Source organism: Nocardioides marmoriginsengisoli (genome assembly GCF_003725695.1).
Lineage (GTDB): Bacteria > Actinomycetota > Actinomycetes > Propionibacteriales > Nocardioidaceae > Marmoricola > Marmoricola marmoriginsengisoli.
Genome location: NZ_RJSE01000008.1, coordinates 5,701 through 60,201, shown reverse-complemented (window position 1 = coordinate 60,201; position 54,501 = coordinate 5,701). Strand labels below are relative to the sequence as shown.

The following is a 54,501-nucleotide window of genomic DNA, read 5'->3' as shown; positions in this document are numbered from 1 at the left end:
ATCACCCAGCAGGCCTACGGCCGCGGCCCCCGCGCGCTGACCGACTCGTACGCGATGAAGTTCCCCGGCTACACCCGCGGCAACGGCACCCGGATCCTCGAGGTCGACATCTCCGACCCGGCCGCGCCGAAGGTCGTCCGCACCGATCTCTACAGCGGCGACCTGGTCTCGCTCCGCCAGTACGGCGACACCGTCCGCCTGGTGACCAGCACCCAGCGGCCGAACCTCAAGTGGACCTACCCGAAGAAGGGCGTCACCCGCCGCGAGGCCATCCAGCGCAACCGCGCTCTGGTCCGTGCGACCACCATCGAGGACTGGCTGCCGTCGGCGAAGAACGCCGGCCGCAAGAAGGCGCTGCTCGACTGCGACCAGGTCTTCCACCCGCAGAAGTGGTCCGGACCCGAGACGGTCGCGGTGACGACGTACGCGGTGGACGAGCCGGCGGCGGCGACCTCGGTCGCGGTCACCGCCTCGGGGCAGGTCGTCTACTCCTCGGCGGACCGGCTCTACGTCGCCTCCACCGAGTACGGCGACCGGTTCGACGACCCGATGGCCGGCGACCTGCGCCGCTCCGACCGGGTCGCGCCGACCCGGGTGCGGACCGACCTGCACTCGTTCGCGCTCGACGGCGCCAGGACCACCTACGTCGCCTCCGGACACCTCAACGGCAGCGTCCGGGACCGCTGGTCGCTCGACGAGTACGACGGCCGGCTGCGGGTCGCCTGGTCAACGATGGACCGCAAGGGCGGCACCCGGAACGGCATCTCGGTGTTCACCGAGAAGGACGACCGGCTCGAGCAAACCGGATTCCTCGACGGCCTCGGCCCGAACGAGGACATCCAGTCGGTGCGCTGGCTCGACGACCTCGCGATCGTGGTGACCTTCCGGCAGATCGACCCGCTGTACACGATCGATCTCACCGACCAGGACGCGCCGCGGCGGCTCGGCGCCCTGAAGATCCCCGGCTACTCGGGCTACCTGCACCCGATCGGCGGCAACCTGCTGCTCGGACTCGGCGTCGACGCCGACCGGAAGGGCAACACCCGCGGCGCCCAGGCGGCGGTCTTCGACATCAGCGACCTGACCGACCCGAAGCGGATCTCCCAGGTCACCTTCGGCCGCGACACCTGGATCAACGCGCTCGACGACCCCCGGGCCTTCACCTGGCTGGCCGAGAACCGCACCGGCGCGACCCCGGTCGCCGACTGGCGGAACAACCGGAACAGGCTGGTCGGCTTCGACGTCAGCCCGACCGGTCAGCTGCGCACCCGCACGCTCGCGCCGCTGAACCAGGACTACCAGGCGCGCACCCTCGACCTCGGGAACGGGCGGCTGGCGGTGCTCGACGCCTACCGGCTACGCGTGGTCAAGGTCGGGTGACCGACGTAGGTTTGACGGCATGTGCCGCAACATCAGAACCCTCCACAACTTCGAGCCGCCCGCGACCCAGGACGAGGTCCACGCAGCCGCCCTCCAGTTCGTCCGGAAGATCAGCGGCTCGACCAAGCCGTCGGTGGCCAACCAGGCTGCGTTCGACGAGGCCGTGGTCGAGATCGCCGCGACGACCCGGCACCTGCTCGCGCACCTGACCACCAACGCGCCACCGAAGGACCGCGAGGTCGAGGCCGCGAAGGCACGGGCACGGGCCGAGGTGCGCTACGCGCGCTAGTCGGCGCGCACCTCACCACGCCCGGACGTCGAGCCTGTCGAGACGCCGTGACGGACGCGCCGAGTGATCACACGCGGTGCACGAAGATGTGCTGCGCCGCGTCGATCAGGATCTCGGCGGTCTCGCCGCCGCTGCCGAGCAGCACGCCCTGGTCGGTGGCGACAGCCGCGACCGACTCCCCCGGCTGGGCGCCGATCCGGCGCAGGACCGACATCAGGGTCGCGTCCTTCTGCATCTCCTCGGAGATCCGGCGGACCTGCACCCGCGAGGTCTCCGGGCCGGCGACGTCGGCGAGCGCGCTCACGCCGGACATGAAGTCCTCGGTGTCCTTGTCCTCCCCGAGCTCGGCGAGACCCGGGATCGGGTTCCCGTACGGCGACTCGGTCGGGTGGTCGAGCAGCTCGAGGAGGCGCTTCTCGACGCTCTCGCTCATCACGTGCTCCCAGCGGCAGGCCTCCTCGTGGACCTCGGCCCAGTCCAGGCCGATCACGTCGACCAGCAGGCGCTCCGCCAGGCGGTGCTTGCGCATCACCCGGGTGGCGGCCTGCATGCCGGCCTCGGTCAGCTCGAGGTGGCGGTCGCCCTCCACGGTCAGCAGGCCGTCGCGCTCCATCCGGGCGACGGTCTGACTGACCGTCGGACCGCTCTGGTGGAGCCGCTCGGCGATCCGGGCGCGCAGCGGGACGATGTCCTCCTCCACGAGCTCGAAGATCGTGCGGAGGTACATCTCGGTGGTGTCGATGAGGTCACTCACGTGACCATTGTGTCACCGGTCGAGAAGTCGGCGTGCCACTTGGCGCTGCATCGGGATCCGATGGGCCGCTCCGGTGCGGGCCAGCAGGTCCGCGACGTCGTGCAGGGAGACCTTCCCGGAGGTGCTCCGGACGTCGATCTCGCCGAGCAGGCTCCGCTCCGCGACCTCGGCCGCGACGGGGATCCCGAGCACCAGGCGGTAGAGCGTGTCGTCGGTCGTGAAGTCGATGTCGGCGACCACCGCGGTCCGGTACTCGCCGTCCGCCAGGATCAGCACCCGCTCGCCGTACTCGAGGCCCCGGTCCAGCGCGGTGGCCGTGTGCGCGACCTGCACGGAACGGCTGCGGCGCGTGAACTCGGTCAGCTCGGTCTCGATGAGCTCCATGACGATCCTTCTCCCTGACCCCCTCAGTGTGGGCCTCCGACATGTCTAACTCCAGAAGTGCGTGTCGGTTACGCCCTTTTTCACACTTTTTGGCCGGAGCGGTCTATACCATTTGTCAGGATCTGTACCCACCTTCCCGACAATTCACGCATTTAGTCCGCAACCGCGATAGAACACCAGAATGAGTGAGCCCTTGCGCGTCTTCCTGCTCGACGACCACGACATCGTGCGTCGAGGCGTTCGTGCCCTCCTCGAGTCCGACGGCGACGTCGAGGTGGTCGGCGAGAGCTCCACCATCGCCGGCGCCGCGCACGCCATCCCCGCCCTGCGGCCCGACGTCGCCGTGCTGGACGCCCGGCTGCCCGACGGTTCCGGGATCGACCTCTGCGCCCAGCTACGGACGACCGCACCGAGCGTGCGGGCGCTGATCCTGACCAGCTACGACGACGAGGAGGCGATCGTCTCCGCGATCCGGGCCGGCGCGGCCGGCTACGTGCTCAAGGAGGTCGAGGGCGACTCGCTGCTGAGCGCGGTCCGGACCATCGCGTCGGGCCAGTCCCTGATCGACCCCACGATGGCCCGCCGGGTGATCACCTGGCTCGAGGAGACCAACCACGGGCCGGCGGAGCTCTCCGGGCTGACCGACCAGCAGCTGCGGATCCTGGAGCTGCTCGCCGAGGGACTGACCAACCGCGAGATCGGCCTGCGGCTCTACCTCGCCGAGAAGACCGTCAAGAACCACGTCACCCGGATCCTCGCCCGCCTCGGCGTCCAGCGCCGTACCCAGGCCGCCCTTCTGGCCTCCCGCCTCCTCCCCCGCTGAAGACCGTTGAGTAGGCCCTAGATTCCGTCGAGTGGTCCCGTTGCGCCGGCCGCAGCCGACACTTTGAGCCCACTCAACGGAATTTCGGGCCTACTCGACGTCAGACCTGGAACCTGCTGACCAGGTCCTTCAGCTCGGCGGCCATCCCGGCGAGGTCGGTGGCGGACTGCAAGGTGTTCTGCGAGCCGTGACGGGTGTCCTCGGCGGCGCTCGCGACCTGGGTGACGTCCTCGGCGATGCCGTTCGCCCCGGCCGCGGCCTCGGTGACGCTGCGGGCGATCTCGTTCGTCGTCGCGGTCTGCTCCTCGACCGCGGAGGCGATCGTGGTCTGGATGTCGTTGATCCGGCCGATCACCTCGGAGATCTCGGCGATCGCCGCGACCGCACCCTGGGTGTCGGACTGGATCGCCTCGATCTTCTGGCCGATGTCCTCGGTCGCCCGCGCGGTCTCCTTGGCCAGCTCCTTGACCTCGTTGGCGACCACCGCGAAGCCCTTGCCGGCGTCGCCGGCCCGGGCCGCCTCGATGGTGGCGTTGAGGGCGAGCAGGTTGGTCTGCTGGGCGATCGAGGTGATCACCTTGATGACCTGGCCGATCTCGGCGCTGGACTCGCCCAGGCTGGCGACCGTCCCCTGCGCCGAGCTGGCCACGCCGACCGCGCCGGTGGCGACCGTCGCCGCCTCGGTGGCGTTCTTGGCGATCTCCCGGATGCTCGCGGTCATCTCCTCGGCGGCCGTCGCCACCGTCTGGATGCTGGCCGAGACCTGGACCGAGGCGCTGGAGGCACTGGCCGCCCGCTCCGAGGTGGCGGTCGCGCCGTCGCCCATGCCCTGCGACAGGATCGTGAGCTGCTCCGAGGCCACCGCCAGCGTGTCCGCGGTGGAACCGATGTTGGTCATGCTGCCGCGCAGCGTCTCCAGCAGCGAACCGAGGCCCCCGGCCAGCTGGCCGATCGCGTCGTCACCGGCCACCGGGATCTCCCGGGTCAGGTCGCCGCTCGCGGCCGCCCGCACCACCTCGAGGACCAGGTCGACCTTGCGGGACAGCTCGGCCGCCTCCTCGCGGGCCACGGTCTCCTTGTCGATCCGCTCGATCGCCTGGGAGACCAGCCGGCCGACGTTGCGCAACGACTCCAGGCGCTGCTCGGACGGCTCCAGGGTCTCGGTCGCGAAGAAGTCCATCGTGCCGATCACCTCGCCGGCCACCGTGATCGGGAAGCAGACGCCCGACTTCACGCCGACCTTCTGGGCGACCGGCGCCCGGACGCAGTCGGTCATCTCGCCGATGTCCGCGGTGAAGAACAGCTCGCCGCTGGCCCAGGTGCGGCCGGAGAGGCCGACGCCCTTCGCGAACGACGCCGCCAGGGTGACCTTCCGGAACTCCTCACCGGCGTCGCCGGACTCCTGGACGTACTTGAGCTTCTGGTCCGCCTGGTCGATCCTCCAGAACGAGCCGTAGGCCCAGCCGAAGTCGTTGCGGACGGTGTCGAGCGCGCTCTGCACGGCCTCGTCGACCGACGACACCCCGGCCAGGCTGGCCAGCACGTTGTTCACCGCGGCAGTGTCGGCCGTCGCCTCGGAGACCTCCCGCTCGGCGCGCAGCCGGTCGGTGACGACCTCCCAGGTCGCCATCGCGCCGATGTACTCGCCGGACTCGTCGCGGATCGCCGAGACCAGCAGGTCCAGGGTCTCGGGCCCGACCCCGATGTTCGCCCGGCGGGGCAGGTTAGCGTCGTCGGCCAGGATGCCGCGCTGGTACGCCGGCGTCTTGTGGAAGATGTCCAGGCTCGAGCCGACCACGTCGGCCGCCTTCACCGGGAGGTGGTCTTCGAGCCGGGTCAGCGTCTCCAGCGACGCCGGGTTCATGTAGGTGATCACGAAGTCGCGGTCGGCGAACATCATGTTCGTCGGCGAGTTCTCCATCATCGACGTGACCCGCGCGACCTGCTTCTCCAGCTCGAGCTTCTCGGTCACGTTCTCCCAGGTCGCCATCGCGCCGACGTACTCGCCGTCCTCGTCGAGCAGCGCCGAGACGCTGAGGTCCAGGGTCTGCGGGCCGACGCTGATCAGCGCGCGCCGCGGCAGGTTGGAGACATCCGCGAGCAGGTGCCGCTGGTACGACGGGTCCTTGTGGAAGATGTCCAGGCTCGAGCCGACCAGCGCGTCCGGCTCCACCGGGATCCAGTCCGCCAGCCCGCGGAGACCCTCGACGGTCGCCGGGTTGGCGTAGGTGATCACGAAGTCCCGGTCGGCCAGCATCACCCGGGTCGGCAGGCCGTCGAGCACCGAGATCAGCTTGGTCAGGTCTGGTGCCGTCCGGGTCTTGCGGTTCGGCTTGCCGCTGGTCCCGTTGACGGGGACGGTGTCGAGCTCGGTCATGGGGTTCCTCCGGTGGGTAGCGGCGCAACCGAGACGTCGGCTGCACGATCGGCGTCGAGGACGAGCAGGATCGCGTCCGGCAGAGCGAGTACTCCGCTGACCACGTCCTGCACGACGGACGGCACGTTGGCGGGAGCGGGCTCGAGGTCGAGCCCGCCGTGGGGTGCGGCATCGGGCGTGATCACGTCTCCGATGTCGTCGACGAGGAGGCTGACCACCTCGCCGCGGCTGCGGACGATCACGTTCATCGGGAGTGCGCCGTCCGTGCGCGGCGGCAGGCCGAGCCGGTGGCGCAGGTCGACGGCGGTGACGATCTGGCCGCGCAGGTTGATCAGGCCCTGGATGGCCCCGGGTGCCGACGGCACCACGGTCAGCGGCTGGTAGCGGAGCACCTCCTGGACGCTGGAGACGGCGACCCCGAAGAAGAGTCCGTCCACCCAGAAGGTGCAGTACTGGGACTCGCTCATCAGGCGCCCACCCCCGAGTGCCGGACGACGGCCTCCAGGTCGACCAGGTCGGTGACCCGGTCGCCGATCACCGCGGAGCCGAGGACGCCGGTACGACGCCCCACCTCGCTCGGCGCGACCGCGACGTCGACCACGTCGAGCACCCGGTCGATCACGATCCCGATCCGGCTCGCGCCGGCCTCGTGCACGACGACCGACACCTGGTCGTCCTCGCGGGCGCGCTCGGCCAGGCCGATCGCACCGGCCAGGCGGACCAGCGGCAGGATGCCGTCGCGGTACTGGACAGCCTCGACGCCGCCGGACGTCTCGATCCGGTCGAGCGCGAACTCCTCCAGCCGGGAGACCTCGCGCAGCGGCAGTGCCGCCCGCTGGCCGCCGACCTCGAGCACCAGCAGCGCCGTACTGGCGTCCGCGGTCGCGACCGGGTCGGCGGTCTGGGCCGATCCGCGGCCGTGCTGGGCCAGTGCGTGCGCGTGCGCGATCCCGGGGACGTCGAGGATCAGCGCCACCCGGCCGTCGCCCATGATGGTGGCGCCGGCGTACGTCGCCAGCGCCTTGAGCTGCCGGCCGATCGGCTTCACCACGATCTCCTGGGTGTCGTGCACGGCGTCGACGCAGATCCCGAAACGGACCTCGTCGGCCTGCACCACCACGACGGTCAGCGCGTCGACGTCGGGCCGGGGACGTCCGAGCACCTCGGCCATCGACACCAGCGGCAGCAGGTGCCCGCGCAGCCGCAGCAGCGGGGCGCCGGCGATCTCCTCGACGTTGCGGGCCAGGTCGTCGGCCTCCAGCCGGACCAGCTCGACCAGATTCGCCTGCGGGATCGCGTAGGTCTCCTCGCCCTCGCCGATCACCAGTGCCGGGATGATCGCGAGGGTCAGCGGGATACGCACCCGGCAGGTGGTGCCGACGCCGACCTGGCTCTGCATGTCGACGGTGCCGCCGATGCGTTCGATGTTGGTGCGGACGACGTCCATCCCGACACCGCGACCTGAGACGTTGGTGACCTCCGCGGCGGTCGAGAAGCCGGGCCGGAAGATCAGGTTCACGATCTCGCGGGGCTCCATCCGGGAGGCCTGGTCCCGGGTGACCACGTTGCGCTCGATCGCCACCCGGGTGATCACCTCCGGATCGATGCCCTTGCCGTCGTCGCTGATCTCGACGACCACCTGACCGCTCTCGTGGAAGGAGCGCAGCAGCAGTCGCCCCTGGGCCGGCTTGCCCGCGGCCACGCGCTGGGCGGGGGGCTCGATGCCGTGGTCGAGCGCGTTGCGGACCAGGTGCGTGAGCGGGCCCTTGAGCGCTTCGAGGAGGGACCGGTCGAGCTCGGTCTCGTGCCCCTCCATCTGCAGGTCGACCTCGCGGCCGAGCTGGACGGCGAGGTCCCGCACGATCCGCGGCATCTTCGACCAGACCTGGCCGATCGGCTGCATCCGGGTCTTCATGATCCCTTCCTGCAGCTCGCTGGCGACCAGGTCGAGGCGCTGGGCGGCGCGCAGCAGCTCGATGTCGGCGGCACCCTCGGTCCGCTGGAGGACCTGGTTGCGGGTCAGCACCAGCTCGCCGACGAGCTGGACCAGGCTGTCGAGCAGGTCGACGTCGACCCGGACCGAGGAGTCGACGACCCCGCGACGCGCGCTCTCGTCGTCCTCCCGGGCGTCGGGCTCGGTGGGCACGGGCTCAGCAGGAAGGGTCTCCGCGAGCACGGGCTCCGCGAGCACGGGCTCCGCCGGCACAGGCTCCGCCAGCACAGGCTCCGCCAGCACGGGCTCCGCCACCGGGACCGTACTCGGGAACGGCACCGCGGCAGCCGGAGCATCCGGCGAGCTCGCACCCGGGTCGATCGTGGCGGCGCTCGCCTCCTCCTCCGGTACGCCGGCGGGCGCCTCCCCGCCCCCCGGCGTACCGTCGAGGACGGCCTTGAGCGCCGCCACGACGGTCTCCACGTCGACCTCAGCGGCCGTGTCCTTGCCGCTGCTCTCGACGGAATCCAGCAGCGCGCGGACGGTGTCCACCATCCGCAGCAGCTCTTCGGTGACCGGCCCGGTCATCACCATCTCGCCGTCCCGGAGCCGGGAGAGCAGGTTCTCGCCGACGTGGGTCAGCGCCTCCAGGCGGTTGAACGCGAGGAATCCGCTGGTGCCCTTGATGGTGTGGATCGTCCGGAAGATGCTGGAGAGCAGCTCCCGCGATCCCGGCGCGCGCTCGAGCTCGACCAGGTCCCGGTCGAGCTGGTCGAGGTTCTCGTGGGACTCCACGAGGAACTCGGCGATGATCTCGGCATCATCGTCCACTGCACCCACCTTGGGCCTCCCTCCGACGCAGTGCCTATCGGCGCTCCGCGGTCGGAGTTGAGGAAAGGGCGAGTCTCCTAGCGGGCGAGCTTCTTCATCACCGAGCGGTACTGGCTGGCGGCACCGGCCGAGTTCGGGTGCGCCGGGATCGCGATCGCCGGGGCGTTCAGGGAGATCCCGCCCAGTCCCTCGACGTACCGGGTGGTCGGTCCGGTGCAGACGTGGTGACCGTGCGAGTCGGCGAAGGTGTCCACCAGCTCGGCGCCGCCGAGCGCCGCCGCCCGCTTCACCATCGCGTTCAGCCGGTTGAAGGTGACGTGCAGGTAGGCCATGTCCAGGTCGGTGATCGGGACCAGCGGGTAGCAGCCCTTGGCCGGGATGCCGTCGAGGTAGTTGACCATCAGGATCCGGGCCTTCGGCGACCGCCGGTGGATCTCCTTCAGCGCGGCGACCAGCTTCGGCAGCGAGGCGTTGATCTGCTCGGCGAGCTGGTCGCGGCCGCCCTTGACGAAGCGCTGCTTGCAGCCGCCGAGCGGGACGCTCGACCCGAGCAGCGGCAGCGAGACCGGCAACCTGAGCGCGTCGAAGGCACTGGTGTTCGTCGGCAGCAGGTTCAGGCAGCTGATCGCCGCGCTCGCGAAGCCGGCGTCGTTGCCGCCGATGCCGACGGTGACCAGGTCGGTGGTCCGGGTCAGCCGGTTGAACTGCGGCGGGTTGCTGCCGCCGGTCGGCAGGCCGGTCTGCGGCCGGTAGAAGTCCTTCGTCGTCGCCGACCCGCAGGTCGCGTCCCGGAAGGTGCGGACCTTCAGCGCCTTGGCGACCAGCTTCGGGTAGTTGACCTGGGACTGCGCGCAGCCGATCGGCGCGTACTTGGTGGCCGGCAGTCCCTGGGCGTTGAGGATCACCACGTCGGCCGACCAGGAGTCGCCGAGCGCGACGTACTCGGTGTAGTGCCGCCCGGCACCCGAAGCCGGTACGACGGTCCCGACCGACCCGGCGAGCAGGGCGAGCGCACTGAGCACGATGAGCACACGGCGTGACTGCATGGAAGGTCTCCTTCGACGTCTGCAGTCACAACGCCGGAGGATGCCCCCGGGTCACGGATCAGTCCTGGTTGCGCAGGGCCTGGGTCAGGTTGGCGACGGCGTCCTCGCTGGGGGACGCGGCCTCGCGGTTGCTGTGCTCGAGCTGCTCCAGCAGCTCGGCCCGGTGCACCGCCACCGAACGGGGTGCGTCGATGCCGACCCGGACGATGTCACCGCGGACCTCGAGGATCGTGATGGTGACGTCATCCCCGATGACGACGCTCTCGCCCACACGGCGACTCAGAACCAGCATGCGGTCACGCTACGCGATCACGCCACCAACGGTGCCGCGATGGACAACGACGGATCATCCAGGATGACCTGGCTCGCCCGCCGGGTCGCGGTGTTCACCAGCACCGGCGCCAGCAGGTTGGCAGTGGTGCTGCCCAGCGAGTCGCCGGCGTTGAGCACCAGCAGCACGATCACGTCCTCGGCCGACGCGATCTCCAGGTCGGCGACGACCTCGTCGCTGACCTCCGGTGCGTACTCCGGGAAGAACGCCGACGGCGGCACCACCAGGAACCGCAGCGACGGGTCGTCCAGGGACCGCAGCTGGCAGAGCACACCGTCCTCGTCGAGCGCGACCAGCGCGAACCGGCGCTGGTCGGGGAAGCCCGGCAGCGGATGCACCAGGTCGATCACCGGGATCTCCGTCATCGTGGCGGTCATCGCGTCTCCCTCATCTCGCACGCACTCATCTCAAGAAGTCCAGCAGGCTCGGCTGCATCACCCGCGAGGTCGCCGCCAGCGACGCCTGGTACGCCGTCTGCTGCATCTGCAGGTCGACGATCACCTTGGGCAGGTCGGCGTTCTCGACCGAGCTCAGCGAGGTCTTCAGCTTCAGCTCGTCGTCGCCGGCCGCCTGGATCGCGGCCTCGACCCGGATCTGCCGGCTGCCGACGTCGGTCTGGGTCGTGGTGATCCGGTCCCGGTCGGCGTTGAGCGCCGTCATGCCGGCCCGGATGCCGACCTGGTCGCCGGCCCGCAGCGCCGTCGACAGCGCGGCGAGGTGGTCGAAGACCGAGTCGCCCGTCGGGCCGAACGCCTGCTGGCCGTCCACGTCGACCCGGATCGTCGAGCCCTCCGAGATCGTCCGGTTGACGGCGCCCGGGGTGCCGACGTACGTCCCGGTGGCGTCGTACGCCTTGGTCCCGGCGGTGACCCCGCCGAAGACCGGCCGGCCCAGGTAGCTGGAGTTCGCGGTGTCGATCAGGCCGGCCCGGATCTGGTCGACCTCGGCCGCCAGCGCCTCCCGCGCGACCGGGCCGACGCCCCCCTCGTTGGCCCCCTGCAGTGCCAGGTCCCGGGCGCGGAGCACCTGGTCGTTCATCGTGGTCAGCGACGAGTCGAGCTGGGTGAGCCAGCCGTTCCCGTCGTTGGCGTTGCGCGCGTACTGCCGCACGTCGGCCAGCGAGGACCGGATCCGCATCGCCGCGGTGGTGTCCGGCGGCGAGTCCGAGGGCCGGTTGAGGATCCGGCCGGTCGACAGCTGCTCCTGGAGCTTGGCGAGCTTGGAGAGGCCGAGCTGCAACGAGCTGACCGAGCGCTCGGAGAGCATGTTCTGGGTGACGCGCTGGATGGCCATCAGCGGGTCACCCCGGTCCGGTTGATCAGCGTGTCGAGCACCGAGTCCAAGGTGGTCAGCACCCGGGCCGCCGCTTCGTAGGCATGCTGTGCGGCGAGCATCGAGACGGTCTCCTCATCGAGGCTCACCCCGGAGAGCTGTTCGCGGGAGCCGTCGACCTGGGTGGTCAGCACCTTCTGGTTCGCGGCCAGCCGGGCGACCGAGGCGACCTCGGTGCCGAACCCGTTGACCAGCCGCTGGTACGACGACTCGACCCCGGTCGCGGCCGCCAGCGCGGTCGCGTTGCCGGCGTCCAGGCCGCCGCCGGGGATGCTCGATGCGGCCAGGTCGCCGGTCGCGGTGATCGCCACCGCGAGCGACGAGGCGGCGCTCCCGGGGGTGTAGCTGAAGAACGGCTGGCCCGGGTTGCCGGCCGCGTCGAAGCCCGCCACGTGCTGGGCGTTGACCTCGTCGGCGAGCTGCTGGGCGATCGCGTCCAGTCCGGCCGTGTACGCCGGCAGCGTGGTGTTGAGCAGGTCGGTGACGCCGCCGATCTCGCCGGTCATGCCGCCGGGCACCGCCGTCGTACCGCTGGTGTCGGTGATCGCGTAGCTGATCGGCGTCCCGTCGCTCGCCCCGGCGGGGGTGATCCCGCTGGCGATCTGCAGGCTGCCGGCCCGCTGCCCGACGACCAGCGGCACGCCGTTGACCGCGACGTCGAGGCCGCCGTCGGCGCGAGCGGTCGTGGTGGCACCGGTCAGCTCGGAGAGCCGCATCGCGAGCTGGTCGCGCTTGTCGAGCAGGACGCCCGCGTCGGTCCCGTTCAGGGACGCGATCGCGATGCTCTTGTTGGTCGCCGCGAGATCGCTGGCGACGGTGTTGACCTCGGCCACGTCGGCCTGGATCCGGAAGCGCTGGTCGCCGGACTCGCTGGCGATGTTGCGGGCCTGGATCTTGATCGCATCGGCGAGCGTCGCCGCCCGGCCGAGCACCGCGGAGCGGGCCGCGTCGCTGCCGGGGTTGTTGGCGAGGTCGTGCCAGGCGGACCGGAAGTCGGCGATCGCGGCGGCGACCCCGGAATCGCCGGGTTCGCCGACCCCGCTCTCGACCCGTTCGAGGACGGCCTGCCGGATGTCGAGGTACGCCTGGTTGCCGTGCTCGCGCCGGGCCCGTACGTCGAGCAGCGCGTCGGTGAGCCGGCCGACCGAGCCGACCCGGACGCCGTCGCCGGCACCGGTGTAGCGCGACCACATCGCCGGCTGGTCCGGTGCGCCGACGGACTCGCCGTTGATCCGTCGCCGGCTGTACCCGTCGGTGGAGGCGTTGGCGATGTTGCCGTTCGCGACGTCCATCGCGACCCGGTTGTAGCGCAGCGCGGAGAGCGCGGTGTTGAGCCCGGAGAAGGTGGACATCACAGGCTCCAGTCCACGAGCCGCTGCCGGTGGTCGGTCACGGTGACGGCCGCGCCGTCCGCGCCGTACCCCTCCGGGCCGCCGTCGAGGCTCAGCAGCGTCTCCCGCGCGGAGCGGTAGCCGGCGGTGATCAGGTCCCGGTTGGTCTCGGCCAGCGCGCCGATCTCGCGGGTCAGCGTCACGAACGCCTCGTGGTGGTCGGCGAAGATGCTCTGCCAGGGCTCGTCGACGGCTTCGGCGAGGACCCGCAGGCTGGGGTTGTGCGCCAGCCCGACCGAGGCGGCGACGGTGTCGGCGGCGACCGCCCTGAGGATCTCGGTCTCCCGGATGGTGCCGAGCACCGACTCGACCTCGCGTGCGGCGCGCATCAGCCAGCGCGTGCGCCCGCTGGCCAGGACCAGCTGCTCGATCTCCAGCTTGAACAGCAGGGTGTCGAGCAGTTCGCGCTCACGCCACAGGATCTGCGACAGCTTTTCCATGACGGCCCTTCGTGTGCCCGATCCGGCACGATGTCGACGGCTCCCGAGCGGAGTCCTTGGGTTGTCCATCGGCCCCAGAACCCCGATCTGAGGGGTTTCTGGGGCACAATCCCGTTAGTCCTGGTCAGAACGGGTGATCCCCGCCGGGACCGAAGTCCCGACTTACCGGACTAACCGGTCAATATCGGGGCATATTGCTATCAAACCGGACATATACCCACAAGGGTGTCCGTCATGAGGCAGACCGAGGACACCACCGAGCGGGACGCGCTGATCACGAGCAGCATCCCCGTCGTCACGCACATCGTCCGCGAGACCATGGGCCGGGTACCCAGCCACGTCAGCCGCGACGACCTCACCTCCGCCGGCCTCACCGCCCTGGTCCAGGCCAGCAAGTCCTACGACGAGTCCCGCGGGGTGCCGTTCGCCCGGTACGCCGCGACCCGGGTCCGCGGCGCCGTCCTCGACGAGCTCCGCGGGATCGACTGGGCGTCCCGTTCGGTACGACGCCGCGCTCGTGACCTCGACGCCACCCGTTCCCAGCTGGCCGGCATCCTCGGCCGGGTGCCGAGCGCCGGGGAGGTCGCCCAGGCGGCCGGCCTGACCCTCACCGAGATCGCCCAGAACGACGAGGACATCGCCCGCGCCCAGGTGCTCTCGCTGCAGGGCGCCCAGGACTCCTCGCTCGACGACGTGCTCCCCGCCGCAGGCCCGACCCCCGAGCAGCTCGTCGAGCACCGCGAGCGCCTCGCCTATCTCGTCGAGGCCGTCGCCGAGCTGCCCGACCGGCTCCGGATCGTCGTCTCCGACTACTTCCTCGAGGAGCGGCCGATGGCGGACATCGCCGCCGAGCTCGGCGTGAGCGAGTCCCGGGTCTCCCAGATGCGCGCCGAGGCGCTGGTCCTGCTCCGCGACGCCCTGAACCACGAGCTCGACCCGAGCCGGCTCACCCCGCACGCGCGTCCGAACGGCTCCGCCGCCCGTCGCCGGGACGCCTACTTCGCGGCGGTCGCGAGCCGGCACGCCGTCTCGACCCGCCGTCCCGCAGGAGTGCGGTCGCTCGACGAGACCGCGTAGCCCTCGCCCCTTCGGACCAGGCCCCGGCTCCGCGCGGCGAAACTTCGTCGACGAAAACTCTCATCCCCCAGAACGTGCCGCCGATGAGGACGGCACGGGCCCAAGGACGGGCCCCAGCAACACGACTCGACAATCCAGGAGGGAACCATCATGAGTCTCCGTATCAACCAGAACACCGACGCGTTCAACTCGTACCGCAACCTGTCCGTCACCCAGGGACAGCTGTCCAAGTCACTGGAGAAGCTGTCCAGCGGCTTCCGGATCAACCGGGCCGCCGACGACGCCGCCGGCCTCGCCATCTCCGAGGGCCTGCGCTCGCAGGTCGGCGGGCTCAAGGTCGCCGTGCGCAACGCCCAGGACGGCATCAGCGTCGCGCAGACTGCTGAAGGCGCCCTGACCGAGGTGCACTCGATGCTCCAGCGGATGAACGACCTCGCGGTGCAGTACAACAACGGCACCCAGAACGCGGACTCGCAGGCTGCTCTCCAGGCCGAGTTCACGGCGCTGACCAGCGAGATCGACCGGATCCAGACCAGCACCAAGTTCAACGGCGTGACGCTCTTCGGCGGCGCGGCGGCGACCAACTTCCAGGTCGGCACCGCGACCACCGACGTGCTCGCCGTCGACCTGTCCGGTCAGGTCGCCACCGCCGGTCTGCTGATCACCGACAACACCACGGTCACGGCCGCCATCACGGCGACCTCGACGCTGCGTGGCGCGCTCGGTGCGGTCCAGAACCGGTTCGAGCACACCATCAACAACCTCAACGTGGCGGTGGAGAACCTGTCCGCCTCGGAGAGCCGGATCCGTGACACCGACATGGCTGCCGAGATGGTCAACTTCACCCGCGCGAACATCCTGAGCCAGGCCGGTACGGCGATGCTCGCGCAGGCGAACCAGGCGCCGCAGAGCGTCCTGCAGCTGCTCCGCTGATTGCAGCTGGAGGAGAACCGATCCGGGCGGGGCAAGTCCCCACTCGCTCCGCCCGGATCCGGGGCCTGACCAGGGCCAGCACGACGAGAAGCAGCACCTAGAAGGGCAGCGAAGTGGCCGGAACATCCAGCGTGAGCGGGCTCGTCAGCGGGCTCAACACCTCCACGATCATCTCCCAGCTGATGCAGGTCGAGGCGCAGACCCAGACCAGCATCAAGGCCAAGGTCACCACCGAGCAGGCCAACGTCAAGGCGCTCCAGGACCTCAACAGCGCCTTCGCCGCCCTGGCCACGAGCACCGCGGCCCTCGCCAAGGCGACCGCCTGGAACCCGGTCACGGTGACCAGCTCGAACCCGTTGGTGAGCGCGACCGCCGGCGCCAGCACGGTGACCGGCCCGTTGAGCATCACCGTCGGGCACACCGCCGCCACCCACCGGCTCACCTACGCCGGCACCGCTGCCCTCACCGACACCGTGACCACCGGCTCCACGTCGGTCCGCCTCGACAACCTCGACGGCACGACCACCACCGTCGACACCGGGGACGGCACCCTGGCCGGCCTGGTCCGCGGGCTCAACGCCTCCGGCACCGGGGTCAAGGCGAGCACGGTCCGGCTGGACGACGGCAGCTACCGGTTGCAGGTGACCTCGGTGGCCACCGGCGCCGCGGCCGACTTCACCCTCACGAACCTCGACGGCTCCGACCTGCTCGGCGGTGCGACCGTCCGGGCCGGCCGCGACGCCGAGATCACCCTCGGCACCGACACGATCCACTCGGCGAGCAACACCTTCACCGACGTCGCCAACGGGCTGACCATCACGCTCGGGGCCGGCGTGGCCGACGGCGCGACCGTCGACCTGGACGTCGTCCAGGACACCGCGGGGATGACCAAGACGGTGCAGGGCATCGTCGACTCGATCAACGCCGCGCTGACCAAGATCGACAGCCTGACGTCGTACAACGCGGCCACGAAGACCGCGGGGCCGCTCGCCGGCGACAGCTCGATCCGGGCACTGCGCAACGACCTGCTGACCAGCATCTACCCCAGCGACGGAACCACGATGGCCGGCGCCGGCGTCCAGCTGGACCGGTACGGCAAGTTCACCTTCGACGCCGACAAGTTCAAGGCCGCGTACGCCGCCGACCCGGGTGCCGTCGCCGCCAAGTTCACCTCCGGCGCCGTCACCGGCTTCGCCGACCGGGTGCAGCAGGTCGCCAAGTCCGCGAGCGACTCGATCAGCGGCACCGTCACCACCTCGATCAACGGCCGGAATACCTCGATCAAGCGGATGCAGGACAGCATCGCGAGCTGGGACATCCGGCTGGAGCTCCGCCAGGAGACCCTGACCCGGCAGTTCACCGCGATGGAGACCGCGCTCCAGCAGATGAACAGCCAGTCCAGCTGGCTGACCTCGCAGCTCAGCTCACTCTCCTCGGGAAGCTAGGGAAGGCACGCACATGATGACCTCGGCACGGGCGACCTACCTCGACGCCTCGATCGCCACCGCCAGTCCGACGAGGCTGCTGGTGATGCTCTACGAACGCCTGGTGCTCGACGTCCAGCGCGCCCTCGACGCCCAGCGGAACCAGAACATCGGCGAGACCCACCGCCAGCTGACCCACGCCCAGGACATCGTGATGGAGCTGCACAGCAGCCTGCGCCCGGAGGGGTTCAAGGGTGGCCGTGAGCTCGGCTCGCTCTACGGGTACCTGCACCGGCAGCTGGTGCTCGCCAACGTCCGCAAGGACGCCGACCTGATCGCCGAGTGCCTGCAGATCGTCACCGAGCTCTGCGACACCTGGCGCCAGGCAGCACTGGAATCGGCCGGCGCGCTGGCGAAGGGGGCCTGACCATGAAGGAGCCGATGAAGAGCGACCGGCTCCGCGCCGTCTGGGAGCACGAGCTGGAACGCCTCGAGCTCGAGGTGATCTCGGTCGAGCGCCTGGTCCGCGGGCTGGAGAGCACCCCGGCCGAACCCTGGCAGCCGCCGGTCGTCCTCGGCTCGCTGCCGGTCGACCTGGCCGCCCGCGCCCAGGAGCTGCTGGCCCGCCAGCGCGCCGCGACCACCGCCCTGACCGACGCCCTGGAGCAGGCGCGCAAGCAGGTCGCGTACGCCGGGCGGGTCATCGACATCACCGGCCGGTCGGGCGCCGAGCCGGTCTACTTCGACCTCGAGGCGTAGGTCAGCAGACGCCGACCCACTCGTCGGTGCCGTCGGCGAACGCCTGGTGCTTCCAGATCGGCACCCGCTCCTTGAGCCGGTCGATCAGCGCCCTCGACGCCTCGAACGCCTGCCCGCGGTGGGCCGCCGAGACGGCCGAGACCACCGCCAGGTCGCCGATCTCCAGCGCCCCGACCCGGTGCACCGCCGCGAGCGCGATCAGGTCGAACTCCGCGGCCACCTCGGCGGCGACCGCTGCCAGCTGCTCCAGCGCGGTCGGGTGCGCGGAGTACTCCAGGCGCAGCACGTCGCGGTCGTGGTCGCGGTCGCGCACCGCGCCCACGAAGAGGTTCACCCCGCCGGCAGCCGGATCCGCCACCGCGGCCAGCACCTCCGCGACGTCGAGCGGCGCATCGCGAACGTCGAGAAGGCGTACGACGTTCCCGGAAGCCGGGGATGCGGAGGTCACACGCCTAACCGTAGATGCTCGTGCAGGTGCCCGGTAACTTGGAGGGTATGAGCAATGACGGCGGCACCGGCGGGACTCCCGAGAATCCCGACGAACAACCGAACCCGTTCAAGGGCACGCCCTTCGAGGGTCTCTTCGGCGCGGGCGGCGGCATGCCCGACCTCAGCAACATCGACCTGAACGCGCTGATGGGCCAGATGCAGTCGCTGATGCAGCCGTACGACGGCCCGGTGAACTGGCAGCTGGCGACCGACATCGCCCGCCGTACCGCGGCCGAGCAGCCCGACCCGAGCCAGGACCAGGCCGCCCAGACCCGGGTCGCCGACGCGCTCCGGCTCGCGGACCACTGGCTCGACGAGACCACCTCGTTGCCGTCCGGGATCACCACCACGGCGGCCTGGAGCCGGGCCGAGTGGATCGAGGAGACCACGGCCGTCTGGCGGGTCCTGGTCGAGCCGGTGGCCGAGCACGTCGTCGGCGCGATGGGCAACGCGATCCCCGAGGAGGCCCGCGCGATGGCCGGCCCGCTGATCGGGATGATCTCCCAGGCCGGCGGCGCGATGTTCGGCTCGCAGGTCGGCCAGGCGCTCGGCGGCCTCTCGGCCGACGTGCTGACCGCATCCGACATCGGCCTGCCGCTCGGGCCGGCCGGCAAGGCCGCGCTCCTCCCCCACAACGTCGCCGAGTTCGCCCGCGGGCTCGACGTCTCCGAGGACGACGTCCTGCTCTACCTGGCCCTGCGCGAGGCCGCCCACCAGCGGCTGTTCGCGCACGTCCCGTGGCTGCGCCAGCACCTGCTCTCCGCGGTCGAGGACTTCGGCCGGGGCGTCACCATCGACATCAGCGGGATCGAGGAGTCGCTCGGCAGCATCGACCCGTCCAACCCGGAGGCGATCACCGAGGCGATCAACTCCGGCCTCTTCGAGCCCAAGCAGCAGCCCTCGCAGACGGCCGCACTCGCCCGGCTCGAGACCACCCTGGCCCTGGTCGAGGGCTGGGTCGACGAGGTCGTCGGCCAGGCCACCGGTGCCCGGATGCCGTCGGCCGGCAAGCTCCAGGAGGCGATCCGCCGACGCCGCGCCGCCGGCGGTCCCGCGGAGGAGACCTTCGCGGCGCTGGTCGGCCTGGAGCTGCGACCGCGCCGGCTCCGGGACGCGTCGGCGCTCTGGGGCTCGCTGCGGACCCGCCAGGGGCACGACGGCCGGGACGCCGTCTGGGCGCACCCGGACCTGCTGCCGACCGCGGCCGACCTGGACGACCCGCTCGGGTTCCGCGAGGACCTGGGCACGGTCGAGGCGCTCGACGAGGACGAGTTCGACAAGGCCCTCGCCGACCTGCTCGACGGCGAGACCCCCACCGACGGACGCCCGGAGGGCTCCCCTGAGTGAGCTCGGCCGGGGACTGCACGCCGACGCCCTGCGGTCCCTGGAGAGCTGGGTCGCGCCCGACGCGGTCCAGGAGTCGTGGCGGGCCGAGTACGTCGCCCACCTGCGCCGCGAGCCGAACGGACTGGCGAAGGCGTGCTTCCCCGACCACCTCACCGCCGGCGCCCTGGTCCTCGACGCGACCGGCGAGAAGGTGCTGCTGAACCTGCACCTCAAGGCGCAGCGCTGGTTCGCGTTCGGCGGTCACCTGGAGCCGGAGGACGACACCCTGGCCGCGGCGGCGCTGCGCGAGGCGACCGAGGAGTCCGGGCTGCCGGACCTGGTGCTCGATCCGGTGCCGGTGCACCTCTCGCTGCACGAGGTCGGCTTCTGCAACCCTCGCGGGACGGTCCGCCACCTCGACGTCCGGTTCCTGGCCCGGCTCGGCGCGACCAGCGAACCGGTCGTCAGCGACGAGTCCCTCGACATCCAGTGGTTCGACGTGCACGACCTGCCGACCGACGAGCCGGACATGGTGGACCTGATCCGGCTGGCCCGGGAGCGCCTACTCGCAGGTGTCGAACCCGAGGCTCGCGGCTGACGCGACGCCTTCGAGGTAGCCCTTGGCCCGCTCGGCCTTGGGGAACTTGTCCACCCAGTGCCAGAAGCGCTTGTTGTGACTCGGCTCGATCAGGTGCGCGAGCTCGTGCAGCAGCACGTAGTCGACCACCCAGACCGGCATCGGCTGCAGCCGGTCGGAGAGCCGGATGGTGGCCTCGCCGGTGGTGCAGGACCCCCACCGGGTGGTCATGTTGTCGACCCAGCGGACCGACGACGGGTTGGCCTTGCCGTTCAGGTACTCGCGGTTGAGCTCGCGGGCCCGCTTCATCAGCTGCTCGTCGGTACGACGGCCGCGCGGGCCGCTGCCGTCCAGCTTCAGCAGCATGGTGTCGACCCACTCGGACTCCTCGGCGCGGGTGAACCGGGCCGGGATCATCACGATCACCTTGCCGTCCTTGCGGTAGGCGGAGACCGTCCGGGTACGTCGGGCGGAACGCCGGACCTCGACCTCGGGCCTCACAGGAGTCGACACCTCATGGCGAGACGCTATCCGGTGCCGCCGCATCGATCTTCGAATTCGCCCACGACACGAGCCGCGACGTCGGCCAGGTGTTCACGATCCGGTCCGGATCGAGGCCGAGCTCCTCGGCCCGGGCGCAGCCGTAGACCTGGAAGTCGAGCTGGCCGGGAGCGTGCGCGTCGGAGTCGATCGAGAACAGGCAGCCGGTCTCGATGGCCAGCCGGAGCAGCTTGGTCGGCGGGTCCCGCCGCTCCGGCCGGGCGTTGATCTCGACGGCGACCTGGTGCTCGGCGCAGGCGGCGAAGACCTCCTTCGCGTCGAACTCGGACTGGCCGCGGGTGCCGCGGCTGCCGGTGACCAGCCGGCCGGTGCAGTGCCCGAGCACGTTGGTGAACGGGTTCTGCACCGCGGCCACCATCCGCCGGGTCATCGCGTGCCGGTCCATCGCGAGCTTGGAGTGCACCGAGGCCACCCGGACGTCGAGCCGCGCCAGCATCTCGTCGGTCTGGTCGAGCGCGCCGTCGTCGAGGATGTCCACCTCGATGCCCTTGAGCAGCCGGAAGGAGCTGGCCGCGACGTGCTCGTTGACGGCGTCGACCACCGCCAGCTGCTGGGTCAGCCGCGCCACCGAGAGGCCGTTGGCAACCCGCAGCCGCGGCGAGTGGTCGGTCAGGACCAGGTACTCGTGGCCGAGCTCCATCGCGGTGAAGGCCATCTCTTCGATCGGCGAGCCGCCGTCCGACCAGTCGCTGTGGCTGTGCAGGTCGCCGCGGAGCGCCGTACGGAGGGTTTCGCCGCCCTCGACGAGCGGACCGCCCTCGTCGCGCTCGAGCTTCGCCAGCCGCTCCGGCAGACGGCCGGCGGCGGCCGCGACGATCACCTCGGCGGTCGAGGACCCGATCCCGGGGAGATCGCGCAGGGTGCCGGCACGGGCCCGGTCGGCGACCTCGTCGGGGTCCAGCGGGAGGATCGTGGCCGCGGCCGAGCGGAACGCCTTGACCTTGTAGGTCTCGGCCCGGCTGCGCTCGAGGAGGAACGCGATCCGGCGCAGCGCAGCGACGGGTCCGCCGTCGTAGGAGTCGTCAGCGTCGGGCATGGCTCCATCCTCCCCCGGGCCGCCGACGTCCGCTGGGCACCGTCCCCAGGAGTGGTTGAAAAAGAGTGATCCACAGCACATCCGGAGATGTCCACACACTATCCACAGAGTTATCCACAGGCAGTGGAGAAGGGTTTCCGCAACGGGTTCGGCACGAGCATTGACCGGGCGCCCGCGCTCGCCCTAGCGTGACGCGCAGAAGAGGCCCCCGGCCACCGTTGGGACAGTGTTCGCAAGGGGAAGGCAAACACCGAACAGCGGCGGTCGGGGGTCTCTTCTCTGCCCGGACGTCGAGCCTGTCGAGACGCCCTAGATACCCCTGAATTCCGGCTTCCGCTTCTCCCGGGCCGCCCGGACGCCCTCCTGCAGGTCCGCCGTCGCCAGCGTGATCGGCTGGGCGAGCGCCTCCCACTGCACGGCGGACTCGAAGTCGCGGTGGCCGCCGTCGCGCAGCGCCACCTTGGTGTACCTGCTCGGGATCGGCGCCGTCGCGGCGATCCCCTCGGCGATCGCCAGGACCTCGTCCTCGAACGACTCCGCCGGGAAGACCCGGTTGACCAGCCCGAGCTGCCGCGCCTCGTCGCCCTCGACGGCGCGGCCGGTGAGCAGCAGCTCCCGGGCGGCGGCGTCGCCGACCACGTTCGGCAGCAGGTAGCTGGCCGCCATCCCGGGGTTCATCCCGAGCTTGACGAACGGCACGCTCAGCTTCGCGCCGGCAGCGGCGTACCGCAGGTCGCAGGCGAGGGCCAGGCAGAGGCCGGCACCGACGGCGTGCCCGTTGAGCGCCGCGATCGTGGGCACCTCGAGCCGGCGGATCGAGAGCCAGGCCCGGTAGAACGCGATCATCCGGGTGCGCAGGTAGTCGACCTCCGCATCGGGCTCGCCCGCGATCCAGGCCGGGTTCCCGCCCGAGCAGAACGCGCTGCCGGCGCCGGTGACGACCACCACCCGGACCTCGCGGTCGGCGGCCAGCCGGTCGACGGCACGGACCCAGGAGGCCGTCATGCCGTCGGACATGGCGTTGCGCTGGTCGGGGTTGTCGAGCACCAGGCGGACGACGCCCGCGGACGGACGCTCCAGCCGGAGGTCGATCAGGGGCGCTTCGGAATCGGTGGACATGGACCGGAGGCTACCGCCGGGAAGGGGTCCGGAACGCGTCTCGGGATGCAACTCACAGCGCCTCGAACAGCTCAAAACCCGCGAGATTCCGGGTCGAAACGCTCTCAGGACACGCTGGAACGACGCGCAATCGGTACCTCGAATGAGCGCAAACGTGGTCTAGGGTCGAAATTGGTTCGGACCGGACCCCGGCGGGTCTTCCCTAAGGCTCCCGCCGCGACGACCAGGCGACATGGATCAAGGAGGCCGTCATGGCGGAGAGCTGGAGCGGCGAGTTCTACTGCGTCAAGTGCAAGGAAAAGCGTGAGGCCGAAGGCCACATCGAAGTCAACGAGAAGGGCACCAAGATGGCGAAGGCCGTCTGCCCTGTGTGCGGCACCAAGCTGAACCGCATCCTCGGTCGCGCCTGAGGCTCACGCCTCAGCACCGCGTTCGGCGACGACGGCGGGAGCTCGCCTGCGGGTGAGCCCCGCCGTTGTGCGTTCCCGGCCGCCTGAACATCCCTGTGGACAACCGCTCGCGACGGGTCCACCCGCGTCCTACGCTCCCTCGCCATGAAAGTCCCCGCCACCCAGCACCGGTTCCGCCGACCCGTGCTCGCGCCCGGTCTGCGCATCCTGGAGGTCTCCCCCGGTGAGCTGCAGATCGGCTTCTCCGACCGGCACCGGCTCAGGATCCCGGACACTCCCGCGGTACGCCGCGTGCTCGCGACCCTCGAACGCGGCGAGGCGCCGCGGGACTCCCCGGCGGCACGGCGCGCGCTGGCCCACCTGGCCCCGGCACTGCGCGACGGCGACGCGCTGCTGCACCCGCGGATCGCCCCGGAGGAGGTCGCGGCGCTGATCCTGCACCACCCCGAGGAGGCCGCCGACCGGCTCCGGCGCCGGCGGCGGCACCGGATCCGGGTGCAGGGCCGCCTCGGTGCGACCGAGCTCCTCGATCCGGGCACGCTGCTCGGCCGGTGCGGTCTCGGGATCGCCGCGGACTCGGACCGGTTGCCGCCCACGGCGGTGCTGGTGCTCTCGCACGGGGAGCCCGACCGGTCCGACCTCGACCACCTGGTCCGCGACGGCGTCCCGCACCTGCTGCTCCGGGCGGTGGAGTCCGAGATCATCCTCGGCCCGTTCGTCTCACCAGGGAGCACCGCGTGCCTGCGCTGCCTGGACGCGCACCGTGCCCAGGTCGACGAGCAGCACCCGGTCGCCCTCGCCGAGCTCCTCCGGTCCGAGCGGCGCGACGGCGTCGCGGCGCCGGTGCACTCGGCGCTCGCCGTGGTCGCCCTCGGCTGGGCCGTCGGCGACCTGCTCCGGTATGCCGAGGGCGAGCGGCCCAGCACCTGGTCGGCCACGCTCACGTTCACCCCGGGTGAGACGCCGACCGAGACCGTGCCGGCACTGCGGCACCCCGGGTGCGGCTGCTCCTGGGGCATCCGCGACGATCCGGCGGACGACGCCCGGGGATCGGTCACAATGGGAGCATGACCCCGACGAGGCCAGCATGACCGACCTTCCGCGCAAGGCCGTCGCCAGGACCGCCCGGCTGGCGGCGCTGCCCCTCGGGTACGCCGGCCGCAGCGCGATCGGTCTGGGCAAGAGGATCGGCGGCGCTCCCGCCGAGGTCGTGATGACCGAGCTCCAGCAGCGCACCGCGGAACAGCTCTTCAAGACGCTCGGGGAGCTCAAGGGCGGGGCGATGAAGTTCGGCCAGGCGATGTCGATCTTCGAGGCCGCCCTGCCGGAGGAGCTCGCGGCGCCGTACCGCGAACAGCTGACCAGGCTCCAGGACTCGGCACCGCCGATGCCGACGATCACCGTCCGGCAGATCCTCGCCGAGGAGCTCGGCGCCGAGGCCGACCGACTCTCCGACCTCGATGCCGAACCGGCCGCGGCCGCCTCGATCGGGCAGGTGCACCGCGCCCGCTGGGACGGCGAGGAGGTCGCCGTGAAGGTGCAGTACCCCGGAGCCGGCGACGCGCTCCGCAACGACCTGAAGCAGCTCGCCCGGGTCGCACGCGGACTCGGGCCGGTGTTCCCCGGCATCGACGTGAAGCCGCTCGTCACCGAGCTGCAGGAGCGTGCCGAGGAGGAGCTGGACTACCGCCTCGAGGCGGAGGCCCAGCGGGTCTTCGCGGCCGAGTACGCCGGCGACCCGGCCATCGTGGTCCCCGAGGTGCGCGCCGGCACCGAGAAGGTGCTGGTCAGCTCGTGGCTGGACAGCCCGGCCTCGCTGGCCCAGGTGATCCGCGAGGGCACCCAGGCCGAGCGGGACCACTACGGCGAGCGCTTCGTGCGCTTCCTCTTCGGCGCCCCGGCCCGGACCGGGATGCTGCACGCCGACCCGCACCCCGGCAACTTCCGCCTCGTCCCGGAGCCGGACGGCTCGCCCGGCCGCCTCGGCGTCCTCGACTACGGGGCCGTCGCCCGGTTCGAGGAGCGGGCGCTGCCGGCCTCGCTGGGCTCGCTGATCCGGATCGCCTGCATGGATGACTACGACAGCCTGGTCACAGCGCTGCGCGACGAGGGGTTCATCCGGGAGAAGATCAACGTCGACGCCGAGAAGCTCCGGTCCTACCTGGGGCCGTTCGTCGAGCCGGCGAGCACGCCCGAGTTCACCTTCTCCCGGGCCTGGATGCAGGATCAGTTCAAGCGGGTCAACGATCCGAAGGGCGACGCCTACTCGGTGATGCTGCGGCTCAACCTGCCGCCGTCGTACCTGCTGATCCACCGCACCTGGGTCGGCGGCGTCGGTGTGCTGAGCCAGCTCGGCGCCACGGTGCCGTTCCGGCAGGTCCTCACCGAGTCGCTGCCCGGCTTCGCCGGCTGAGGCCTACCACCACTCGGAGTCGAGCTTCGACTCCATCGCCCGCAGGTGCTCGCGCGAGCAGGCGTCGCAGAACCACTGCTGGCGCCCGCGCTCGGTCGCACTGACCCAGGTCAGCGGCGGCTGGTCGCCCTCGTCGACCGTCCCGCAGAACGCGCACGTGGTCATGGGCCCAATCTACGCAGGAAAAGCGAAACCGCCGCCCGACCCGAGGGTCGGACGGCGGTCTTCCCGCGATCGACGAGAAGTCTTGGAACTGGTCAGATCACGCGGGCGAGAGCCAAGCGTGCCTGTGCAGCCGCGCGCTCAGCCTTGCGGGAGAGACGCCGAGCGGCGGCGAGCTGGTGCCCGCGCCTCTGCGACTCTGCCTGCTGGAGGCGCGCGGCCAGATGGGCGCGCGCCAGGTCCTCTGCAAGGAGGTTGCTCATGGTGGTGCTCCGTTCGGAAGTCTGGGTCATCTCATTGGCTTTCGGTGGTCTCGTCGGCAGCCGGTCAGGCTGCGACCTCGGTCTTCCGAGGCCGGCCACGGGGACGCTTGCGGGGGATCACTACTCCGGAGAGGAACAGCTCACCACCCCAGACGCCCCAGGGCTCCTTCCGCTCGAGCGCCCCGGCGAGGCACTCGACACGCACGGGACAGCTCTGGCACAGGGCCTTCGCGAGCTCCACGTCACTAGGTGATTCGGCGAAGAACAGCTCCGCCTCGTTCACGCGACACGGGAGCAGATCCTCGTCCAACCCACCGGGGTTCAGAACGCTGATGCTCATGTGCCACCTCCTCTTCTCTGATATCGATCGCTGATTCACTGCTGGTCTTGCTCTGAGAAACACGAAGGCCGCGGATCCCTTGATCGGGATTCGCGGCCTTGGAGGTCCGGTCGATGAGTGAGAACTCATGTGACAGGTGGACTCCAAGGCTGGCGGCCCATAACCGGGGTGGCCTTGACGGCTGCTGCGTGACGACGCTTGAGAGTGGACGTGCCGGCGTGGAAGCCGACGGTCTCCGGGCACACGTCACCCATGCCAAAACCGTGGACGGGCACGATGGAAATGGACCGCGTCACGGTCTGCCAGGACTGATTCATGTTCTGGTTCTTCATGGGTCGTGCACCTCCTTCGGGGCTTCGGGCGCCGGCGTTGTCAGGGCCGTAGTGCGCGTGTGATGACGTCAGACAAGGTACGCCGCGGCTAACACGGCGTGCAAATCATTTATTCAGATTTCTTTTCGGCCAGGACGGCGAGCAGCTCGTCGCCGTACTTCTCGAGCTTCGCCGGGCCGATCCCGGGGATGCCCAGCATCGCCTGCCGGGTGGTCGGCACCACCTCGGCGAGCGCCTCCAGGACGGCGTCGCTGAAGATCACGAACGCCGGCACCGGCTTCTCGGCCTCGGCGGACTCGATCTCCACCCGACCACGGCGCCAGGCCTTCAACGACTCGAACACGTCCTCGTCGTACGGGATCGGGCACTCGCCGCAGAATCCGCGGTTCCGCTCCCGGGCGGATGCGAGCGGGCGCTGGCAGAGCTTGCAGGTCGACGCCTTCGCCCGGCGCTTGCTCCGGGCCGAGGAAGCCGCCGCGGCCGGACGGTCCATCACCGACTCCGGGCGGAGGCCGGACAGGAAGCGTGACGGCTTGCGGCGGGCCTGGCCGCCCGGGTTGCGGGCCAGCGACCAGGAGAGCATCAGGTGCTTCCGGGCGCGGGTGATGCCCACGTAGAGCAGCCGGCGCTCCTCCTCCACCGCCGCCGGGGTGTCGGCGTAGGTGATCGGCATCGAGCCCTCCTGCATCCCGGCGAGGAAGACCGCGTCCCACTCCAGGCCCTTCGCGGTGTGCAGGGTGGCCAGGGTGACGCCCTCGGCGACCGGGGCGTGCTGCTCGGTGGCCCGGCGATCCAGCTCGGCGACGAACCCCTCCAGGGTCGGGGCCAGCTCGGCCGTGCCGTACTCCTCGGCCTGGGAGACCAGCGCCATCAGCGACTCCCAGCGGTCGCGGGCCTGGCCGCGGGCCGCGGGCGGCTCCGTGCTCCAGCCCATCCCGCCGAGGACGCCGCGGACCTGGTCGAGCAGGCCGTCGCTGGCCGCCTCGCCGGCCCGGGCGCTGGCGCGGAGCAGGGCCAGGGCCTGGCGGACCTCGGGGCGCTCGAAGAACCGGGCGGCGCCGCGGACGACGTACGGGATCGAGCGCGCGGTGAGGGCTTCCTCGAAGGTCTCCGACTGGGCGTTGATCCGGAACAGCACCGCCATCTCGCGCAGCGGCGTCCCGGCGGCGAGCAGCCGGGCCACCTCCGCGGCGACCGCGTCCGCCTCGGCGACCTCGTCGGTCGCCTCGTACCAGGTCAGCTCGGCGCCGGCGGGCTGCTGCGCCCGGAGCTGCACCGACCCGGTGGCGGTGCCCTTCAGCAGCGTGTTGGCCGCCGCGATCACCTGCGGCGTCGAGCGGTAGTTGCGGACCAGCTCGATGCTGGTGGTCGCCGGGTACTTGCCGGAGAACTCGCTCAGGTACGCCGCCCGCGCCCCCGCGAACGAGTAGATCGTCTGCGCCGGGTCACCGACGACGCAGAGCTCGTCGCGCCCGCCGAGCCACAGATCCAGCAGCGCGGCCTGGATCGGGCTGACGTCCTGGAACTCGTCGACGACGAACCACTTGTACTGCGAGCGCACCTGGGCCGAGACCCGGTCGTCCTCCGCCAGCAGCGCAGCGGCGATCAGCAGCACGTCCTCCATGTCCATCCGGCCCTGCTCGCGCTTGAGCTCCTCGTACGTCGAGAAGACGTGCGCGACCTCGCCCGCGGTGAGTCCGCTGACCTCGCGCCCGCGCAACGGCGCCATCCGCTCGTAGTCGTCCGGGCGCACGTTGGTCACCTTGGACCACTCGATCTCGCTCGCCAGGTCCCGCAGCCGGGCCTGGTCGACCTCCAGCCGGTTGCGCCGCGCGGCACCCGCCACGACCGGGATCTTCGACGCGGTCAGCTCGGGCGGCTCGCCGCCGTACACCTTCGGCCAGAAGTACCGCAGCTGGCGCAGCGCGGCGGCGTGGAAGGTCCGCGCCTGGACGCCGGGAGCGCCCAACGCCCGCAGCCGCGTCCGCATCTCGCCGGCCGCGCGCGCGGTGAACGTCACCGCCAGCACCTCGGACGGGTTGTAGACGCCGGCCGCGACGCCGTACGCGATCCGGTGGGTGATCGCCCGGGTCTTGCCGGTGCCGGCTCCGGCCAGCACCCGCACCGGACCGCGCAACGCCTCGGCGACCTGGCGCTGCTCGGGGTCGAGGCCCTCGAGCAGTCGATCTGCGCTGGTCACGGAACGGTTCACCTCGGCATCGGAAGGAGTCGCCCCAGCCTAGTTGCGAGCACGGACAGGCAGCTCTCGGGGCGGAACCCTGTGGACGACTGCCGAGATCCGCCGGGTGTGGACCCGCCGCTACCCGAGCAGCGCCGCGCACCCGGCGGCGGTCAGGTCGTCGGCCGGGAACCACTGCTCGATCCGCAACTCCTCGAGCATCACCTCCAGCGGGGCGAGCAGGGCGCTCACGACCAGCAGGAACGACCAGGTCTCGGACCCCACCCGCAGCTGCAGATCGAGGGTGGGCGCGGACGGCGCCGTCGGGTCGGCACGGCGCCAGTCGCTCGGCAGGCCGGGGGTCGCGAGCAGCTCGTCGAGGAGCTCGCGCAGCCCGTCGTTGTCCGGATCGGCCAGCAGCTCGCGCTGCATCCGCCACAGCAGGTCGCGCGCCATCGCGTCGTGGTTGACGACCAGGCGACCGCCGAGCTCCGGGTCGACGGTCAGCCGGGCCAGGTTGAGATCCGTCAGCTCGATCGGCCCGAGGTCGGCGAAGACGGCGCCGAGCAGGGCCGACGCTCCCTGGTTGGCGTCGAGCATCCGGTAGCTGCGGTCCATCACGACCAGCGGGTAGGGGTCGTGGTGGGCCTTCATCAGGTCGAGCGCCGACTGCACCGCCGTCGGCAGGGCTCCCTCCGCCGCGTCGGCGTACCGGGGTTCGTGGCCGGCCGCTCGCAGCAGTGCGTTGACCTGCCGCAGCGGGACGTCGAGGGTCGTCGCCAGCCGGACCACCATGTCCACGCCCGGCGCCGACCGGCCCGTCTCCAGGAAGCTGATGTGCCGGCTCGACACGTCGGCGGCGCTCGCGAGGTCGAGCTGGCTCATCCCGCGACGGGTGCGCCAGTGCCGCAGCAGCGCAGGGAAGAGCCCGGCCGGCGGTTCCACTCTCCTCGGGGGCACGCTCGGACCCTAGACCGATCCGCTGCCCGGGGGCACCTACCTCTTCACGTCATTGCCGCAGCGACATCCGTCGCACGACAGTGGAGGCATGACCTCCCTGACCTCGCTCGACGCCGCCGACCTGTTCCGGACCGCCCCCGACCGGTACGTCGACACGGGCAACGGCGAGGTCGCCGTGCGCTCCGTCGGTACCGGTCCGGACCTGCTACTCGTGCACGGCTGGCCGGTCTCCGGCGCGACATTCCGCGAGCTGCTCCCGCACCTGGCACCGCACCTGCGCTGCCACGTGATCGACCTCGTCGGAGCCGGCGACAGCCACTTCGACCGGACCGCGCGCCTCGGCATCCCCGAGCACGCCGCGGCGGTCCGGCACGTGGTCGACGCCCTGGGGATCGACGACCTCGCCGTCGTCGGCCACGACAGCGGCGGACTCGTCGCGCGGCACGCGCTCGCCGGGGACGAGCGGGTACGGGCGTGGGGTCTCCTGGACACCGAGCTCCCGCCGCCGGGAAGCCTCCGGTTCCGGTCGTTCCTGGCGCTGCGCCACCTGCCGCGCGTCGAGAGCGTGCTGGCGCTCGCGTTCCGCAACAAGCGCCTGCGCCGTCACGGCCTGATCCTCGGCGACTCCTTCGACGACCGGAGCCGGCTCGACGGCGAGTTCGCCGAGTTCTTCCTCCGGCCGCTGCACGAGGACGCCGACCGCAGGTGGGCCGCCGGGGAGCTGCTCCGCAACTTCGGCCACGACGCCCTCGCGGCACTGCCCGAGCTGCACCGCCGGATCGAGGTCCCCGTCCAGCTCGTGTACGGCGGCCGGGACCGGTTCTTCCCACACACCGCCGCCCAGGAGATGACGCGCACGTTCGGCGGGACGGCCGACCTGCACGTGGTCGAGCGCGGGCGCCTGTTCACGCACGAGGAGTTCGCAGCGGAGACCGCGGCCGCGTTGCTCCCGGTCCTGGTGCCGGCGCCCTGACGCCTCGTGCCTAGGGTGGACCCGTCGGGGAATCCGGGCCAGGTCAGAAGGGTTACACCAGCGTGAGCGAAGTCAACGAGATCCGACCCGTCATGTACTCCACCCCCTGGTGCGGGTACTGCCACCGCCTCAAGGGCCAGCTCGACCGCGAAGGAATCGCCTTCGACGTCGTCGACATCGAGCAGGATCCGGCTGCCGCCGACCTGGTGATGGCCGTGAACGGCGGGAACCAGACGGTTCCGACCGTCGTGTACCCCGACGGCTCGGCGCAGACGAACCCGTCGCTCGCCCAGGTCAAGGCGAAGCTGGCTTCGCTGGCCTGAGCGCCCCGGGTCGGGCAGGTCCGGCTACGGGAAGCCGCGCCTGACCTCGCAGGTCGTGGCGCGGTCCCGCTGAGGTCCGCCGACGCACACGTCGCGCGCCGGCCCGCCGACCAGGTAATCGGCTCCCGCGCCCCCGCTGAGCGAGTCGGCCCCGGCCTCGCCGAACAACCGATCAGCGCCGGCACCACCCAGGACGGCGTCGAGATCGGCGCCACCGCGCAGGACGTCATTTCCGGAGCCGCCGTCGAGGCGGTCCCGCCCGGAGCCTCCCCAGATCTGATCGGCACCCTCGTTGCCGCGGAGAGCGTCGTTGCCGGCCTGGCCGTAGACCCTGTCCGTGCCGGCGCCGCCGTTGACGGTGTCGGCTCCGGCCCCGCCGTCCAGGTAGTCGTTCCCGCCCAGGCCGTTGAGCTGGTCGTTCCCGTTCCCGCCGAGGATCCGATCGGCGCCGGCCGCCCCGGACAGCCTGTCCGAGGCTGGGCTCCCGATCAGGGTGCTGATGCCGATGAGCGCATCGCTCGCCGGGTTCCCGGGAGCCAGGCTGGCGGTCACCGGTCCGGCGACGTCGGCGTAGCTGACCGCGTCGCCGCCGCCGTCTCCGTAGGCCTTGTCCGCGCCGGCCCCGGGATAGATCGTGTCGTTGCCGGTGCCTCCCCGCAGGACGTCGTCCCCGGCGCTCCCGTAGATCGCGTCGTTGCCGGCCAGGCCGCCGATCCGGTCGTTGCCCGAGCCACCGCGCAGGGTGTCGTTGAACCGGGATCCCACGAGCGTGGCGATCCCGGAGATCTTGTCGCTGGCGGGGTTCGCGGAGTCCAGGATCGCGGTCACGCCGGTGGCCAGGTCCGCATAGCTCACGGTGTCCCCGGGCCCACCGTTCACCGTGTCCGCACCCGCGCCCGGCATCATCGTCTCGGCGCCCGACCCACTGGTGAACTGGTCGTCACCGGCCCCGCCCACCTCGATCATCGGGGTGGCGGCACCATCGAAACGATCGTTGAACGGCGACCCGATGAACCGCTCCGGAGCATCGGCGCCGGAACCGACGTTGTCGAACCCCGCGGCTCCGATCACGTTCGCCGTGCCGGACGGGTTGGTCAGCGGCACCGCGAGGAAACGAATCCCGTCGGCCCAGTCCGAGGGGTTCGTGATCCGATCGGCGTCCGCGTAGCTCACCGTGTCGAAGCCGGCCTCGCCGAGGGCCGTGTCCTTGTCGTAGCCGAGCGTGGCCGAGTAGGTGCCGCCCGGGAACAGCACGTCGTCGCCGTCACCGCCGTGCAGCACGTCGTTGCCGGCGCCGCCGACGAGGTAGTCCTTGCCGGCCGCGCCCCAGATCGCGTCCTTCCCGGCGCCGCCGTCGATCGCGTCGTTGCCGTCCGCGCCGCAGATGGTGTCGTTGCCACCGAGGCCGTTGATCGAGTCGTTGCCCGGCGTGCCCATGATGACGTCGTCACCTTCGGTGGGCAGTTCTCCCAGACCGATCGAGACCGTGATCGCCTTGCCGTCGCACGTCGCCGGCGCCTTGGTGAACGACTGGACCTCGCCCCAGGTGATCTTCGCGGTCGCCAGGGTCGTCCCGGTGGGCTCGGCGACGAAGCCGTAGCGCCAGTAGTACCTGGTGCCCGGGCTCACCCCCATGCCCGGACTCGACCCGACACCGCTGGTGCGCCAGTCGAACTCCGAGAGGTAGGAGTTCCCCACGTTGTCGATCGATCCGAGCGTCCACTGCTGGATCTGGTTGGGGTTGTTGACGAGGGTCTGCGCACTGGTGGGCAGGGCATCGAGCTTCGCCTTCGTGGTGTCCCGCGCGAAGATGACCTCGCCGGGGACGTGGTTGGTGAAGACCTCCGCCCGCGACAGCACTCCGTGAGCCGTCGCCATCGAGGTGTTCAGCTCGTAGGTGGCGCGCGTCTTCGTCGACGGGTCGTCGTACCGGACGCGGTACGCGTACCCCGGGTCCGGCGTCGCGTTCGACGCGCTCGTGGGCGGCGGCGTCGTCCCGGTCCCGGTATTGCCCGCGAACACGTTGAGGTTCGACGACAACGGATAGAAGGTCGGCACGTCCCCGGTGTTGATGACCGCGCCGCCCTGAACCGTGCCGTTGAAGGTCTTGCTCGACTTCACCGGAATCGCGAACTCGAAGCCGTGGCCGTAGACCGCCGGCCAGTAGTAGGTGTCGAAGCAGCCGCTCGCGTAGCCGCACAGGATCTGGTACGAGTTCGCCAGGCCGCTGGTGCTGTCGGCTCGCTGGAACTTCGCCGAGCCCGGCTGCGGGCACGTCGCGGTGTTCTCGGCGACGCCGTCGGAGAAGCAGAACGTCTGCATCGACGTGTCCAGCGTGACCCCGCTCGGCAGCTGGAACACGGGCACCACGCCTTGCAGGTTGCACGGTGTCGAGATCGAACGCGCCCACACGTGGATGTAGAAGGACTCGCCTACCCGCGGGTGGCCGCTGTCGAGATTGACCTCGGTCCCCATCGCGGCCGTGATCCCGGTGCTCGGCATCGTCGGCGCCGACGGGGTGTAGGTCCAGCCGCCGGAAGCGTCGTAGCTGGTGCCCCCGCCCATGTTGTTGATGATCGTCGACTTGCAGTCGATCACGGTGGTCGAGCGGGTCGAGCCGTCGTCGAAGACCGACGTAGCGTGCCAGCCGTCCTGGGGGTAGTCGGTGAGCGAGGCAGCCGCAGGCCCGGCAGCCAGCAGGCCGACACCGACCAAGGACGAGGTGGCCAGCAGCAGGGCAGTCAGGGACGGAAGGCGACGCATGCGCGCCACGCTAAGGAGACCGGCCACGCCGAGACGTCAGGGAACCACCCTGAACATTGGCCGCTGCCGGCGCTACCAGCTCCCGGGGAGCGCGCCGCCGTACCAGTGCTCGATCAGGGACCGCGAGATCGAGATCCCGCCGGGCAGGACCAGCGTGCCCGCCTCGGCCTCGTCCTTCATCTGCTGCCGGGTGAACCAGCGGGCGTCCTCGATCTCCTCCCCGTCGACCGAGATCTCGGTCGACGACGCCTTGCCGAGGCAGCCGATCATCAGGCTCCGGGGCAGCGGCCAGGGCTGGCTGCCGAAGTACTCGACCTCCCCCACCGTGATCCCCGACTCCTCGTGGACCTCGCGGCGCACGGCCTGCTCGATCGACTCGCCGGGCTCGACGAAGCCGGCCAGCGTGGAGTACCGGCCCGGCGGCCAGGACGGGTGCCGGCCGAGCAGGCACCGGTCCTCCGGGTGCTCACCGTCGGTCACCACCATGATCACGGCCGGGTCGGTGCGGGGGAACTCCTCGCGTCCGCAGTCGGTGCAGCGCAGGACGTGCCCGAGGTGCTGGATCTCGTAGCGCCCGCCGCAGCGGATGCAGTGCCGGGTCGCCCACAGCCACTCGGCGATGCCCATCGCGTGCACGACCAGTGGGGCGTCGTCCTCGGTGAGCACCAGGACCAACCCGCGCAACGGCATCCAGTCCTCCCCGGCGAGGCCGCCGTCGGCGATCACCGCGAAGTGCACGACGCCGTCGTGTTCCCCGAGCAGCACCCGGTCGCCCTCAGGTGCCTCGGCCGGCGAGACCCACGGAATCGCACCGTCCACCAGGCCGATCCGGGTGCCGGCGATCACCAGGACCCTGGTGGCCGGGTCGGCCCAGACCTCGGCCAGCCAGGCCTCGTCGGTACGGCGGTCGCCGATCCGGTCGTGCGCGTAGCGGGAGAACGCGATCTCAGCACTCATCTGTTCAACCACGTCGTGAACGCCTCCGTGTCGTAGGGCCGGCCGAGGAACTCCTCGACCAGGGTGGCAGCATCCTTCGAGCCTCCCGCGGCCAGGATGGTGTCGCGGTAGCGACGGGCGCGCTCGGGGTCGAAGAGGTCGTCCGGGTCGAAGGCGCTGAACAGGTCCTTCGCGATCACCAGGCTCCACGCATAGGTGTAGTACGCGCTGGTGTACCCGTCCAGGTGTCCGAACCCGGCGTGGAAGTGGGTGCCCGCCAGCGGGGTGATCAGGCTGTACTCCGGGTAGAGCTCGAAGAGCCGCGCGGTCAGGTCGTCGGGGACCTCGAGGTGGAAGCGGTAGGAGATCGCCGCGTAGAGCATCTGGGTCCGGGTCAGGAACCCCTTGCCGAACTCGTCGGCGGCCCGCATCCGCTCGACCAGGTCGGTCGGGATCGCGTTCCCGTCAGCATCGGTCGCGAACACCTGCAGCACGCCCGCGTCCCAGGCCCACTCCTCCAGCATCTGCGAGGGCGCCTCGACGAAGTCCCACTCGGTGGCGACGCCGGAGAACCGGACCCACTCGTGCCGGCCGGCGAGCACGTGGTGCATCAGGTGGCCGAACTCGTGGAAGAGGGTGACCACCTCGTCGTGGTCCATCAGTCCGCGCGGGAAGTTGCAGACCAGGACGCCCTCGGGCAGCTGCCGGTCCCGGACGCCGGGCACCAGGTCGAACTGGGCGGCGTGGTTGTACTTCCGGTCGCGCGGGTGCAGGTCCAGGTGGATCCGGCCGAGGAGGCCTCCGTCCAGGTGCACGTCGTACGACGTCACGTCGGCGTGCCAGGTGGGCGCGTCGACCGGGACGTAGGTCAGCCCGAAGAGCCGGCCGGTGACGTCGAGCAGGCCCTGGTGCACCTTGGCGAAGTCGAAGTAGCGCCGGACCTCCTGGGCGTCGACACCGTGCTGCTCGCGCTTGACCGCCTCGAAGCAGTACCGCCAGTTCGACAGGTCGATGGTCGCGATCCCGTCACGGGCGCCCCGCTCGGCCAGGATCGCCAGCTCGCGGCGGCCGGCGTCGACCGAGTCGGCGGCGATCCGCTCGATGAACTCGCCGATCGCGGCGCCCTTGCCGATCATCTTGACCTCGGCGTCGAAGTCAGGCCAGTCCGCGTAGCCGACCAGCTGCGCCTTCTCCTGGCGCAGCCGCAGCAGGTCGCCGAGGACCTGGTCGTTCTCCGGCCAGGCCAGGTTGAAGTACTCCATCGCGACCGCGCGCCTGGCCTCGGCGTCGGCGCTGTAGGTCAGGAACGGGTGCACGTCGGGGTACTCGGTGGTGATCGCGACCAGCCCGGCGTCGTCGGCCGGGTGCTCCGCGACGAAGTCCTCCGGGAGCCCGGCGAGCGCCGACGCCGGCACCCTCGCGGTTCGGCGTCCGTCGCGGATGTTGCGCGAGAAGCCCTGGCTCAGCTCGGTCTCGCGCTCGTTGAGCTCGCGCATCCGCGCCCGGGTGGTCTCGTCGCGGTCCACCCCGGCCCGGCGGAAGTCCCGGAGCGCGTCCCGCAGCACCCGGCGGGCGCCGTCGTCGAGGGCGTCCTCGGCCAGCGAGGAGAGCTGGTCGAAGACCTCCCGGTCGAGCAGCAGCTCGTTGGCGAAGCGGCGTACCTCGACCTCGATCTCCTCGGCGAGCTCGATCACCGCGGCATCCGGGTGGACCGAGGAGAGCAGGCCGCAGATCGCCGAGGCGTTCGCTACCGAGATCGCCGCGTCGTTCCAGGACCGCAGGATCGCGAGGTCCTGCGCCGGGGCCGCCTTGAGCGCAGCGACCTGGTCCGCGGCGACCCGCAGCGACCCGCGCGCCCGGTCGTCGAGCCAGCCGGTCCAGGCGGCCGGTTCGGTGGGCAGGGACAGCGGCGCGAGACTCATGCGACGAGGCTAGTCCAGCCGCGGACTTCGTTCCTCCGGATAGATTCCCGGCATGAGTACGCACCTCGGCGCCCGCCACGGCCAGATCGCTCCGACCGTCCTCCTCCCCGGCGACCCGCTCCGAGCCAGGTGGATCTCCGAGACCTTCCTGGACAACGCGACCTGCTACACCGAGGTCCGCGGGATGTACGGCTTCACCGGCACCTGGAACGGGCGCCTGGTCTCGGTGCAGGGATCCGGGATGGGACAGCCGTCGATGGCGATCTACGTCAACGAGCTCTTCACCGAGTACGACGTAGAGCAGGTCGTCCGGGTCGGCTCGGCCGGTGCGCTCACCACCGACGTGGCGATCCGCGACGTCGTGATCGCGTCGGGCGCCTGCACCGACTCCGCGATGAACCGGCACCGGTTCCACGGCCTCGACTACGCCCCGGTCGCGGATTTCGGACTGCTCCGCGCGGCCGTCGAGGCCGCCGAGGCGCGGGAGGACGTGACCCACCACGTCGGCCTGATCTACTCCTCGGACTCGTTCTACAACCCGCGCGCCGCCGAGCTCGGCAAGCCGCTGGTCGACCACGGCGTGCTCGCGGTCGAGATGGAGGCGTCCGCGCTCTACACGCTGGCGGCGTCGTACCGGCGCAAGGCGCTGGCGATCTGCACGATCTCCGACCACCTCGTGACCGGCGAGGAGACCACCGCGGCCGAGCGCGAGCAGACCTTCGGGGCGATGGTGGAGATCGCGTTGGCGGCGGCGCTCCGCTGACGCTCAGGTGATCGTCAGGACGACGGTCTGCTGGGTCGCGGGGTTGCCGGCGTTGTCCTTGGCGTTGATCACCAGCGTGTAGGTGCCGTCCAGCATGTCGGACTGATCGACCACGGTGCGGGCGACTCCGGCGTTGAAGGTCCCCATGATCGTGCACGGACCGGCCTTGAACCCGGCCGTCGCCGTGTCGTAGCACTTGCCGGCGTTCGCGCCGCTGAAGCCGACCAGCGAGAACGAGATGGTGGCCGGGTCGACCCCGCTACCTCCGGTGTCGGTGATGGTGGCGCAGAGCTGGTTGCCGGCACAGGCGCCACCGTTCCACGAGTTCGAACCGTTGTTGTTGTTCGTCCAGGAGAGCGGGGACCTGCCGTTCATGATGTTCGTGATCGTCGGCGGCGTGGTGTCGCCCGCGGCGGCCACCGCGAAGGACTGCTGCACCGGCGGCGCCGCGTCGTAGTTCGCGTTGCCCGCCTGCGTCGCGTTGATCTTGCAGGTTCCGACCGAGGTGAAGGAGACGACGCCGCCGCCCAGGGTGCACCCGGTGCTGGTCCCGTCGAGGGCGAACGTGACGCCCAGGCCGGAGGTCGCGGTCGCCGTCGGCGTGTAGGTCGGCCCGCCCACGGTGGCGCTCGGAGCGGCGGAGGTGAAGGAGACGGTCTGGCCGGCCTTCGCCACGGTGAACGACTGCGGCACCGGCGCAGCCGCGTTGAAGTCGGTAGTGCCGGGCTGGCTCGCCACGATGGTGCACGGTCCAGCCGCGACGAGGGTGACCGTCGTCCCGGCGACCGTGCAGACGCCCGTCGTCGTGCTGGCGAAGGACACCGTCAGCCCCGAGCTCGCGGTCGCGCTGATCGCGAACGGGGCGTCGCCGAAGGTCCGGCCGCCCAGCGCCCCGAAGGCGATCGTCTGGTTCGCCTTCGCCACCGTGAACGACTGCTGGACCTGGCTCGCCGGCAGGTAGAGCGCGTTGCCGGCCTGGTTCGCGTCGATGGTGCAGAGTCCGCCGCCGACGAGGGTGACCGTCGTACCGCTCACGGTGCAGACCGTCGGNCGCGCTGATCGCGAACGGGGCGTCGCCGAACGTCCGGCCGCCCAGCGCCCCGAAGCTGATCGTCTGCGCGGCCCGGCCCACCGTGAACGACTGCTGCACCTGCGGCGCGGGGTTGAACGCGGCGTTGCCGGCCTGGTTCGCGTTGATCGTGCAGGTGCCGACCCCGGTGAAGGAGACCGTCGACCCGCTGAGCGAGCAGACCGCCGACGAGCCGCCGTCGACGGCGAGCGCCACGGGAAGCCCCGAGGTCGCCGTGGCCGTCACCGCGTACGTCGGACCCTGGTACGTCGCCGCCCCCGGAGCCGTCGAGGTGAAGGTGATCGCCTGGTCGGTCCTGGTGACGCCGAAGGACTGCTGGACCTGGGCCGCGGCGAGGTAGTCGGCGTTGCCGGCCTGGTCGGCGTTCACCGTGCAGGTGCCGGCGCCGACGAACGAGACCGTCGAGCCGCTGACGGTGCAGACCGCCGGCGTCGCGGAGCCGAAGGAGACCGGGTTGCCCGAGGCACCACCGGTGGCGGTGACCGGGTAGGTCGCCCCGTCCACCTTGGCGTCGGCGGGCGCGGTCGAGGTGAACGTGATCGCCTGCGCGCCCTGGCCGATGGCGTAGGACTGCTGGACCTGCGGCGCGGCGAGGTAGTCGGCGTTGCCGGCCTGGTTCGCGTTCACCGTGCAGGTGCCCACGTGCTGGTGGGTGATCTCCCCGGCGACGATCGAGCAGTTCGCCGCGGTGCTGGCGTCGATCGCCAGCACGACCGCGTTGCCGGACGCCCCACCGGTCGCCGTCGGGGTGTAACCGCTGCCGTCCACCACCGCACCTGCGGGCGCCGTGGTGGTGAACGAGATGCCCTGGTCGGCCTTCGCCACCGTGAACGTCTGCTGGGCCTGGGGAGCGGCGTTGTACTGCGCGTTGCCGGCCTGGTCGGCGTTGATCGTGCAGGATCCCGCGTGCTCGAACGAGACGCTCGCGCCGGTCACCGTGCAGACCCCGGGCGACCCCGAGCTGAAGGTGACCGGGTTGCCCGAGCCGCCCCCGGTCGCGGTCACCAGGTAGCTGCCGTCGACGGCGGGTGCCACCGGCGAGGAGGTGAAGGTGATCGTCTGGTTCGTCTCGACGACCGTCACCACGGCGCTCGGAGCCGAGGTCGCCGTCCAGGACGTCGAGTAGAGCGCGATGACGACGTACCGGTAGTCGCCGTTGGCCACGGCCGCGTCGGTGCAGGCGGTGCCGGTGGTCGGCGCCGCTGCCGAGGTTCCGCAGGCCGCGACGGCGGGGCCGCTCGGGGACGGCGTCCGCTCGACGTAGTAGCCGGTCGGGGCCGCGCCGCTGGACGGTGCTGTCCAGGAGACGTCGACGGTGCTGGTCAGCGGCACCTGGGCGCCGGCGACCGCGGTCGGCGGGTTCAGGGTGCCGGCGGTGGCCGACCCGGTCCCGCTCCCGGACGCGGTGAAGTACGCGACCGCGACCCCGCCGACCGTGAGCACCAGTACGACGGCTGCGAGGGTCGCGACCACCGAGGTGAAGGCGCTCTCCCGCCAGCCGGCGCGGAGCCGGCGTACGGCACGGTGCTGCCTGCGGGAGGTCGCCATCAGGCACCGTCCCCGGTGCCGGAGTACTGCAGGTTCACCGTCGCGCCCTTGCAGGCGTCCTGGTTGGTCAGCAGGTTGAGCAGCTGCACCTGCGGCCACTGCGCCCGCGGGACCCCGAGCTGCTGCAGGGTCCTGGTGCTGTTCGGCGGGATCACCAGCGAGGCCGGGCCGCCGTACGCGGTCACGCCGTAGTTGCCGGGTCCGCACCCGGGCTTGTTCGTACCGGCCACGGTGACGCCGAGCCCGGTCACCGTCATCGGCGCGCTGAACGGGTTGGTCATCGACAGGTTGATCGCCCCGGGCGGGGACCCCGGTGCCAGCGGCAGGTCAGCGGTGCCGGCGATCGGGAAGTTCGGGTAGGTCTGCGGCAGCACGATCAGGTACGCCGAGGCGGTCGCCGACGCGAGCAGGGCCTTGCCGGTCACGGTGAGCAGGTAGATCCCGGGGACGACGTTGGTCGCCGTGCTGATCTTGAGCGAGGCGCTGTTGTTCAGGATCACCATCGACCCGGGCGTCCACTTCTGGGTGGCGAACTCCGGGACGCCGGTGATCTTCAACGCGACCCCGCCGGTCAGCAGGCCGCGGTCGAGGTCGAGGTCGAAGGTCGTCGACTCACCGTCGACCACGGTGCGGCTCGACGGGTTCATGGTCATCGTGAAGCCGGTCGGCAGCGAGACCACCAGCACGATCGTGATGGTCTGCGTCGTGGTCCCGCTCGTGGCGGTGACCTTCAGGTAGTACGACCCCACCGGCGTGCTCGCGGCGGTCAGCACCGTGATCACCGCCGGTACCCCTGACAGGACCGTGTGCGGATACGTGAGGGTCGCGCCGATCGGCGCGCCGGTGACCGAGAGGGCGATCGGGCCCAGTGCCGAGCCGGGCTGGCTGACCACGACCGCGGCCACCGCCTGGGCTCCCACCGTCACCCCGACGGTGGACTGCTGGGCGGTGATCGTCAGTCCGACGCCGACCGTGGTCGCCGTCGGGCGGAGCGCCCCTGACCCGACCGACGCGACCACGAGGGCAGCGAGCAGCAGCACGAGGACACGGGTCCCTCTGAGCCACTTCTTCACTACGTTCTCCTGGCCGCGCCGGTCGTCAGATCAAGGGGTCGGGCACGATCAGCTGGCGTCGACCTTCAGGTTGACCGTGACGCCCTTGCAGGCGTCCTGGTTCGACCCGGTGTCGATCATCTGGACGGTGAAGGTGCCGTTCACCGTGGCGCCCGAGGCGACGTCGCCGTAGGTGATCGTGGTGGCGCTGACGGTGAAGTCGTCCGACGTGCACCCCGGGTCCGAGGTGTCGACGACCGAGGCAACGGTGTTCTGCAGCCGCTGCACGCCGGAGTTGTCGTTCTGCACGCTGAACGGGATCGTGTTGGTCGGGCCGCCCGGGGTCAGGTTGTCGAGGTCGACCTCGTCCACCTGGACGTCCCAGACCGACGAGGTGCCGGTCGTCGCGGTGCCGGTGCCGGATCCCGTGCTGGTCCAGTAGGCGAACGCGATGCCGCCCCCGGCGAAGACCGCGACGGCGACGCCGGCGGCCAGGTACTTCTTCTTGGTCAAACGAGCCATGGTCGTGCTCCCCTTCGATCGAGACAGGTCCGCGTGTGTGCGAATCCGCGCACCACCCCCGAGTGCCACGAGGGGCAGCGAAATCGACAACGACCGCCGTCCGAACGCCGTTATTGCGGTCCGGACGGGTCTCGGTGACAGGGCTAGCCCGGAGGTCCCGGGGTGTGACGAATCCGTTCCGAACGGCGCTGTTCTACCCCTCCGGAGCGACCCGTACGGCGGCCTCGAGCCCGTCCCGCCCGGGCAGCTCGGACGGCTCGACCACGGTGCCGGTGCGCACGAAGACGAAGGCCGCGCGCACGTCCTCGAGCGGCACGCCCTGGAGCTCCGCCCAGGCGAGCCGGTAGAGCGCCAGCTGGAGCGGATCGGCCTGCGGCCTGCGGCCGGTCTTCCAGTCGATCACCAGCCAGCGCGCCGGTCCGGGGCCGGGCTCGGCGTACACGGCGTCGATCCGGCCGCGCACCACCTGGCCGCCGAGGACCAGCGCGAACGGCGCCTCGGTCGCGTGCGGCACCCGGTCGGCGAACTCCCCGGCCTCGAACGCGGTCACCACGGCCTCGAAGTCGGCGTCGTCCTCGATCCCGACATCGGCCCGGCCGGGCAGGTCGTCGGGGTCGAGCATGTGCTGCTGACCGAAGCGCTGCTCGACCCAGGCGTGGAACCGGGTGCCGAAACGGGCCGCGCGGGACGGCATCCGCGGCATCGGCCGGGCCAGGTTCCCGACGAAGCCCTCGGCGTCCTCGACCAGTCGCGCCACCGAGGTCGCCGACAGGCTGGACGGCATCGGCACCTCGATCGTCGAGGACCGGTCGGCCCGGGCCTCAGCGAGAAGCCGTTCGAGCTCGCCGTCCCACTCGGCCACCCGGGTCGCCTCGAGCACGTCCAGCTCCGGGTCGGTCCGGTCCGACTCCCGCGCGGCCGCGACCGCGGCGGCCGCGGCGATCCGCAGCTCGACCTCGTGGGAGGTCCCGGACACCGGCCAGGCCTTCCGCTGCCCCAGCCCGGCGTACGGATGAGGCGTCTTGGCGGGCGGCCGCTCGAACCACGAGTCCGGCGCCTGCCCCCAGCGGGTCATGCAGTCCCGCACGGTGCCCTGGTACGGCGAGGGGCCGAACGGCGTCGGCCGCACCCCCCACAGGTACGACGAGACCCAGAGCGTGTGCCGGGCCCGGGTGAACGCGACGTAGCCGAGGCGCAGCTCCTCCTCGCCGTCCTTGGCCTTGGACGCCGCCCGGAACTCCTCGAGCGCCGCCCGGTCGTGCCCGCGCAGCTGGGCCAGGTCGCGGGCGTCGCCGCGCAACGGGTTCGGCAGCACCGAGGGGCTGCTGGTCCACAGCGTCCGCGAGGTCGTCGTCGGGAACCGGCCCTCGCCGACCCCGACCAGGAAGACGACGTCCCACTCGAGCCCCTTGGCCCGGTGCACGGTGAGCAGCTTGACCGAGTCGGCCCGGGTCGGGGTGGCGACGTCGAGTCCGGTGCCGAGCTCGTCCTCGGCGTTCAGGTAGGCGAGCAGCGCGGCCAGGCTGACGCCGCCGTCGACGGCCTGGAACTCGGCGACCGCCTTCACGAAGAGATCCAGGTTGTCCCGGCGGGCGCTCGCCGCGGGACTGACCGCGGCGGCGAGCTCGATGTCGATCCCGCAGGCGTCGATGATCCGCCGGACCAGGTCGAGCAGCGGCTCGTGCACGTGGCCGCGCAGGTAGCGCAGCTCACCGGAGAGCAAGCCGAAGCGGGCCTGCGCCTCGGCCGAGTAGAGCGCCGGCCCCGGGTCGTCGAGCGCGTCGGAGAGCGACGGGATCTCGGTCGGGTCGTTGCCCTCGACTGCCTGGCCCAGCTCGACGACGACGTCCTCGGGCCGGTCCGGCTTCCGGGATCCGGCGATCTCGGCGGCGCGCCGGCCCAGCAGGGCCAGGTCGCGCGGCCCGATCGCCCACCGCGGCCCGGCCAGCAGGGTCAGCAGGGCGTCGTTGGCCGACAGGTCGCTGAGCAGCCGCAGGGTCGCGACCACCTCGGCCACCTCCGGCAGCCGGAGCAGCCCGTTGAGGCCGACGATCTCGACCGGAACCTCGGCACGGCTCAGCACGTCGAAGACCTCGGCCGCGTGCGCGTTGTCCCGGACCAGAACCCCGATCTCGGACCAGAGCGGCTCGGCCATCGCGGCGTGCGCGGCCAGGACGTTCTCGGCCAGCCAGCCGAGCTCCTCGCTGGTGTGCTCGTGCACCAGCGCCCGCACCTCGCCCGGGGCGGCATCCGGCTTCGCCCGCAGCGGCTGGACCCCGGCCGTGACGGCGTACAGCGGACGGGCGAGCTCGTTGGCGACCTCGAGGATCCGCTCGTCGGAGCGCCGGTTCGTCAGCAGCGGGTACGACGGCACGGCACCCCCGGACGCGGCCGCCGGGAAGTCCTCGTCGAAGTGCACGATGTTCGAGACCGAGGCACCGCGCCACCCGTAGATCGCCTGGTTCGGGTCACCGACCGCCATCACCGGATGTCCGCGGCCGTGCGCCGGGTCGTCGCCGGAGAACAGCCGGCCGAGCATCGTCGCCTGGGCCACCGAGGTGTCCTGGTACTCGTCGAGGAGCACCACCCCGAACTTCTCCCGCTCCAGCCGGGAGACCTCGGGCTGCTCGATCGCCAGCCGCGCCGAGAGCGCGATCTGGTCGGAGAAGTCCATCACCCCGTAGCGGAGCTTGGCGGCCCGGTAGTCGGCGACCAGGCCGAGCAGCTCGCGGCGCCGGTCGATCGCCGCGACCGCCTTCGCCGGCGCCTCGACGTAGGTCTTCCGGCCCGCTCCGGCGCGCTCCTCCTCGACCGCGGCGAGGAACCCGGTCCGGGCCTCGTCGTCGAACGCGAGCACCTCCTCGGCGGTGACCAGGTGCTCGCTCATCGCGCTGTCCAGGGAGAGCAGGTACTGGATCACCGTCTCGGGGTGGTCGCTGAGCTGGTCGATCCGGCCCCGGTGCCGGTCCACCACCTGGGCGGCGAGCTGGTAGCGGGACGCGTCCGCGAGCACCCGGGTGTCCGGCTCGTGCCCGATCCTCAGGCCGTGCTCGGTGAGCAGCGACGAGGCGTAGGCGTTGTAGGTGGCGACCGTCGGCTCCGGCGTGTCCGGGTCCTCGAGCAGGCCCGCGGTGAGCATCGCCCGGCGGATCCGGGTGCGCAGCTCGGCGGCGGCCTTGGTGGTGAAGGTCAGGCCGAGCACCTCGCCGGGCAGGACCCGACCGGTCGCCACCAGGTAGATCACCCGGGCGGCCATCAAGGTGGTCTTCCCGGACCCGGCGCCGGCGATGATCACGGCCGGGGCCAGCGGCGCCGAGATCGCCGCCCACTGCTCCTCGCTGACCGGGAACGGGGCCTGCATCACCCGCTGGAGCTCGCCGGGGTCGCGGATCTCCTGGTACGTCCGCGCGTCGCCGGTCGGTGCCGTGCTCATCGGTCGAACACCGTCCCCGAGCCCTTGACCGGGCAGATGCTCTGGAAGTCGCAGTACCGGCAGTGGTCACCGGAGCTGGCGGTGAACTCCTCGGCGCGGATCATCCCGGCGACCTCGGTCAGCCGTTCCTCGATGCCGGTGTGGCCGGCGTCGTCGGCCGCCTGGGTCTGCACCTTGGCGGCGGGCGTGGTGCTGGCCCGCAGCTGCACCAGCTCGGCACCGGCGCAGGACACGTCCCCGGCGACGTCGGCGAAGGCACCGTGGTTGGCGGCGTACTGGTAGAGGCCGAGCTGGATGTGCTCCTTGACCCCGGGACCGGTCGGCGCGTACTTCCCGGTCTTCAGGTCGACGACGACCAGCCGGCCGTCCGCGTCCACCTCGAGCCGGTCGGCGAACCCGCGCAGCTCCACCCGCTCGCCGTCGGGCAGGTCGATCCGGGTGACGAAGCGCTGCTCGGTCGAGACCAGCGTCCGGCCGCGGACGCCGAGGTGCCAGTCGACGAACCGGGACAGGCCGAGCCGGACGGCGTCGTGCTCACGCCCCTTGGCCCACGGGGTCCGGAAGTCGATCTGGTCCCAGACCTGGTCGACGTAGGCCATCAGCGCGTCCTGGTCACCGGGCTCCGCCGGCAGCTCGCCGCGGCCGATCCGGTCGGCCAGCGCGTGCACGATCAGGCCGACGCCCTGGGCGCTGGTCGAGTACGTCGTCCCGCCGGCCTCCTTCTCCAGGAACCACTTGGCGCCGCACTGGTCGATCGACTCCAGGTCGCTGGCGGAGAGCCGCAGCGGCGCATCCGGGTCGCGGATCGGCGCCGGGGCCCGCGACGGCGCCCGGGTGCCCCACCAGCGCGCCGGGTCGGCCTGCGGCACCAGCGGCCGCTCGCCGATGCGCTCGTCGGCGAGCGCGGCCAGCCGGATCGCGGCCGCGGCCCGCAACGGCTCCGAGGTCGCGGGGTCGGCGACCGTTCGCCGCAGGTCCGCCACCAGGCCGGCCAGCGACAGCGGCCGGTCCGGACGGCCGACGCTCGCGACCGGCTCGACACCGAGCTCGCGCAGGAACCGGGACGGCTGGTCGCCGTCGTCCTCGGGCGACGCGACCGCGGTGACGACCAGGCGGCGCCGGGCCCGGGTGCAGGCGACGTAGAAGAGCCGGCGCTCCTCGGCGAGCATCGCGGAGGTGGTGATCGGGTCGAGCAGCTCGCCGGCCGCGAGCCGGTCCGCCTCGAGCAGGCTGAACCGTCGGCGCAGGTCCGGCCAGGTCTGCTCCTGGACCGACGCGACGACGACCAGGTCCCACTCCAGCCCCTTGGACCGGTGCGCGGTGAGCAGCCGGACCCCCTCGCCGCGCACGCCCCGGTCGGCCAGGGTGTCGCCGGGGATCTCCTGGGCGATCAGGGTGTCCAGGAAGCTCTGCACGCTGGTGTGCACGCGGTGCCCCTCGGCCCGGGCGGCCGCCTCGAACAGGGCGCAGACGGCGTCGAGGTCACGGTGCGCGAGCCGGGCCGCGGCTCCCCCGCCGGCGCAGGCGCGGCGCAGCCGTTCCGGCCAGCCGGTCCCGGACCAGAGCGTCCAGAGCACCTCGTCGGCGGTGGCTCCGGCAGCGAGCTCGGCACGCGCCGCGGCCAGCAGCCCGGTCAGTGCCCGGACCCGCTCGACGCCCGGATCGCCGGCCGCCACCAGGTCCGGGTCCAGGACTGCCGCGCGCAGCAGCTCCGCGGACGAGCGCGGCGACCGGCCGTCGGCCTCGGCCTCCGCCTTCTCCCGGGTCCGCAGCGCCCGGGCCAGCCGGCGTACCTCGATCGCGTCCAGCCCGCCCAACGGCGACTGCAGCAGACCGACGGCGCGATCGTCGGTGTCCCCCGCGGCCACGATCCGGAGCGCGTCGAGCAGCGGTTGCAGGGCCGGCTCGCGGACCAGCGGGGTGTCGTCGGAGGCCACGTCCACCGGCACCCCGGCACCGGCCAGCGAGCGCCGCAGGGCCGGCAGGCTGGTCCGGCCCGATCGCACCAGGACGGCCATCTGCGACCAGGGCACCTCGTCCTCCAGGTGCGCCCGCCGCAGCAGGTCGGCGATGTGCTCGGTCTCGGCACGCGCGGTGTCGTGGGTCCGGACCTCCACCAGGCCGGCCGGGGTGCCCGGGTCGGTGGCCGGCGTCCGGAAGGCCTGGAAGGTTGCCAGGTCGATCGACCCCGACATCGCGATCGAGGAGGCGATCCGGTGGGTGGCCGTCGCCATCCGGGTGCCGAAGCGGCGGGTGGTGCGGAGCGCGACCACCTCCGCCTTGCTGCCGTCCGACTGCGGGAACGCCGCCGGGAAGTCGAGGATGCCGCGCACGTCGGCGCCACGGAACCCGTAGATGGACTGGTCGGGGTCGCCGACGACGACCAGGTCGCGGCCGTCCCCGGCCAGGGCGCGGAGCAGCGCGACCTGGGCCGGGTCGGTGTCCTGGTACTCGTCGACGAAGACGTACCGGTACTGCGCCCGCAGCTCGTCGCGGTGCTCGCGCGCGACCAGGACCGCCCGGCTGATCAGGTCGGCGTAGTCGATCGCGCTCTCGTTGTCGAGGACCTCCAGGTACTGCTCGAGGAACCAGCCGGCCGCGACCAGTGCGGGCCGGTCCTCGGTCTCGCCGAGCCGGCGCAGGTCCTCGCTCTCGAGGCCGCGCTCCCGGGCCCGGGCGAGCGCGTTCTGCACCTCGCGGGCGAACCCGCGGGTGCCGACGGCGGCCCGGAACCCGTCCGGCCAGCGGACCGACTCCGGTGCGTCGGTGAGCAGCTGCTGGAGGACGACGTCCTGCTCCGGGGCGGAGAGCAGCCGCAGCGGCTCGGCGTACAGGTCCGGCGGCGCGAACCGGCGGACGAGTCCGTAGGCGAAGGAGTGGAAGGTGGCGCTGATGGTGGCCGAGGTGGTGCGCTCGATCCGCGCACTGATCCGGTCGCGGAGCTGCTCGGCGGCCTTGCGGCTGAAGGTCAGCGCCAGCACCGATCCCGGGTCCGCGCCCCGGGTCTCGATCCGGTCGACGATCGCCTCGACCAGGGTGGTGGTCTTGCCGGTCCCCGGTCCGGCCAGCACCAGCAGCGGCCCGCCCGGGTGGTCGACCACGCGCTGCTGGTCGGGGTCCAACGTCGGCGGCCGGCCGGGGCTCCCCGGCACGGCCAGGCGGTACGTCGGGGTGGTCACGAGAGCAACTCAACCATCACGGCCCGACACCAGGAGCGTCCCGGGTGCCCACCCGCGCGACGCGGCTGCCGGGTCGTGAAATGGGTGAAGGCCCCGTCCAAGTATGAGTTAAACGGACAGGGGTGCGCAGCGATGCTCAGAAGCCAAACACCCAGTGTTTCCGAGGGATAGTGGTGCATTGAGGTGCAAGGCGGCGTGCGTGCCTTGCTCCCCGCGTTGCTCCCCACGGTGTCGGCACTTGTGCGTACATTGACGCAATCGAAGTACCCGGAGCGAACACGAACAGACAGGGGAGCACCAGATGCCGACCAAGAAACGCACCAGCGGCGAGGGATCGATCTACCAACGCCACGATCGCGGGTGCCCGGCAACGGTCGACGGCCCCCTCAACGAGAGGACTGGCAAGCCGACTCAGGTGCGCCCTGTCCACAAGTGCACGGGCCCCTGGGTCGGCGTTCTGGTAACCGGCTACAGGGACGGCAAGCCAGTCCGAAAGAAGGTCAGCGCGACCACCCGATCAGCGGCCGCCGCGAAACTCGACGAGCTGAAGGTACGACACAAGGGCAACGATCTGCCTGAAGGAAGACTGCTAACCGTCGAGGCGTGGCTCACGCACTGGCTCACGCAGATCGTTCCCCGGAAGGCCAAGCCGAAAACGATCGTGGCCTACACCACCGTTGTCGACGGCTACCTGATCCCGCTGCTGGGGCATCACCGAATCGACCGCCTGACGCCGGAGCACATCGACGACGCCTGGGACCACCTGCTCGAGTACGGAAACCCGACCCTGCCGGAATCCAAACGGATCCCGCTCTCCCCGAACTCAGTTCATCACGCACACCGCGTCCTGGCCCGTGCGCTCAAGGTCGCCCTGCAGCGCAAGAAGGTCAAGACCAATGTCGCCGGATCAGACTCGATGGATGCTCCGCCGCTCGTCGAGTCCGAGATCGAGCCCATCCCCGATGAGGACGTGACCAAGATTCTTGCCGCCGCTGCCGACGATCCGTACGGTGCACGCTGGTCAGTCGCGCTCTCCCTTGGCCTGCGACCCGGCGAGGCGCTGGGACTTCGCTGGGAGAACGTCGATCTGGCCGCTGGGGTTCTCCTGGTCAAGGAACAGCTGCAGCGACAGGCCGGCAAGGGACTCGTGCTCACGGCGCCGAAGTCGGCCAGCGGCGTCCGGTCAATGGTGCTGCCAAAAACGATGCTGACCGCCCTCAAAGCCCACAAGAAGCTGCAGTCCCAGGCACGTCTCGCCGCCGGCGACCAGTGGCACGACAGCGGCCTCGTCTTCACACTCCCGAACGGCAAAGGCGTCGACAGCAAGGTTGACGGCGAACGCTGGCATCGCCTGCTCGACAAGGCCGAAGTGAAGCAGCGCCGTCTGTACGATGCGCGCCACTCGGCCGCGACTCTGATGCTTGCCCAGGGCGTCGAGCTCCGTGTGGCGATGGCCCTGCTCGGTCACAGCCAAGTCTCGGTGACGATGAAGTACCAGCATGCCGTCGACAAGCTGAAGCACGACGCAGCCGAGAAGATGGAAGCCGGCATGTGGGGGCAGGCGAAGCCCACAAAGCAATAGGCCGGTTGGAGGTTTCCACCAAGGGCCAAGATCCCTGAGGCGGAGGACCATCGTCCCGATCTGGACACCACCGGCCGCGAAACCCGGCATCATTCCTTGATGGAGCAGTTTGCGGTCCTGATGATTCTCGGAGTCCGGGTCCGGGAGGTGCATGACCTGGCCGAGGGATCCGTTTACTTCGCCGCGGCAAACCTTCTACTGATTGACGATCAACTCGACCAAGCAGCCCGCGAGCTCATCTGCCGTCGGGTTCTCGGTCTGGTTCAGGTGTGATCACCTCACCTGCGAGTTCGACTGTGGCCACCTCCGACTCCGAGGAGTCTGAACTAGAACCACCAGGCGCCTGCACCGCCGCCTTCACGACCTCATTGACGATCGCCGCCATCGCAGCAGGGTCGTCTAACAACGCCTTCAAGACGGCGGCTTCTATCGCGGCCCGAAGTGTTTCTGCGAGGCCGTCAACCAAGGAATCGGCACGCTCGGTCACCGCCGCCTGTGACTCGTGACGAACCTTCGAGCTTGGGACCGGGCTCGGATCGCCGCCGTCGAGAATTCGATCAACAGACCCAGGCTCCCATTCCAGGGCGGCCTCAAGTTTCTCCTTGGTTGAACTGCTTGGCGACGGCGGCTCGCCAGATTCGATGTCGCCGAGCTTTGTGCTTGAGGGGCCTCGCCGCTTCTTCCAGACGTCCATCTGACTGAGCCGCAGTTCGCGTCGCCTGGCTTTAACTTCGCGGCCTAGGCGCTCTAGGTCTTCGGTCATGCCCTCACCTTGGCAAAAAAACTTGGCAATGTTGCTCGACGTTGGCAAACCCTACCGTCGTAATTCGGCCACCAAACTACTGACATCAGTGTAGTTCCGCAGGTCAGGCAAGTTTGCCAAAGTCTTGCTTGACTTGCTCGCCACTTTGCCATTCACTAGCAACATGGCTAGCAAGCGCCCCGGACGGAGCCACTTTGTCTCCCTCAAGGACCTCCGTATTGCGTCAGGCAAGAAGCAGACCGAGATCTGTGACTTCGTCACCCAGTACCTCGACCTTCCCCTCGGGGATCGCTTCACCGAAGGCTCCCTTTCCCTCATCGAGAACGGCAAACGTGGGGCGTCGCAGAAGTACCTGACCGCGATCGCGGCCGCGTACGGACTGCCCGCAGGTGCGATCAACTCCGACTACGAGCCCCAGGACCGGCGCGTGCGGGGAGAGGTGGCCTAGTGCCCCGCGCGATCCCGACCGTCCAGAGGCGTCTCCTCGGCTACCCCGAGGTCGCGACGTACCTCGGCATCAGCGTCCGAGCGGCCAAGGAGCTAGCCCACGAAGGCAAGTTGCTCAAGGTGCTCATAGGTCACCGCGTCTTGTTCGACGTCGTCGACGTTGACCACTTCATCGAGCAGATCAAGCGGGCGTCATGAGGACGCGCCGCCGGGAGCCTCTCGCTGAACGCAATGCCCGCCTGGAGGCGCAGCACGCCCGCCTCGCAGTCGCGCCCCACTATGTCTACCGTGCGTTCGACGAGTTCGGCGTCCTGCTCTACATCGGCTGCACGGTCGACATCCACTCGCGCCTGAACGCACACCGGGGATCCTCTCCCTGGCGGCGATTCATGGCTCGCTTCGAGACCGAGCCCTTCGCCGGCCTCGCGGCTGCACGAGCCGCCGAGTCGGCCGCCATCTTGGCCGAGGTCCCTCTCTTCAACTCAACCTCGGCAGACATCGCTCGTACCCAGGCAAACCGGAACGAGGCGCGGCGGCGACTCGGGGACATCGGCATCTACTCGCCCCAGTTTGACGTCAATGACTCCAATGTCGAGACCTTCGCCGAGTCGGATGAGTGGGCGACCTACTGCGCCGAGTCCAGTGCTTACCAAGACCTTGTCAACGACGTCCGGGCCGAACTCAAGGCTGGCGACTGCCCATACCTCACTCCCGAGGACCGGCTCGCGCTGTACATGGAGATCCGTACTGGCATGCAGAGTGCGGTCGCCGCATGACGACGATCGAGAACGCGACGGTGACGTCGGAGTCGACGCAGCTGGTCCTGGACTTCGCGCCGATGGTGACCCCGGCCTACGAACCCGAGGCATCGATCCAGGCCCGGTACGAGGCGTGGCGGGACGCGAACCCGTGGGTGCTGCAGAAGCTCGCCCAGCTCCTCGATGACTGGTCGCGGCACGGGAGCAAGCGCGTCGGGGTGAAGGCCGCCGCGGAGTGGCTCCGGATGGAGTACGCGCACCACCTGCAGTCGCAGGACTTCGCGGTGAACAACTCCTACACCTCCCGGCTGGCCCGGGACCTGATCAAGGCGTACCCGCACCTCGCGGCCGTCATCGAGACACGAGAGCTGAGGGTCGCATGAGCTCGCCGAGGTGGGACCGGCTCGTCGAGGCACTGGCAGCAGCCGGCGTGGACACGAAGGTCGACGAGAAGCCGTACGCCGAGTCCGTCCGCGGCCGGGTCCAGAACGGGGTGTCCCGGTCGATCACGATCCTCCGCGAGGACACGGGCCCGGTCACGATCAACGACACCTGGGCCCCGCGGGCGCCGGACACCTGGAACGGGTGGCAGGTCTGGGCCGAGGACGCCGACGGGATCGCGACGTTCAACAGCGTCCGGACCAAGGCCCGCTCCACGGTCGTGCTCCAGGTCCTCGGCTGCCTCACCGACCACCCGCAACGCCACCCGCAGCGGGCGCGTGCGCAGGCCGAGCCGGAGCTCGTGACCTAACCCCCTTGTTCTTCGCGCCGCACCCGAGGTCGGCAACGGCGCGAACTGTCCGCAGCAGCCGCTTCCCACGAGGCAGGTCGCGGACAGCCGGGACGAGAACCGGGTGAGGCGACCTCCCTCGCCCATCTCGTCCCGGCACCAGACCAGCACCAAGAAGAAAGCCCCGCTCAGGCAGGCACGCCAATGAGCGGGGCGTCACGAAGACAAGGAGATCCTCCCATGGAGCACAGCACCATCACCCTGGACGACCCGCAGATCGTTCGTGATCTCGCCCACCACAACCAGGTCCCCCTCCTCGAACAGGACGGGACCCTGGCCGCCGAGTACCGCGGCCTCGTCTACCTCGCCCCGACCGGGACGGCGGCCGCGTGATGGCCACCAAGAGCCTGGTCCCGTTCTCGCCGGTCCCGACGCACCACGTCGAGATCCGGCGCAAAGGCCACCCGGCCGTCGACGACGGCCCCTGGTCAGAGAGCACCTTCATCGCCTCTCCGATGGCCGAGCTCTGGGAGAGCAACTACCGGTCGGCCGCACTCCAGCTGGTGTTCGGCCACGACGAGAAGGCCCGCTACCTCGCCCGCCTCGGCATGGACCTCGAGGATGCCTACCTCTCCCGCTCCTTCGAAGAGCACCGGACCGAGAAGGCGACGGTGCCGGCATGAGGGTCTGGGGCATCGCGTTCCTCGGAACCGTCGTCGGCGGCGTCACCCTCCCCGACCCGCTGAAGTGGTGGCCCCTGGCTATCGTCGCCGTCGCGGGAGCGATCACCCTGGCCACGACGTACGCCGATCGCCGCGAACGCGTCGAGGCAGCCCAGGCCGCTGACACCCAGAAGACCCTGGACTACCTGGCCGGGATCCGGGCGGCGATCGATGACGTCGACGCTGAGTGGGACCAGATCATGGGTGCGATCGGTGAGGGCCAGCCCCTCACCGCGTGCGCCGACCGCCGCCCCGCCCGGCTCCACCTCGTCACGCCGCGGGTCCCGGCGATGCGGACTCCGGGGAGTGCGTCGTGACGATTCCGCCCTCCCTGGCCCGCGCCATGATGATCGGCGCCGTTGTCGGCATCGTCTGCGGGATCCTCCGCGTCGGGAAACCCGAAGCGATTGTCGTACTGATCGGCGTCCTGTTGATCGTGATGATCGTCGAGGACGGCCCCAGGTGACCGACCCGCTCACCGCCCGGCAGGCACAGATCCTGGAGTTCCTCCGGACCTTCATCACCACCAACGGGTACCCGCCGTCCCTGCGGCAGGTCTGCGCCGGCGTCGGGCTGAAGTCGACCGCGACGGTCTCGCGGCAGCTCTTCGAGCTCCAGGCGAAGGGCCACATCCACCGTGAGCCGACCCAGCCCCGGGCGCTGGTCGTCCTCGCCCCCGACGAGCAGCCCGCACCTGACCGGCCGGTTCCGCCGCGTCCACTCTGCGTCGTTCCTGACGACACCAGCACCGTCCCGCCAGCACCCCGCACTCTCGCCACCAACCCTGAAGGAGACCCAGCATGACCACGACCCAGATCAACCCGGAGAAGCTCGCGCTCCTCGACCAGATCACCCTCGACAACGGCAGCCACAAGAACTTCGAAGAGGGCCACTGCGCGATGGAGGTCGTGTCCTGGCTCGCTGACGAGGGCTTCACCGACGGCCCCGTCTGCGCCTCGGTCGTGCTCCGCCGCTACGTCATCGAGCTCAACGACCGTTGGGGCACCGAGAAGCGGCAGTCGCTGAAGCCCTACCTGATCCGGATGATCGGGACCGGTTCCGACGGCAAGGACGAGATCCGCGCCCAGATCGCGATGCGTGCCCTTCTCGAGGACCTCCTCGCGCCGTGGTTCCGGCTCGCCGGGATGACGGCCGAGGCCGAGGAGACTGCGGCGCTGGTCGATGCTCCCCGGGATGTGCAGGTCGAGGCGATCCGTCGTTGGCGGGAGGCTGCCTGGGCGGTGCGTCAGGAGCGGTTCGACTCGCTCCGCGAGCTCTACAAGGCCGCGATCCTCGCGAAGTTCAAGGAGAAGGGCGTGGACGC

At 70.9% G+C, this 54,501-nt stretch carries 62 protein-coding genes (1 of these 62 only partly in view); 32 read left to right on the top strand and 30 right to left on the bottom strand.

Features of this window, described 5'->3' with window-relative positions; translation table 11 throughout:
- On the top strand, positions 1-1,380 hold the 3' portion of the coding sequence (locus EFK50_RS16870; RefSeq protein ID WP_123228770.1) for a beta-propeller domain-containing protein. It extends 552 nt beyond the left edge of the window; only the last 1,380 of its 1,932 coding nucleotides appear in the window; its start codon lies beyond the left edge, outside the window; its stop codon occupies positions 1,378-1,380.
- Between the two features lie 19 nt (positions 1,381-1,399).
- Positions 1,400-1,669 carry a DUF2277 domain-containing protein gene (locus tag EFK50_RS16865; RefSeq protein WP_123228769.1) on the top strand — a complete coding sequence of 90 codons (270 nt, stop codon included), beginning with the start codon at positions 1,400-1,402 and terminating at the stop codon, positions 1,667-1,669.
- A 67-nt stretch (positions 1,670-1,736) separates the two neighbouring features.
- On the opposite strand, the gene EFK50_RS16860 is transcribed toward EFK50_RS16865, so the two are convergent.
- On the bottom strand, positions 1,737-2,423 hold the full coding sequence (locus tag EFK50_RS16860) for an iron-dependent transcriptional repressor DtxR (protein ID WP_123228768.1): 687 nt from the start codon (positions 2,421-2,423) through the stop codon (positions 1,737-1,739).
- A 12-nt stretch (positions 2,424-2,435) separates the two neighbouring features.
- Positions 2,436-2,807, bottom strand: a complete 372-nt coding sequence (locus EFK50_RS16855; protein ID WP_123228767.1) for a hypothetical protein — start codon at positions 2,805-2,807, stop codon at positions 2,436-2,438.
- Positions 2,808-2,988: 181 nt separating this feature from the next.
- Between EFK50_RS16855 and EFK50_RS16850 the strand changes: the two genes are divergently transcribed.
- Positions 2,989-3,630 carry a response regulator gene (locus EFK50_RS16850; protein ID WP_123228766.1) on the top strand — a complete coding sequence of 214 codons (642 nt, stop codon included), beginning with the start codon at positions 2,989-2,991 and terminating at the stop codon, positions 3,628-3,630.
- A 100-nt stretch (positions 3,631-3,730) separates the two neighbouring features.
- Here the strand turns inward: EFK50_RS16850 and EFK50_RS16845 are convergent, their stop codons facing one another.
- The 9 genes from EFK50_RS16845 to EFK50_RS16805 all read right to left on the bottom strand — a co-directional run bounded on the left by EFK50_RS16845 (position 3,731) and on the right by EFK50_RS16805 (position 13,311).
- Complete coding sequence (locus EFK50_RS16845; RefSeq protein ID WP_246004213.1) at positions 3,731-6,007, bottom strand: methyl-accepting chemotaxis protein; 2,277 nt, start codon at positions 6,005-6,007, stop codon at positions 3,731-3,733.
- A complete protein-coding gene (locus tag EFK50_RS16840) occupies positions 6,004-6,474 on the bottom strand; it encodes a chemotaxis protein CheW (protein WP_123228765.1) in 471 nt (156 codons plus the stop codon). Before EFK50_RS16840 ends, EFK50_RS16845 begins: the two co-directional genes overlap by 4 nt.
- Positions 6,474-8,771, bottom strand: a complete 2,298-nt coding sequence (locus EFK50_RS16835) for a chemotaxis protein CheA (RefSeq protein WP_123228764.1) — start codon at positions 8,769-8,771, stop codon at positions 6,474-6,476. Before EFK50_RS16835 ends, EFK50_RS16840 begins: the two co-directional genes overlap by 1 nt.
- A 77-nt stretch (positions 8,772-8,848) precedes the next feature.
- Positions 8,849-9,817: an SGNH/GDSL hydrolase family protein gene (locus tag EFK50_RS16830; protein ID WP_123228763.1), complete on the bottom strand. Its 969-nt coding sequence runs from the start codon at positions 9,815-9,817 to the stop codon at positions 8,849-8,851.
- Positions 9,818-9,875: 58 nt separating this feature from the next.
- Positions 9,876-10,109, bottom strand: a complete 234-nt coding sequence (gene csrA, locus EFK50_RS16825; protein WP_123228762.1) for a carbon storage regulator CsrA — start codon at positions 10,107-10,109, stop codon at positions 9,876-9,878.
- A 17-nt stretch (positions 10,110-10,126) separates the two neighbouring features.
- A complete protein-coding gene (gene fliW, locus EFK50_RS16820; protein ID WP_123228761.1) occupies positions 10,127-10,525 on the bottom strand; it encodes a flagellar assembly protein FliW in 399 nt (132 codons plus the stop codon).
- 25 nt (positions 10,526-10,550) lie between these two features.
- Positions 10,551-11,441 (bottom strand): flagellar hook-associated protein FlgL, encoded by an 891-nt coding sequence (gene flgL, locus EFK50_RS16815; RefSeq protein ID WP_123228760.1) that lies wholly within the window; start codon positions 11,439-11,441, stop codon positions 10,551-10,553.
- A complete protein-coding gene (flgK, locus tag EFK50_RS16810; protein ID WP_123228759.1) occupies positions 11,441-12,832 on the bottom strand; it encodes a flagellar hook-associated protein FlgK in 1,392 nt (463 codons plus the stop codon). The genes flgL and flgK overlap by 1 nt, the downstream gene beginning before the upstream one ends.
- Entirely contained in the window at positions 12,832-13,311 is a 480-nt protein-coding gene (locus EFK50_RS16805; RefSeq protein ID WP_123228758.1) for a flagellar protein FlgN, read from the bottom strand. Before EFK50_RS16805 ends, flgK begins: the two co-directional genes overlap by 1 nt.
- 234 nt (positions 13,312-13,545) lie before the next feature.
- Here EFK50_RS16805 and EFK50_RS16800 point away from each other — a divergent pair, with 234 nt between their 5' ends.
- The 5 genes from EFK50_RS16800 to EFK50_RS16780 all read left to right on the top strand — a co-directional run bounded on the left by EFK50_RS16800 (position 13,546) and on the right by EFK50_RS16780 (position 17,504).
- Positions 13,546-14,388: a sigma-70 family RNA polymerase sigma factor gene (locus EFK50_RS16800; RefSeq protein ID WP_123228757.1), complete on the top strand. Its 843-nt coding sequence runs from the start codon at positions 13,546-13,548 to the stop codon at positions 14,386-14,388.
- A 150-nt stretch (positions 14,389-14,538) separates the two neighbouring features.
- Positions 14,539-15,321, top strand: a complete 783-nt coding sequence (locus tag EFK50_RS16795; protein ID WP_123228756.1) for a flagellin N-terminal helical domain-containing protein — start codon at positions 14,539-14,541, stop codon at positions 15,319-15,321.
- Positions 15,322-15,452: 131 nt separating this feature from the next.
- Positions 15,453-16,766 carry a flagellar filament capping protein FliD gene (gene fliD, locus EFK50_RS16790; RefSeq protein ID WP_123228755.1) on the top strand — a complete coding sequence of 438 codons (1,314 nt, stop codon included), beginning with the start codon at positions 15,453-15,455 and terminating at the stop codon, positions 16,764-16,766.
- Between the two features lie 13 nt (positions 16,767-16,779).
- Complete coding sequence (gene fliS, locus EFK50_RS16785; protein WP_221177455.1) at positions 16,780-17,172, top strand: flagellar export chaperone FliS; 393 nt, start codon at positions 16,780-16,782, stop codon at positions 17,170-17,172.
- A 2-nt stretch (positions 17,173-17,174) separates the two neighbouring features.
- Positions 17,175-17,504, top strand: a complete 330-nt coding sequence (locus tag EFK50_RS16780) for a hypothetical protein (protein WP_123228754.1) — start codon at positions 17,175-17,177, stop codon at positions 17,502-17,504.
- Position 17,505: 1 nt separating this feature from the next.
- Here the strand turns inward: EFK50_RS16780 and EFK50_RS16775 are convergent, their stop codons facing one another.
- On the bottom strand, positions 17,506-17,952 hold the full coding sequence (locus EFK50_RS16775) for a molybdenum cofactor biosynthesis protein MoaE (protein WP_123228753.1): 447 nt from the start codon (positions 17,950-17,952) through the stop codon (positions 17,506-17,508).
- 47 nt (positions 17,953-17,999) lie between these two features.
- Between EFK50_RS16775 and EFK50_RS16770 the strand changes: the two genes are divergently transcribed.
- The gene (locus EFK50_RS16770) at positions 18,000-19,340 is read left to right on the top strand and encodes a zinc-dependent metalloprotease (RefSeq protein ID WP_123228752.1); all 1,341 of its coding nucleotides are present in this window, start codon (positions 18,000-18,002) and stop codon (positions 19,338-19,340) included.
- A complete protein-coding gene (locus tag EFK50_RS16765; RefSeq protein ID WP_123229088.1) occupies positions 19,333-19,917 on the top strand; it encodes an NUDIX hydrolase in 585 nt (194 codons plus the stop codon). The genes EFK50_RS16770 and EFK50_RS16765 overlap by 8 nt, the downstream gene beginning before the upstream one ends.
- Here EFK50_RS16765 and EFK50_RS16760 read toward each other — a convergent pair.
- From EFK50_RS16760 to EFK50_RS16750, 3 genes are all read right to left on the bottom strand, one after another.
- Positions 19,882-20,397: a M48 metallopeptidase family protein gene (locus tag EFK50_RS16760; protein WP_246004211.1), complete on the bottom strand. Its 516-nt coding sequence runs from the start codon at positions 20,395-20,397 to the stop codon at positions 19,882-19,884. The two genes, EFK50_RS16765 and EFK50_RS16760, sit on opposite strands and share 36 nt — an antisense overlap.
- Before the next feature lie 13 nt (positions 20,398-20,410).
- Positions 20,411-21,493, bottom strand: a complete 1,083-nt coding sequence (locus tag EFK50_RS16755; protein WP_123228750.1) for a PHP domain-containing protein — start codon at positions 21,491-21,493, stop codon at positions 20,411-20,413.
- A 309-nt stretch (positions 21,494-21,802) separates the two neighbouring features.
- On the bottom strand, positions 21,803-22,612 hold the full coding sequence (locus tag EFK50_RS16750) for an enoyl-CoA hydratase/isomerase family protein (protein ID WP_123228749.1): 810 nt from the start codon (positions 22,610-22,612) through the stop codon (positions 21,803-21,805).
- Between the two features lie 251 nt (positions 22,613-22,863).
- Between EFK50_RS16750 and EFK50_RS16745 the strand changes: the two genes are divergently transcribed.
- The 3 genes from EFK50_RS16745 (at position 22,864) to EFK50_RS16735 (ending at position 25,435) form a co-directional block, all read left to right on the top strand.
- Positions 22,864-23,022, top strand: coding sequence for a DUF5679 domain-containing protein (locus EFK50_RS16745; RefSeq protein WP_123228748.1), 159 nt, complete (start codon positions 22,864-22,866; stop codon positions 23,020-23,022).
- Positions 23,023-23,166: 144 nt separating this feature from the next.
- Complete coding sequence (locus EFK50_RS16740) at positions 23,167-24,093, top strand: TOMM precursor leader peptide-binding protein (protein WP_123228747.1); 927 nt, start codon at positions 23,167-23,169, stop codon at positions 24,091-24,093.
- Positions 24,094-24,109: 16 nt separating this feature from the next.
- The gene (locus EFK50_RS16735) at positions 24,110-25,435 is read left to right on the top strand and encodes an ABC1 kinase family protein (RefSeq protein ID WP_123228746.1); all 1,326 of its coding nucleotides are present in this window, start codon (positions 24,110-24,112) and stop codon (positions 25,433-25,435) included.
- A gap of 3 nt (positions 25,436-25,438) precedes the next feature.
- Here EFK50_RS16735 and EFK50_RS22325 read toward each other — a convergent pair whose 3' ends face one another.
- From EFK50_RS22325 to EFK50_RS16715, 6 genes are all read right to left on the bottom strand, one after another.
- A complete protein-coding gene (locus tag EFK50_RS22325; RefSeq protein ID WP_183407891.1) occupies positions 25,439-25,600 on the bottom strand; it encodes a hypothetical protein in 162 nt (53 codons plus the stop codon).
- 92 nt (positions 25,601-25,692) lie between these two features.
- Entirely contained in the window at positions 25,693-25,860 is a 168-nt protein-coding gene (locus EFK50_RS16730; protein WP_246004210.1) for a hypothetical protein, read from the bottom strand.
- A 64-nt stretch (positions 25,861-25,924) separates the two neighbouring features.
- Complete coding sequence (locus EFK50_RS16725) at positions 25,925-26,200, bottom strand: WhiB family transcriptional regulator (protein ID WP_123228744.1); 276 nt, start codon at positions 26,198-26,200, stop codon at positions 25,925-25,927.
- Between the two features lie 125 nt (positions 26,201-26,325).
- Positions 26,326-26,532 carry a hypothetical protein gene (locus EFK50_RS21935; protein ID WP_148046216.1) on the bottom strand — a complete coding sequence of 69 codons (207 nt, stop codon included), beginning with the start codon at positions 26,530-26,532 and terminating at the stop codon, positions 26,326-26,328.
- 109 nt (positions 26,533-26,641) lie between these two features.
- Entirely contained in the window at positions 26,642-28,732 is a 2,091-nt protein-coding gene (locus tag EFK50_RS16720; protein ID WP_123229087.1) for an ATP-dependent DNA helicase UvrD2, read from the bottom strand.
- A 120-nt stretch (positions 28,733-28,852) separates the two neighbouring features.
- Positions 28,853-29,671: a helix-turn-helix domain-containing protein gene (locus EFK50_RS16715; RefSeq protein WP_148046215.1), complete on the bottom strand. Its 819-nt coding sequence runs from the start codon at positions 29,669-29,671 to the stop codon at positions 28,853-28,855.
- Positions 29,672-29,759: 88 nt separating this feature from the next.
- On the opposite strand from EFK50_RS16715, the gene EFK50_RS16710 reads away from it, so the two are divergent.
- Positions 29,760-30,644, top strand: a complete 885-nt coding sequence (locus EFK50_RS16710) for an alpha/beta fold hydrolase (protein WP_123228742.1) — start codon at positions 29,760-29,762, stop codon at positions 30,642-30,644.
- A 92-nt stretch (positions 30,645-30,736) separates the two neighbouring features.
- Positions 30,737-30,967 carry a mycoredoxin gene (locus tag EFK50_RS16705; protein ID WP_123229086.1) on the top strand — a complete coding sequence of 77 codons (231 nt, stop codon included), beginning with the start codon at positions 30,737-30,739 and terminating at the stop codon, positions 30,965-30,967.
- Positions 30,968-30,991: 24 nt separating this feature from the next.
- Here EFK50_RS16705 and EFK50_RS16700 read toward each other — a convergent pair whose 3' ends face one another.
- The 3 genes from EFK50_RS16700 to EFK50_RS16690 all read right to left on the bottom strand — a co-directional run bounded on the left by EFK50_RS16700 (position 30,992) and on the right by EFK50_RS16690 (position 36,588).
- Positions 30,992-33,730: a calcium-binding protein gene (locus EFK50_RS16700; RefSeq protein ID WP_123228741.1), complete on the bottom strand. Its 2,739-nt coding sequence runs from the start codon at positions 33,728-33,730 to the stop codon at positions 30,992-30,994.
- 72 nt (positions 33,731-33,802) lie between these two features.
- The gene (gene nudC, locus EFK50_RS16695) at positions 33,803-34,687 is read right to left on the bottom strand and encodes an NAD(+) diphosphatase (protein WP_123228740.1); all 885 of its coding nucleotides are present in this window, start codon (positions 34,685-34,687) and stop codon (positions 33,803-33,805) included.
- Positions 34,684-36,588, bottom strand: a complete 1,905-nt coding sequence (locus tag EFK50_RS16690; protein ID WP_123228739.1) for a M3 family metallopeptidase — start codon at positions 36,586-36,588, stop codon at positions 34,684-34,686. The genes nudC and EFK50_RS16690 overlap by 4 nt, the downstream gene beginning before the upstream one ends.
- Before the next feature lie 52 nt (positions 36,589-36,640).
- Here EFK50_RS16690 and deoD point away from each other — a divergent pair, with 52 nt between their 5' ends.
- On the top strand, positions 36,641-37,351 hold the full coding sequence (gene deoD, locus EFK50_RS16685; protein WP_123228738.1) for a purine-nucleoside phosphorylase: 711 nt from the start codon (positions 36,641-36,643) through the stop codon (positions 37,349-37,351).
- A gap of 3 nt (positions 37,352-37,354) precedes the next feature.
- On the opposite strand, the gene EFK50_RS16680 is transcribed toward deoD, so the two are convergent.
- The gene (locus EFK50_RS16680) at positions 37,355-38,386 is read right to left on the bottom strand and encodes a hypothetical protein (protein ID WP_123228737.1); all 1,032 of its coding nucleotides are present in this window, start codon (positions 38,384-38,386) and stop codon (positions 37,355-37,357) included.
- 128 nt (positions 38,387-38,514) lie between these two features.
- Between EFK50_RS16680 and EFK50_RS16675 the strand changes: the two genes are divergently transcribed.
- From EFK50_RS16675 to EFK50_RS16670, 4 genes are all read left to right on the top strand, one after another.
- Positions 38,515-38,781: a hypothetical protein gene (locus EFK50_RS16675; RefSeq protein WP_148046214.1), complete on the top strand. Its 267-nt coding sequence runs from the start codon at positions 38,515-38,517 to the stop codon at positions 38,779-38,781.
- 6 nt (positions 38,782-38,787) lie between these two features.
- On the top strand, positions 38,788-38,931 hold the full coding sequence (locus tag EFK50_RS22320; RefSeq protein ID WP_183407890.1) for a hypothetical protein: 144 nt from the start codon (positions 38,788-38,790) through the stop codon (positions 38,929-38,931).
- A gap of 114 nt (positions 38,932-39,045) precedes the next feature.
- Positions 39,046-39,195, top strand: coding sequence for a hypothetical protein (locus EFK50_RS22315; RefSeq protein ID WP_183407889.1), 150 nt, complete (start codon positions 39,046-39,048; stop codon positions 39,193-39,195).
- Between the two features lie 48 nt (positions 39,196-39,243).
- Entirely contained in the window at positions 39,244-39,453 is a 210-nt protein-coding gene (locus EFK50_RS16670) for a hypothetical protein (RefSeq protein ID WP_148046213.1), read from the top strand.
- A 535-nt stretch (positions 39,454-39,988) separates the two neighbouring features.
- Here the strand turns inward: EFK50_RS16670 and EFK50_RS16665 are convergent.
- The 4 genes from EFK50_RS16665 to EFK50_RS22875 form a co-directional block, all read right to left on the bottom strand.
- Entirely contained in the window at positions 39,989-41,062 is a 1,074-nt protein-coding gene (locus tag EFK50_RS16665) for a hypothetical protein (RefSeq protein ID WP_123228734.1), read from the bottom strand.
- A 48-nt stretch (positions 41,063-41,110) separates the two neighbouring features.
- Complete coding sequence (locus EFK50_RS16660; RefSeq protein WP_148046212.1) at positions 41,111-41,563, bottom strand: hypothetical protein; 453 nt, start codon at positions 41,561-41,563, stop codon at positions 41,111-41,113.
- A 193-nt stretch (positions 41,564-41,756) separates the two neighbouring features.
- Entirely contained in the window at positions 41,757-44,996 is a 3,240-nt protein-coding gene (locus tag EFK50_RS16655) for an ATP-dependent helicase (protein WP_123228732.1), read from the bottom strand.
- Complete coding sequence (locus EFK50_RS22875) at positions 44,993-48,175, bottom strand: ATP-dependent helicase (protein WP_123228731.1); 3,183 nt, start codon at positions 48,173-48,175, stop codon at positions 44,993-44,995. Before EFK50_RS22875 ends, EFK50_RS16655 begins: the two co-directional genes overlap by 4 nt.
- Positions 48,176-48,476: 301 nt before the next feature.
- Between EFK50_RS22875 and EFK50_RS16645 the strand changes: the two genes are divergently transcribed.
- Positions 48,477-49,757: a tyrosine-type recombinase/integrase gene (locus tag EFK50_RS16645; RefSeq protein ID WP_123228730.1), complete on the top strand. Its 1,281-nt coding sequence runs from the start codon at positions 48,477-48,479 to the stop codon at positions 49,755-49,757.
- Positions 49,758-49,992: 235 nt separating this feature from the next.
- Here the strand turns inward: EFK50_RS16645 and EFK50_RS21930 are convergent, their stop codons facing one another.
- Entirely contained in the window at positions 49,993-50,520 is a 528-nt protein-coding gene (locus tag EFK50_RS21930) for a hypothetical protein (protein WP_148046211.1), read from the bottom strand.
- Positions 50,521-50,683: 163 nt separating this feature from the next.
- Here EFK50_RS21930 and EFK50_RS16640 point away from each other — a divergent pair, with 163 nt between their 5' ends.
- The 11 genes from EFK50_RS16640 to EFK50_RS22290 form a co-directional block, all read left to right on the top strand.
- Positions 50,684-50,968, top strand: coding sequence for a helix-turn-helix domain-containing protein (locus EFK50_RS16640; protein WP_123228729.1), 285 nt, complete (start codon positions 50,684-50,686; stop codon positions 50,966-50,968).
- On the top strand, positions 50,968-51,165 hold the full coding sequence (locus tag EFK50_RS16635; protein ID WP_123228728.1) for a helix-turn-helix domain-containing protein: 198 nt from the start codon (positions 50,968-50,970) through the stop codon (positions 51,163-51,165). The genes EFK50_RS16640 and EFK50_RS16635 overlap by 1 nt, the downstream gene beginning before the upstream one ends.
- Complete coding sequence (locus EFK50_RS21925) at positions 51,162-51,743, top strand: GIY-YIG nuclease family protein (RefSeq protein WP_148046210.1); 582 nt, start codon at positions 51,162-51,164, stop codon at positions 51,741-51,743. The genes EFK50_RS16635 and EFK50_RS21925 overlap by 4 nt, the downstream gene beginning before the upstream one ends.
- On the top strand, positions 51,740-52,108 hold the full coding sequence (locus EFK50_RS21920) for a hypothetical protein (protein WP_148046209.1): 369 nt from the start codon (positions 51,740-51,742) through the stop codon (positions 52,106-52,108). The genes EFK50_RS21925 and EFK50_RS21920 overlap by 4 nt, the downstream gene beginning before the upstream one ends.
- A complete protein-coding gene (locus EFK50_RS16620) occupies positions 52,105-52,476 on the top strand; it encodes a hypothetical protein (RefSeq protein WP_123228725.1) in 372 nt (123 codons plus the stop codon). Before EFK50_RS21920 ends, EFK50_RS16620 begins: the two co-directional genes overlap by 4 nt.
- A 219-nt stretch (positions 52,477-52,695) precedes the next feature.
- On the top strand, positions 52,696-52,848 hold the full coding sequence (locus tag EFK50_RS22310; RefSeq protein ID WP_183407888.1) for a hypothetical protein: 153 nt from the start codon (positions 52,696-52,698) through the stop codon (positions 52,846-52,848).
- Positions 52,848-53,138 (top strand): hypothetical protein, encoded by a 291-nt coding sequence (locus EFK50_RS16615; protein ID WP_123228724.1) that lies wholly within the window; start codon positions 52,848-52,850, stop codon positions 53,136-53,138. Before EFK50_RS22310 ends, EFK50_RS16615 begins: the two co-directional genes overlap by 1 nt.
- Complete coding sequence (locus EFK50_RS22305; RefSeq protein WP_183407887.1) at positions 53,135-53,494, top strand: hypothetical protein; 360 nt, start codon at positions 53,135-53,137, stop codon at positions 53,492-53,494. Before EFK50_RS16615 ends, EFK50_RS22305 begins: the two co-directional genes overlap by 4 nt.
- Positions 53,491-53,643, top strand: a complete 153-nt coding sequence (locus tag EFK50_RS22300) for a hypothetical protein (RefSeq protein ID WP_183407886.1) — start codon at positions 53,491-53,493, stop codon at positions 53,641-53,643. The genes EFK50_RS22305 and EFK50_RS22300 overlap by 4 nt, the downstream gene beginning before the upstream one ends.
- Entirely contained in the window at positions 53,640-53,981 is a 342-nt protein-coding gene (locus EFK50_RS22295; protein ID WP_183407885.1) for a LexA family protein, read from the top strand. The genes EFK50_RS22300 and EFK50_RS22295 overlap by 4 nt, the downstream gene beginning before the upstream one ends.
- Positions 53,978-54,501, top strand: a 524-nt coding sequence (locus EFK50_RS22290; protein WP_221177454.1) for a hypothetical protein, incomplete at its 3' end; no start/stop codon positions are given. The genes EFK50_RS22295 and EFK50_RS22290, both read left to right, overlap by 4 nt.

Bases quoted from the DNA above. Each gene is read 5' to 3' on its own strand.
- EFK50_RS16795 (WP_123228756.1), top strand. From the start codon at position 14,539: ATGAGTCTCCGTATCAACCAGAACACCGACGCGTTCAACTCGTACCGC.
- EFK50_RS16700 (WP_123228741.1), bottom strand. From the start codon at position 33,730: ATGCGTCGCCTTCCGTCCCTGACTGCCCTGCTGCTGGCCACCTCGTCC.
- EFK50_RS16660 (WP_148046212.1), bottom strand. From the start codon at position 41,563: ATGGCTCGTTTGACCAAGAAGAAGTACCTGGCCGCCGGCGTCGCCGTC.
- EFK50_RS16830 (WP_123228763.1), bottom strand. From the start codon at position 9,817: ATGCAGTCACGCCGTGTGCTCATCGTGCTCAGTGCGCTCGCCCTGCTC.
- EFK50_RS16705 (WP_123229086.1), top strand. From the start codon at position 30,737: ATGTACTCCACCCCCTGGTGCGGGTACTGCCACCGCCTCAAGGGCCAG.
- EFK50_RS16740 (WP_123228747.1), top strand. From the start codon at position 23,167: ATGAAAGTCCCCGCCACCCAGCACCGGTTCCGCCGACCCGTGCTCGCG.
- nudC (WP_123228740.1), bottom strand. From the start codon at position 34,687: ATGAGTGCTGAGATCGCGTTCTCCCGCTACGCGCACGACCGGATCGGC.
- EFK50_RS16615 (WP_123228724.1), top strand. From the start codon at position 52,848: ATGGCCACCAAGAGCCTGGTCCCGTTCTCGCCGGTCCCGACGCACCAC.
- EFK50_RS22325 (WP_183407891.1), bottom strand. From the start codon at position 25,600: ATGACCACGTGCGCGTTCTGCGGGACGGTCGACGAGGGCGACCAGCCG.
- deoD (WP_123228738.1), top strand. From the start codon at position 36,641: ATGAGTACGCACCTCGGCGCCCGCCACGGCCAGATCGCTCCGACCGTC.
- EFK50_RS21925 (WP_148046210.1), top strand. From the start codon at position 51,162: ATGAGGACGCGCCGCCGGGAGCCTCTCGCTGAACGCAATGCCCGCCTG.
- EFK50_RS16690 (WP_123228739.1), bottom strand. From the start codon at position 36,588: ATGAGTCTCGCGCCGCTGTCCCTGCCCACCGAACCGGCCGCCTGGACC.
- EFK50_RS16850 (WP_123228766.1), top strand. From the start codon at position 2,989: ATGAGTGAGCCCTTGCGCGTCTTCCTGCTCGACGACCACGACATCGTG.
- EFK50_RS16710 (WP_123228742.1), top strand. From the start codon at position 29,760: ATGACCTCCCTGACCTCGCTCGACGCCGCCGACCTGTTCCGGACCGCC.
- EFK50_RS16730 (WP_246004210.1), bottom strand. From the start codon at position 25,860: ATGAGCAACCTCCTTGCAGAGGACCTGGCGCGCGCCCATCTGGCCGCG.
- EFK50_RS16670 (WP_148046213.1), top strand. From the start codon at position 39,244: ATGCCCTGGTCGGCCTTCGCCACCGTGAACGTCTGCTGGGCCTGGGGA.
- EFK50_RS16840 (WP_123228765.1), bottom strand. From the start codon at position 6,474: ATGAGCGAGTCCCAGTACTGCACCTTCTGGGTGGACGGACTCTTCTTC.
- EFK50_RS16770 (WP_123228752.1), top strand. From the start codon at position 18,000: ATGAGCAATGACGGCGGCACCGGCGGGACTCCCGAGAATCCCGACGAA.
- EFK50_RS21920 (WP_148046209.1), top strand. From the start codon at position 51,740: ATGACGACGATCGAGAACGCGACGGTGACGTCGGAGTCGACGCAGCTG.
- EFK50_RS16620 (WP_123228725.1), top strand. From the start codon at position 52,105: ATGAGCTCGCCGAGGTGGGACCGGCTCGTCGAGGCACTGGCAGCAGCC.
- EFK50_RS21930 (WP_148046211.1), bottom strand. From the start codon at position 50,520: ATGACCGAAGACCTAGAGCGCCTAGGCCGCGAAGTTAAAGCCAGGCGA.
- EFK50_RS16780 (WP_123228754.1), top strand. From the start codon at position 17,175: ATGAAGGAGCCGATGAAGAGCGACCGGCTCCGCGCCGTCTGGGAGCAC.
- flgK (WP_123228759.1), bottom strand. From the start codon at position 12,832: ATGTCCACCTTCTCCGGGCTCAACACCGCGCTCTCCGCGCTGCGCTAC.
- EFK50_RS22305 (WP_183407887.1), top strand. From the start codon at position 53,135: ATGAGGGTCTGGGGCATCGCGTTCCTCGGAACCGTCGTCGGCGGCGTC.
- fliW (WP_123228761.1), bottom strand. From the start codon at position 10,525: ATGACCGCCACGATGACGGAGATCCCGGTGATCGACCTGGTGCATCCG.
- EFK50_RS16655 (WP_123228732.1), bottom strand. From the start codon at position 44,996: ATGAGCACGGCACCGACCGGCGACGCGCGGACGTACCAGGAGATCCGC.
- fliS (WP_221177455.1), top strand. From the start codon at position 16,780: ATGATGACCTCGGCACGGGCGACCTACCTCGACGCCTCGATCGCCACC.
- EFK50_RS16645 (WP_123228730.1), top strand. From the start codon at position 48,477: ATGCCGACCAAGAAACGCACCAGCGGCGAGGGATCGATCTACCAACGC.
- EFK50_RS16735 (WP_123228746.1), top strand. From the start codon at position 24,110: ATGACCGACCTTCCGCGCAAGGCCGTCGCCAGGACCGCCCGGCTGGCG.
- EFK50_RS16755 (WP_123228750.1), bottom strand. From the start codon at position 21,493: ATGCCCGACGCTGACGACTCCTACGACGGCGGACCCGTCGCTGCGCTG.
- EFK50_RS16865 (WP_123228769.1), top strand. From the start codon at position 1,400: ATGTGCCGCAACATCAGAACCCTCCACAACTTCGAGCCGCCCGCGACC.
- EFK50_RS22310 (WP_183407888.1), top strand. From the start codon at position 52,696: ATGGAGCACAGCACCATCACCCTGGACGACCCGCAGATCGTTCGTGAT.
- csrA (WP_123228762.1), bottom strand. From the start codon at position 10,109: ATGCTGGTTCTGAGTCGCCGTGTGGGCGAGAGCGTCGTCATCGGGGAT.
- EFK50_RS16845 (WP_246004213.1), bottom strand. From the start codon at position 6,007: ATGACCGAGCTCGACACCGTCCCCGTCAACGGGACCAGCGGCAAGCCG.
- EFK50_RS16745 (WP_123228748.1), top strand. From the start codon at position 22,864: ATGGCGGAGAGCTGGAGCGGCGAGTTCTACTGCGTCAAGTGCAAGGAA.
- EFK50_RS16800 (WP_123228757.1), top strand. From the start codon at position 13,546: ATGAGGCAGACCGAGGACACCACCGAGCGGGACGCGCTGATCACGAGC.
- EFK50_RS16750 (WP_123228749.1), bottom strand. From the start codon at position 22,612: ATGTCCACCGATTCCGAAGCGCCCCTGATCGACCTCCGGCTGGAGCGT.
- EFK50_RS16855 (WP_123228767.1), bottom strand. From the start codon at position 2,807: ATGGAGCTCATCGAGACCGAGCTGACCGAGTTCACGCGCCGCAGCCGT.
- flgL (WP_123228760.1), bottom strand. From the start codon at position 11,441: ATGGCCATCCAGCGCGTCACCCAGAACATGCTCTCCGAGCGCTCGGTC.
- EFK50_RS16725 (WP_123228744.1), bottom strand. From the start codon at position 26,200: ATGAGCATCAGCGTTCTGAACCCCGGTGGGTTGGACGAGGATCTGCTC.
- EFK50_RS21935 (WP_148046216.1), bottom strand. From the start codon at position 26,532: ATGAAGAACCAGAACATGAATCAGTCCTGGCAGACCGTGACGCGGTCC.
- EFK50_RS16805 (WP_123228758.1), bottom strand. From the start codon at position 13,311: ATGGAAAAGCTGTCGCAGATCCTGTGGCGTGAGCGCGAACTGCTCGAC.
- EFK50_RS16640 (WP_123228729.1), top strand. From the start codon at position 50,684: ATGGCTAGCAAGCGCCCCGGACGGAGCCACTTTGTCTCCCTCAAGGAC.